The sequence below is a fragment of the Devosia elaeis genome (assembly GCF_001650025.1).
GTDB classification, from domain to species: Bacteria; Pseudomonadota; Alphaproteobacteria; order Rhizobiales; family Devosiaceae; genus Devosia; species Devosia elaeis.
Genome location: NZ_LVVY01000080.1, coordinates 1 through 46,699, shown reverse-complemented (window position 1 = coordinate 46,699; position 46,699 = coordinate 1). Strand labels below are relative to the sequence as shown.

Annotated in this window: 43 protein-coding genes and 1 tRNA gene; 20 read left to right on the top strand and 24 right to left on the bottom strand. The window is 64.4% G+C overall.

Annotation, left to right across the window (positions count from 1 at the left end; translation table 11 throughout):
• Positions 1-118: 118 nt before the first annotated feature.
• The 6 genes from A3840_RS09070 to A3840_RS09045 all read right to left on the bottom strand — a co-directional run bounded on the left by A3840_RS09070 (position 119) and on the right by A3840_RS09045 (position 6,458).
• Complete coding sequence (locus A3840_RS09070) at positions 119-1,432, bottom strand: GH1 family beta-glucosidase (RefSeq protein ID WP_067455139.1); 1,314 nt, start codon at positions 1,430-1,432, stop codon at positions 119-121.
• Positions 1,433-1,553: 121 nt separating this feature from the next.
• The gene (locus tag A3840_RS09065; RefSeq protein ID WP_067455135.1) at positions 1,554-2,612 is read right to left on the bottom strand and encodes an Mrp/NBP35 family ATP-binding protein; all 1,059 of its coding nucleotides are present in this window, start codon (positions 2,610-2,612) and stop codon (positions 1,554-1,556) included.
• A 144-nt stretch (positions 2,613-2,756) separates the two neighbouring features.
• On the bottom strand, positions 2,757-3,410 hold the full coding sequence (fsa, locus tag A3840_RS09060; RefSeq protein ID WP_067455132.1) for a fructose-6-phosphate aldolase: 654 nt from the start codon (positions 3,408-3,410) through the stop codon (positions 2,757-2,759).
• An 81-nt stretch (positions 3,411-3,491) separates the two neighbouring features.
• The gene (locus A3840_RS09055) at positions 3,492-4,676 is read right to left on the bottom strand and encodes an amino acid aminotransferase (RefSeq protein ID WP_067455127.1); all 1,185 of its coding nucleotides are present in this window, start codon (positions 4,674-4,676) and stop codon (positions 3,492-3,494) included.
• A 100-nt stretch (positions 4,677-4,776) separates the two neighbouring features.
• Complete coding sequence (locus A3840_RS09050; RefSeq protein ID WP_067455125.1) at positions 4,777-5,700, bottom strand: electron transfer flavoprotein subunit alpha/FixB family protein; 924 nt, start codon at positions 5,698-5,700, stop codon at positions 4,777-4,779.
• The gene (locus A3840_RS09045; RefSeq protein ID WP_067455121.1) at positions 5,700-6,458 is read right to left on the bottom strand and encodes an electron transfer flavoprotein subunit beta/FixA family protein; all 759 of its coding nucleotides are present in this window, start codon (positions 6,456-6,458) and stop codon (positions 5,700-5,702) included. Before A3840_RS09045 ends, A3840_RS09050 begins: the two co-directional genes overlap by 1 nt.
• A gap of 231 nt (positions 6,459-6,689) precedes the next feature.
• Here A3840_RS09045 and A3840_RS09040 point away from each other — a divergent pair, with 231 nt between their 5' ends.
• The 4 genes from A3840_RS09040 to A3840_RS09025 all read left to right on the top strand — a co-directional run bounded on the left by A3840_RS09040 (position 6,690) and on the right by A3840_RS09025 (position 9,906).
• Positions 6,690-7,859 carry a M20 aminoacylase family protein gene (locus tag A3840_RS09040; protein ID WP_067455118.1) on the top strand — a complete coding sequence of 390 codons (1,170 nt, stop codon included), beginning with the start codon at positions 6,690-6,692 and terminating at the stop codon, positions 7,857-7,859.
• 255 nt (positions 7,860-8,114) lie between these two features.
• Positions 8,115-8,405 carry an endonuclease domain-containing protein gene (locus A3840_RS09035; RefSeq protein WP_165603160.1) on the top strand — a complete coding sequence of 97 codons (291 nt, stop codon included), beginning with the start codon at positions 8,115-8,117 and terminating at the stop codon, positions 8,403-8,405.
• A gap of 99 nt (positions 8,406-8,504) precedes the next feature.
• Positions 8,505-9,575, top strand: a complete 1,071-nt coding sequence (locus A3840_RS09030) for an AbrB family transcriptional regulator (RefSeq protein ID WP_067455115.1) — start codon at positions 8,505-8,507, stop codon at positions 9,573-9,575.
• Positions 9,576-9,606: 31 nt separating this feature from the next.
• The gene (locus A3840_RS09025; protein WP_067455112.1) at positions 9,607-9,906 is read left to right on the top strand and encodes a hypothetical protein; all 300 of its coding nucleotides are present in this window, start codon (positions 9,607-9,609) and stop codon (positions 9,904-9,906) included.
• A 129-nt stretch (positions 9,907-10,035) separates the two neighbouring features.
• Here A3840_RS09025 and A3840_RS09020 read toward each other — a convergent pair whose 3' ends face one another.
• A complete protein-coding gene (locus tag A3840_RS09020; protein ID WP_067455109.1) occupies positions 10,036-11,670 on the bottom strand; it encodes an alpha-glucosidase in 1,635 nt (544 codons plus the stop codon).
• Between the two features lie 136 nt (positions 11,671-11,806).
• Between A3840_RS09020 and A3840_RS09015 the strand changes: the two genes are divergently transcribed.
• Entirely contained in the window at positions 11,807-12,145 is a 339-nt protein-coding gene (locus tag A3840_RS09015; protein ID WP_067455106.1) for a cupin domain-containing protein, read from the top strand.
• Positions 12,146-12,184: 39 nt separating this feature from the next.
• Here A3840_RS09015 and A3840_RS09010 read toward each other — a convergent pair whose 3' ends face one another.
• Both A3840_RS09010 and A3840_RS09005 read right to left on the bottom strand, forming a co-directional pair.
• Entirely contained in the window at positions 12,185-13,114 is a 930-nt protein-coding gene (locus tag A3840_RS09010) for a 2-hydroxyacid dehydrogenase (RefSeq protein ID WP_067455103.1), read from the bottom strand.
• A gap of 275 nt (positions 13,115-13,389) precedes the next feature.
• A complete protein-coding gene (locus A3840_RS09005; RefSeq protein WP_067455100.1) occupies positions 13,390-14,325 on the bottom strand; it encodes an AEC family transporter in 936 nt (311 codons plus the stop codon).
• Between the two features lie 161 nt (positions 14,326-14,486).
• Here A3840_RS09005 and glpD point away from each other — a divergent pair, with 161 nt between their 5' ends.
• The 3 genes from glpD (at position 14,487) to A3840_RS08990 (ending at position 17,979) form a co-directional block, all read left to right on the top strand.
• Complete coding sequence (gene glpD / locus A3840_RS09000; RefSeq protein WP_067455098.1) at positions 14,487-15,965, top strand: glycerol-3-phosphate dehydrogenase; 1,479 nt, start codon at positions 14,487-14,489, stop codon at positions 15,963-15,965.
• Between the two features lie 180 nt (positions 15,966-16,145).
• Positions 16,146-17,636, top strand: a complete 1,491-nt coding sequence (glpK, locus tag A3840_RS08995) for a glycerol kinase GlpK (protein ID WP_067455095.1) — start codon at positions 16,146-16,148, stop codon at positions 17,634-17,636.
• 40 nt (positions 17,637-17,676) lie between these two features.
• Positions 17,677-17,979, top strand: a complete 303-nt coding sequence (locus tag A3840_RS08990; RefSeq protein WP_067455092.1) for an alkylphosphonate utilization protein — start codon at positions 17,677-17,679, stop codon at positions 17,977-17,979.
• Positions 17,980-17,988: 9 nt separating this feature from the next.
• Here A3840_RS08990 and A3840_RS08985 read toward each other — a convergent pair whose 3' ends face one another.
• The 4 genes from A3840_RS08985 to pdxH all read right to left on the bottom strand — a co-directional run bounded on the left by A3840_RS08985 (position 17,989) and on the right by pdxH (position 22,122).
• The gene (locus tag A3840_RS08985; RefSeq protein WP_131798289.1) at positions 17,989-18,813 is read right to left on the bottom strand and encodes a DUF1499 domain-containing protein; all 825 of its coding nucleotides are present in this window, start codon (positions 18,811-18,813) and stop codon (positions 17,989-17,991) included.
• 65 nt (positions 18,814-18,878) lie between these two features.
• A complete protein-coding gene (locus tag A3840_RS08980) occupies positions 18,879-19,991 on the bottom strand; it encodes a M48 family metallopeptidase (RefSeq protein ID WP_067455087.1) in 1,113 nt (370 codons plus the stop codon).
• A complete protein-coding gene (locus A3840_RS08975) occupies positions 19,991-21,190 on the bottom strand; it encodes a DUF898 family protein (protein WP_067455085.1) in 1,200 nt (399 codons plus the stop codon). The genes A3840_RS08980 and A3840_RS08975 overlap by 1 nt, the downstream gene beginning before the upstream one ends.
• Positions 21,191-21,504: 314 nt before the next feature.
• Positions 21,505-22,122 carry a pyridoxamine 5'-phosphate oxidase gene (gene pdxH, locus A3840_RS08970; protein WP_425388844.1) on the bottom strand — a complete coding sequence of 206 codons (618 nt, stop codon included), beginning with the start codon at positions 22,120-22,122 and terminating at the stop codon, positions 21,505-21,507.
• A gap of 124 nt (positions 22,123-22,246) precedes the next feature.
• On the opposite strand from pdxH, the gene A3840_RS08965 reads away from it, so the two are divergent.
• Positions 22,247-23,194 (top strand): DnaJ C-terminal domain-containing protein, encoded by a 948-nt coding sequence (locus tag A3840_RS08965; RefSeq protein ID WP_067455079.1) that lies wholly within the window; start codon positions 22,247-22,249, stop codon positions 23,192-23,194.
• A gap of 193 nt (positions 23,195-23,387) precedes the next feature.
• On the opposite strand, the gene A3840_RS08960 is transcribed toward A3840_RS08965, so the two are convergent.
• Positions 23,388-24,338: an L-threonylcarbamoyladenylate synthase gene (locus A3840_RS08960; protein WP_067455076.1), complete on the bottom strand. Its 951-nt coding sequence runs from the start codon at positions 24,336-24,338 to the stop codon at positions 23,388-23,390.
• A 64-nt stretch (positions 24,339-24,402) separates the two neighbouring features.
• On the opposite strand from A3840_RS08960, the gene A3840_RS08955 reads away from it, so the two are divergent.
• The 4 genes from A3840_RS08955 (at position 24,403) to A3840_RS08940 (ending at position 27,107) form a co-directional block, all read left to right on the top strand.
• On the top strand, positions 24,403-25,341 hold the full coding sequence (locus tag A3840_RS08955; protein WP_067455155.1) for a histone deacetylase family protein: 939 nt from the start codon (positions 24,403-24,405) through the stop codon (positions 25,339-25,341).
• 15 nt (positions 25,342-25,356) lie between these two features.
• Positions 25,357-25,602 (top strand): exodeoxyribonuclease VII small subunit, encoded by a 246-nt coding sequence (locus A3840_RS08950; RefSeq protein WP_067455073.1) that lies wholly within the window; start codon positions 25,357-25,359, stop codon positions 25,600-25,602.
• Between the two features lie 174 nt (positions 25,603-25,776).
• Positions 25,777-26,376, top strand: a complete 600-nt coding sequence (locus A3840_RS08945) for an SCO family protein (RefSeq protein WP_067455071.1) — start codon at positions 25,777-25,779, stop codon at positions 26,374-26,376.
• Positions 26,373-27,107, top strand: coding sequence for a TlyA family RNA methyltransferase (locus A3840_RS08940; RefSeq protein WP_067455069.1), 735 nt, complete (start codon positions 26,373-26,375; stop codon positions 27,105-27,107). The genes A3840_RS08945 and A3840_RS08940 overlap by 4 nt, the downstream gene beginning before the upstream one ends.
• Positions 27,108-27,192: 85 nt before the next feature.
• Here A3840_RS08940 and A3840_RS08935 read toward each other — a convergent pair whose 3' ends face one another.
• The 7 genes from A3840_RS08935 to A3840_RS08905 form a co-directional block, all read right to left on the bottom strand.
• Entirely contained in the window at positions 27,193-28,749 is a 1,557-nt protein-coding gene (locus tag A3840_RS08935; protein ID WP_067455066.1) for a dipeptide ABC transporter ATP-binding protein, read from the bottom strand.
• Positions 28,736-29,584, bottom strand: coding sequence for an ABC transporter permease (locus A3840_RS08930; RefSeq protein ID WP_067455063.1), 849 nt, complete (start codon positions 29,582-29,584; stop codon positions 28,736-28,738). The genes A3840_RS08935 and A3840_RS08930 overlap by 14 nt, the downstream gene beginning before the upstream one ends.
• Positions 29,581-30,531 (bottom strand): ABC transporter permease, encoded by a 951-nt coding sequence (locus tag A3840_RS08925; RefSeq protein WP_067455060.1) that lies wholly within the window; start codon positions 30,529-30,531, stop codon positions 29,581-29,583. The genes A3840_RS08930 and A3840_RS08925 overlap by 4 nt, the downstream gene beginning before the upstream one ends.
• 159 nt (positions 30,532-30,690) lie before the next feature.
• Positions 30,691-32,169 (bottom strand): ABC transporter substrate-binding protein, encoded by a 1,479-nt coding sequence (locus A3840_RS08920; protein ID WP_067455152.1) that lies wholly within the window; start codon positions 32,167-32,169, stop codon positions 30,691-30,693.
• A gap of 87 nt (positions 32,170-32,256) precedes the next feature.
• Positions 32,257-33,972 carry an ABC transporter permease gene (locus A3840_RS08915; RefSeq protein WP_131798288.1) on the bottom strand — a complete coding sequence of 572 codons (1,716 nt, stop codon included), beginning with the start codon at positions 33,970-33,972 and terminating at the stop codon, positions 32,257-32,259.
• Positions 33,973-34,124: 152 nt separating this feature from the next.
• A complete protein-coding gene (locus A3840_RS08910; RefSeq protein ID WP_067455146.1) occupies positions 34,125-35,171 on the bottom strand; it encodes an extracellular solute-binding protein in 1,047 nt (348 codons plus the stop codon).
• 169 nt (positions 35,172-35,340) lie between these two features.
• Positions 35,341-37,875: a sensor histidine kinase gene (locus A3840_RS08905; RefSeq protein ID WP_131798287.1), complete on the bottom strand. Its 2,535-nt coding sequence runs from the start codon at positions 37,873-37,875 to the stop codon at positions 35,341-35,343.
• Between the two features lie 294 nt (positions 37,876-38,169).
• On the opposite strand from A3840_RS08905, the gene A3840_RS08900 reads away from it, so the two are divergent.
• Positions 38,170-38,246: transfer RNA gene (locus A3840_RS08900), tRNA-His, on the top strand.
• A gap of 318 nt (positions 38,247-38,564) precedes the next feature.
• On the opposite strand, the gene A3840_RS08890 is transcribed toward A3840_RS08900, so the two are convergent.
• From A3840_RS08890 to A3840_RS19045, 3 genes are read right to left on the bottom strand one after another with little or no spacing between them, the layout of a single operon-like run.
• Positions 38,565-38,825, bottom strand: a complete 261-nt coding sequence (locus A3840_RS08890) for a helix-turn-helix domain-containing protein (RefSeq protein WP_245676583.1) — start codon at positions 38,823-38,825, stop codon at positions 38,565-38,567.
• Positions 38,815-39,150 carry a hypothetical protein gene (locus A3840_RS08885; RefSeq protein WP_067455051.1) on the bottom strand — a complete coding sequence of 112 codons (336 nt, stop codon included), beginning with the start codon at positions 39,148-39,150 and terminating at the stop codon, positions 38,815-38,817. Before A3840_RS08885 ends, A3840_RS08890 begins: the two co-directional genes overlap by 11 nt.
• Positions 39,147-39,341, bottom strand: a complete 195-nt coding sequence (locus tag A3840_RS19045) for a helix-turn-helix domain-containing protein (protein WP_082903763.1) — start codon at positions 39,339-39,341, stop codon at positions 39,147-39,149. The genes A3840_RS08885 and A3840_RS19045 overlap by 4 nt, the downstream gene beginning before the upstream one ends.
• 207 nt (positions 39,342-39,548) lie before the next feature.
• Between A3840_RS19045 and A3840_RS08880 the strand changes: the two genes are divergently transcribed.
• The 6 genes from A3840_RS08880 to A3840_RS08855 all read left to right on the top strand — a co-directional run bounded on the left by A3840_RS08880 (position 39,549) and on the right by A3840_RS08855 (position 46,366).
• Positions 39,549-40,796 (top strand): ROK family transcriptional regulator, encoded by a 1,248-nt coding sequence (locus A3840_RS08880; protein ID WP_067455048.1) that lies wholly within the window; start codon positions 39,549-39,551, stop codon positions 40,794-40,796.
• 2 nt (positions 40,797-40,798) lie between these two features.
• Positions 40,799-41,902 carry an ABC transporter substrate-binding protein gene (locus A3840_RS08875; protein WP_165603159.1) on the top strand — a complete coding sequence of 368 codons (1,104 nt, stop codon included), beginning with the start codon at positions 40,799-40,801 and terminating at the stop codon, positions 41,900-41,902.
• A gap of 78 nt (positions 41,903-41,980) precedes the next feature.
• Complete coding sequence (locus A3840_RS08870; protein WP_067455042.1) at positions 41,981-43,789, top strand: ABC transporter permease; 1,809 nt, start codon at positions 41,981-41,983, stop codon at positions 43,787-43,789.
• Positions 43,790-43,792: 3 nt separating this feature from the next.
• Entirely contained in the window at positions 43,793-44,866 is a 1,074-nt protein-coding gene (locus tag A3840_RS08865) for an ABC transporter ATP-binding protein (RefSeq protein WP_067455030.1), read from the top strand.
• A complete protein-coding gene (locus tag A3840_RS08860; RefSeq protein WP_067455027.1) occupies positions 44,863-45,708 on the top strand; it encodes an inositol monophosphatase family protein in 846 nt (281 codons plus the stop codon). The genes A3840_RS08865 and A3840_RS08860 overlap by 4 nt, the downstream gene beginning before the upstream one ends.
• A complete protein-coding gene (locus A3840_RS08855; protein ID WP_067455023.1) occupies positions 45,701-46,366 on the top strand; it encodes an HAD family hydrolase in 666 nt (221 codons plus the stop codon). Before A3840_RS08860 ends, A3840_RS08855 begins: the two co-directional genes overlap by 8 nt.
• Positions 46,367-46,699: the final 333 nt, after the last annotated feature.

Sequence of the window (46,699 nt, the reverse complement as noted above, 5' to 3'; positions counted from 1 at the left end):
TCGGGGCTTCCATCGACTAAGCAAACCCGGAGGTTTTTACGCCGTCCGGCACTTCGGCACGCGCGAGCGCTGCGGAAGGGTCTTTGAATAGATGCAGCACCACCCGGGAAGAAACAGCCTAGCGGCTATTGTGCAAGAGGCCCTGGAAGGAGCGATAGCTGGCCTTGGGCGTGCGCTTCTGAGTCTGGTAATCGACATGCACCAGGCCGAAGCGCTTTTCATAGCCTTCCGCCCATTCGTAATTGTCGAGCAGCGACCAGGCGAAATAGCCCCGCACATCGGCGCCCTCCGCGCGGGCGGCCAGTACGGCCCGAAGATGGTCGTCGTAATATCGCACCCGGCGCGGATCGTCCTCGCCTTCGACTTCGGCCATGCCGTTCTCGGTCACATAGACCGGGATCTTGGTATAGTCGCGCGACACCCGGACCAGCAGGTCCGACAGGCCCTGCGGGTAGATTTCCCAGCCGATATCGGTCTTTTCCAGCGGCCCCTTGACCTGCTCGGCGGGGCGGCCCGGTTCGGTCGAGGCCTGGTAGAGCCCGCGCGTGTAATAATTGACGCCCAGCCAGTCGAGCGGGCGGGAGACGACCTCCATGTCGGCCCTGTAATCGTTCGGCAGGAAGGGCGCGAGCCATTCGGTCAGCTCCGCCGGATATTGCCCCTTGAACAGGCCGTCCAGATACCAGCGGTTGAACAACGCGTCGCCGAAATTGCAGGCCGCCTTGTCTGCCTCGCTCTCGGTGGCGGGCTCGGATTTTTCCAGGTTGAGCACGATGCCCAGGTTCTTGACGCCCCCGGCCCGCAGCGCGTCGATGGCCGTGCCATGGGCGAAGAGCACGTGGTGCATGGCGCGCGCGGCCGCCCGCAGGTCGCGATAGCCCGGGGCATGCACACCCAGGAAATGGCTGAGGAAGGCGACGCACCAGGGCTCGTTGATCGTGGCGGTGGCGGCAAGGCGATCACCGAATTTCTCGGCGATCAGCGTGGCGTAATCGGCGAACCAATGGGCGATGTCGCGGTTCAGCCAGCCGCCCCGGTCCTGCAGGGCCGAGGGCAGGTCCCAGTGATAGAGCGTGGCATAGGGCTTGATGCCGCGTTCGAGCATGCCGTCGATCAGGCGGTCGTAGAAATCGACCCCTTCCGGATTGACGGCGCCCTGGCCCTCCGGAATGAGCCGCGGCCAGGCGAAGGAGAAGCGGTAGGCATCGAACCCGCCGTCGCGGATCAGGTCGAGATCGGCAGGCCAGAGGTCGTAATGGTTGCAGGCCTCCCGCCCGGTATCGCCATTGCGGACATTGCCCGGCGTCGCCGCGAACGTGTCCCAGATCGAAGAACCACGGCCATGCCCCTGGCCGCCCTCGATCTGATAGGCGGCCGTTGCCACGCCGAAGGTGAAATCCGGCCCGAAATCGCGGCGGTCAAACGAGAACATATCCCCTCCATTTCCGGCCTTTCGCCGGTTTTGAAAGCCGGATACCACCCGCGATACGGGTTATGCAATCGATTTCAGCAATCGATATAAGTGGCTATGGGCTTCACTCGGGGGACGAGGCCTATGGTACGCTGGCGACGAGGCGCCGGGCGACCGCGCGATAGGCCGCCGCTTCCGCCCCCTGGGGCGCCGTGGCGACGGGCGGGCTGCCGGCATCGGAATTTTCGCGGATGGACATGACCAGCGGGATGGCGCCCAGGAACGGAATGCCCAGGCTTACCGCCGCCCGCTCCGCCCCGCCGGTGCCGAAGATGTCGTAGCGATTGCCGGTATCGGGGGCGATGAAATAGCTCATGTTCTCGACCAGGCCGAGCACCGGCACCGCCATGCGGCGCAGCATGTCGATGGCCTTCTGCGCGTCGATCAATGCCAGATCCTGCGGCGTCGAGACGATGACGACGCCATCCACGATGGTCTGCTGGAACAGCGCGATATGGATGTCGCCCGTGCCCGGCGGCAGGTCGATCACCAGCACATCGAGCCCGCCCCAATCGGTCTCGCGCAGCAATTGCCGCAGCCCCGAGGTTGCCATCGGCCCCCGCCAGACCACGGCCTGCCCGGGCACCAGCATGGAGCCGATCGACATGACCTTGAGCCCGTGAGCCTCGTGCGGGGTAAAGATGCCGTCGTCGCGAATGGCCGGCTTGCCCTCGATGCCGAGCAGCTTGGGCACCGACGGGCCATAGAGATCGGCGTCGAGAATGCCGGCCCTGAGGCCCTCGGCCGCCAGCGCCAGGGCGATATTCACCGCCGTGGTGGATTTGCCCACGCCGCCCTTGCCCGAGCCCACGGCAATGATGCGCTGGACGCCCTTCACCCGCGTCTTGCCCTGCGGCACGGCCGCGCCATGGCCGAATTTGGGACTATTGGCTTTCTCCGCGGTGATGGAAACCATCACCTTGCGGCTGCCACCCAGGTCCTGGGCGACCTTCTGCGCCGCGTCCCGCGCCGGGCCGAAGGCCGCTTCCATGCCGGGAACCACGGCAATGGCAAAGGCGATCGCGCCGGGGGTAACGATGATCTCGGAGAGCCCGCCATAGCCGGCCAGATCGCCGCCGCCGGGGATTTCGACCGCGCCGAGGGCCGTCTTGATCTGGGCTGAGAGTTCGGTGTCGGCCATGGCCTGTTGGGCACGAAGGTGCCTCAACTCCGCTGTCATGCCGGCGCAGGCCGGCATCCATCCTGAGAAATCCCCGCAAGCGCTATCTCAGGATGGACCCCGGCCTGCGCCGGGGTGACATCGCGTTTGCGGGAATAGTCGGGCTTAAAGGATCGACTGGCCGGTGCCGGCCCAATCCTTGAGGAAGCCTTCGATGCCCTTGTCGGTCAAGGGGTGGGCGGCCAGCTTCTTGATCACGTCGGGCGGAATGGTGGCGACGTCGGCGCCGGCAAGGGCGGCCTGGGTCACGTGGTTGGCCGAGCGGATCGAGGCGGCCAGAATCTGCGTCTCGAACTGGTAATTGTCGTAGATGGTGCGGATGTTCTCGATCAGCTCCATGCCATCGAGATTGATGTCGTCGAGGCGGCCGATAAAGGGCGAGATGTAGGTCGCGCCGGCCTTGGCGGCGAGCAGGGCCTGGTTGGCCGAGAAGCAGAGCGTGACATTGGTCTTGATGCCCTGTTCCTTGAAATGCTTGGTGGCCTTGAGGCCGGCCAGGGTGAGCGGCAGCTTGACCACTACATTGGAGGCCAGCTTGGCGAGGACTTCGCCCTCGGCGATCATGCCCTCATATTCGAGGCTGGCCACTTCGGCCGAGACCGGGCCGGGCGTGATGCCGCAGATTTCCTTGACGACTTCCTTGATATCGCGGCCGGATTTGGCGATCAGCGACGGATTGGTGGTCACGCCATCGACCAGACCGGCTTCGTGCAGTTCCGAGATGGCTTTGGTGTCTGCAGTGTCGACGAAGAACTTCATCGTTCCCTCCTAAAAAGCGTTTTGGTCCGGCCCTTTAGCCGGATGCTAGTCCATGGCGGCGTGGCGCCGCAAGCGCCCCGCTCAGCGGGTGGCGCTCAAGAAGGCTTCCGCCAGGTCGCCGACGCGATCCTCGGGAATGCCGGCGACATTGATGCGGCTGTCAGATGTCATATAGACACCATTGGCGGCTTTTAAATGGTCCACGGCCTCATTGCTGAGACCCAGCAGCGAAAACATGCCGCGGTGATCGGCCACGAAATCGAAATCGGTCGAATTCGAGCGCTCACGGATAGCGTCGGATAGCTTTTTCCGCAATGAAATCATGCGGTTACGCATTTCGGCCAGCTCGGTTTCCCATTCGGCGCGCAAGCCGGCGTCCTCGAGGATGGTGCGGATGATTTCCGCGCCATGATCGGGTGGTTGCGAATAGGCGCCGCGAATGATGTTGAGAAGCTGCGAATTGGTGATTTCGGCCTGTTCCGCATCGCGGGCCATCAGGATGGCTGCGCCGACACGCTCGCGATAGAGACCGAAATTCTTCGAGCCCGAGAAGGCTACCAGAGCTTCGGGCACCGTGGATAAGATTTTTCGGGTGCCATAGGCATCGGGTTCGATGCCATCGCCGAAACCGAGATAGGCCAGGTCGATAAAGGGCAGGGCGCCGGTGCGCAGGAGGCTAGCCGCGACCTGGTCCCATTGCGCGTTCGAGAGGTTGGCGCCGGTCGGATTGTGACAGCAGCCATGCAGAAGCACGACGTCGCCCGCGCCCAATTTATCAAGTGCGGCAAGCATTTGCTCGAACTTGACCCCGCGCGTCTCCGCGTCGAAATAGGGATAGGTTGCGACCTTCAGGCCGGAATTGATGGCGATCGGATTGTGGTTGGCCCAGGTGGGGTCCGACACGTAAACCGTCGCGCCGGGGCGAGCGCGGTTGATCAATTGCATCAAGACCCAGAGCGAGCCGGTGCCGCCCGGCGCCTGGGCGATGCGGACGCGGGCGCGATCCACGCTGTCGGCCAGCACCAGGTCGAGCACGGCATTGCCATAGCCCTTGTTCCCGGCAATGCCGAGATAAGTCTTTGTTTTCTCGTTCGAAAGGATCCGCTCTTCGGCCTTCCGCACCGCTTTCATGACCGGGGTGACGCCCTTTTCGTCCTTGTAGACGCCGACGCCGAGGTCGATCTTGGTGGGGCGCTGGTCGGCAGCATATTCGCCCATGAGCGCCAAAATCTTGTCGCCGGGGGCCTTGGTCAGGGTTTCGAACATTTTCGGAAGTCCGGTGGGATGCGGGGCCTTTATAGGCCGGGTGAGGATTTTTGCAATTGCCAGATGGCCTGCGATTGCCGACATCGAGAGGGGCAGCACATCAGCGTTTTATGCCCAGCCTTTCCAGCTCTGCCGTCAATTGCGGAACGATTTCAAAGAGATCGCCGATCAGCGCGACGTCGGCGATCCTGAGGATCGGGGCTTCGGGATCGGAATTTATGGCGATGATCTTCCTGGCGCCCTGGATGCCGGCCAGGTGCTGGAGGGCGCCGGAAATGCCGATGGCGATGTAGAGATCGGGGGCGATGATCTTGCCGGTCTGGCCGACCTGCCAATCGTTGGGGGCATAATCGGCATCGACGGCGGCACGGGTGGCGCCGATGGCGGCGCCGAGGATTTTTCCAAGTTTTTCAATTAGTTGGAAACCCTCGACCGAACCGACCGAGACGCCGCCGCCGACCACGATCTGGGCGGTGGCGAGGTCCGGGATATCGCTCTCGGTGCGGTGGGCGGCGATGAGCTTTGCGGCCGATTGTACTGTGTTTTCAAGGACTTCCACCGGCGCGGTATTGCCCGAGGCGGCGGGGGCGAAGGCCGAGGCGCGGAACGTGAGCACGTGGCGGGGCTGGTCGTCGACCAGGGTTTCCAGCGCATTGCCGGCGTAAATCGGCCTGACGAAACGATTTTTTCCCTCGATGGCGACGATGTCGGTGACCGGCTGGATATCGAGCTTTGCCGCCAGGCGTGGCATGACATCCTTACCCACACTGGATGCGCTTGCGACCATATAAGGGTAGAGGACTGCTAACTCTGACAATGTCGCGACCAGGGAATCCGCTAGCAGACTGTTAGCGCTGACCATGACCTTGGCGACACCGGCCAGCGAAGCGGCAGCCTCGGCGGCGGCGCGGGGGCCGGGGACGAAAAGATCGACAGGACCGAGCTTGGAGGCCGCATTGACGATGCGGGCCGTGGCGGGCGAGAGGACGCCGTTATCGACTTCGGCGAGAACCAACACGCTCATCAGATCGCCTCCATCGCATCGATGTCGGCGGCAATGATGGCGGCGAGTTCGGAAACCGAGCCGACCCTGGAGCCTGCCACGCGCTCGGGCGGCGGGGATATCTTTTCGACCTTGAGGCGCGGGGCGAGGTCGACGCCGAATTCGGCGGCGGGGCGCACGGCAAGCGGCTTGGAACGCGCCTTCATCACCATGGGCAGGGCGGCATTGCGCGGAATGTTGAGGCGCAGATCGGCGGTGACGATGGCGGGCAGGGGCAGGGCGAGAGTCTCGCGTCCGTAATCGACCTCGCGGGTGACCGTCAAGGCGCCCTCATCGAGCGTGATCTCGGAGGCGAAGGTCGCCTGCGGGCGATCGGTCAGCGCGGCGAGCATCTGGCCGACATGATTGCTGTCGTCATCGACGGCCTGCTTGCCGAGGAGGACGAGGTCCGGCTTTTCCTCGTCGACCACCCTGGCGAGGAGCTTGGCGATGGCCAGCGTTTCCAGCGCCTGGTCGGTCTCGATGAGGATGCCGCGATGGGCGCCCATGGCCAGGGCGGTGAGAATGACATCATTGGCCGGCTTGGGACCGATGGAGACGACGACGATCTCGTCGGCCTGGCCGGTCTCGGCCAATTGCACCGCGGCCTCGACGGCATGCTTGCAGAACGGGTTCATCGACATGCGCACGCCCTGGGTCTCGACGCCCGAGCCATCGGGGCGAACCCGGATGCGGACATTGTGATCGACCACGCGCTTGACCGCGACGAGGATTTTCATCGGCAACTCCCGGTACTTGGTGCTTCCCTTCGCAAAAAGGGGCGGGGGGAGCAAGGCGCGACAGGGGAATATCGGTTCGGTCTCGACTGGATTATTGGAAAGGGGTGCTTCGCGCCGGCCGGCGCGGCGGCGGCGTGCCGATGCGATCCGCTGGATGGCGCCACCTCCAGTGTTGACGCCGCCGCCCCGGACGGAGACATTGCCCCTTCTTCCAATCGCTTTGGTTTGCCTATGCCCGTTCTCAACCGTATCGCCGAATTCCAGCCCGAGATCGCCGCCTGGCGGCGCGATTTCCACGCCCATCCCGAGGTGCTGTTCGACGTGCACCGCACGGCGGGCATCGTAGCGGAAAAACTGACGGCGTTCGGCTGCGACGCGGTGATCACCGGACTGGGGCGGACCGGCGTGGTGGGCATCATCAATGGCCGCACCAATGTTTCGGGCAAGACCATCGGCCTGCGCGCCGACATGGATGCGCTGCCGATGACCGAGAAATCGGGCGTGCCCTATGCCTCCACCATTGCGGGCAAGATGCATGCCTGCGGCCATGACGGGCACACCGCCATGCTGCTGGGCGCCGCCAAATACCTGGCCGAGACGCGCAATTTCGACGGGCGCGTGGCCCTGATCTTCCAGCCGGCCGAAGAGGGCGGCGGCGGCGGCAAGGTCATGATCGAGGACGGGCTGTTCGAGAAGACCGGTATCGACGAGGTCTATGGCATGCACAATTGGCCGGGCATGCCCCTGGGCCAGTTCGGCATCCGCGCCGGCGGCATCATGGCGGCCACCGACCGCTTCTATATCGATATCGAGGGGCTGGGCGGGCATGCGGCGCGGCCGCAGCAGACCATCGACCCCATCGTGGTAGCCGCCCAATTGGTGACGGCCCTGCAGACCATCGTGTCGCGCAATCTCGATCCACTGCACAGCGCCGTGCTCAGCGTCACCATGATCGAGGCCGGCGAGGCCGACAATGTCATTTCCCGCACCGCGAAAATCACCGGCACCGTGCGCACGCTCGATGGCGGCGTGCAGGATTTCATCGAGGCCAAGCTGGGTGAATTCGTGCCGCAATTCGCCCAGAGCTTCGGGGCCAGGGCCGATATCCGCTATGCGCGCGGCTATCCGGTGACGGTGAACGCCCCCGCCCAGACCGCCTTCGCCGCCGAAGTGGCGGCCGAGATCGTCGGGGCCGAGGGGGTGGATGCCGATACCGCGCCTTCCATGGGCGGAGAGGATTTCTCCTTCATGCTCAACGAGCGGCCGGGCGCCTATATCTTCATCGGCAATGGCGACTCGACCGAGTTGCATACCGACACCTACGATTTCAACGATGAGGCGATCCCGGTCGGCGCGAGCTATTGGGTGCGCCTGGTGGAACGGGCATTGCCGGCAGGGTGAGGCTGGATCACAACCCCCTCCCGAGCGCCGCTAAGGCCCGATGGGCCTAAGCTCTGCTTGCCCTCCCCTCAAGGGGGAGGGTGAGGCCGGTGTGGGGGGCTGAATGTTGCCCAGCCACGATGTCACCCTCCCCCTTGAGGGGAGGGTAGTGCAGCTTGGTCCCGAGGACCTAGCGGAACTCGGGAGGGGGGTATTGCCGAGCATTGCGCAGCGCCTGCGGAAGAACCCCACCACCGCCGAATCCGCTTCTGGCGGTTGATCGCGCCGCTGCGCACCCGGTTCCATTTCCGCAAGCAGGTCGCCATGGGCAGCTATGTCGTCGATTTCGCCAGCCATTCGGCGCGGCTGGTGGTGGAGATCGACGGGGACACGCATTTTTCGGAAGCGGCCATGGCGCAGGATCGGCAGCGGGAGGCCGACCTGGTTCGACATGGCTATCGGGTGCTGCGGTTTGCCAATGCAGAGGTGATGAACAATCCGGAAGGGGTATACCGGGTGGTAATGCAGGCGCTGGAAGAAAGCATACCCCCTCCCGAGCGCCGCTAAGGCCCGATGGGCCTAAGCTCTGCTTGCGCTCCCCACAAGGGGGGAAGGTGAGGTCCGCCCCCCTTGAGAGCCTGCCTTTTAGGGCGTACGGAAGGGGTCATGCCTGCGCCATCTCCCTCGAAACACCCGATTTTTTCCGTCCTGCTCACCCTGGCCATTTCGGCTTTTGGCGGCGGGGTGGCGCATGCGCTGGGATTGCCGGCGGGCTGGCTGATGGGCGGGGCGCTGGCGGTGACTATTGCGGCCATGCTGGGCCTGCCGGTTGGCATGCCCGACCGGCTGCGCGACGTGGCCTTCGTGCTGATCGGCCTCTCCATGGGCGCCAGCGTCGCCCCCGATTCGCTGGCGCTGCTGGCGAGCTGGCCGATTTCCATCGCCGCCCTGGCGCTGGAACTGGTGATCATCGTGGCCACGACCGGCTGGATGCTGACGCGGCTGTTCCGGCTCGATCCGGGCACGGCCTATCTCAGCTCCTTTCCGGGGCATCTGTCCTTCGTGCTGGGCATTGCCGCCACCGGCGTGGGCAATGCGCGCCAGATCGTCATCATCCAGGTCATCCGCATCCTGATGCTGACCATAGCCGTGCCGATCGGGGCGGTGTTCCTGCCCATCGATCATTTCCCGCCCGTTGCCGCCAAAGCCTTCCTGTCGCCGCTGCAATTGGCATTGCTGGCCCTGGCCTGCGTGGCGACGGGGCTGGTCTTCATCCGGCTCAGGGTGCCGGCCGGCATGGTGCTGGGGGCCATGGCGGCGGCCACGGCGGCCAAATTGGGCGGGCTCTATACCGAGGCCATGCCGCCGCCCCTCGTCGTCATGACCTTCATCCTCACCGGGGCGCTGATCGGCTCGCGCTTTGTCGGCATCACCCGGGCCGAGTTCGCGGCCGCGGCCAAGGGCGGGCTGATCGCCACCGGGATGACGCTGGCCATCGTCACCATCATGGCCCTGGGCGTGGCGCAATTGGTGGACATGCCCTTCGGGCAGATCTGGCTGGGCCTGTCGCCGGGCGCGCTCGAAGGCATGGGGGCGCTGGGCATCGCGCTGGGCTATGACACCGCCTTCATCGCCGCCCATCACGTCATTCGCCTGCTGATGCTGAGCGTCGCCATTCCGGCCGTGGTCGTGCTGGTGCGCTGGCAGGAGAAAAAGGCGCAGGAAAGCCGTATTTAGGTTTCATGAGGCAGGCAGAAGGAGTTCGCCCATGCTGATCCGTATCCTGGCCGTTCTGGCCATTGCCGTTGCGTTCACCTCCACCGCCCAGGCCTCGGCGTCCTGCTATGCGGCGCGGCCGGGCGTGCATGTCTCATTCGGCTTTTCCGTCGGCAAGTTCACCGAGGAGGAGCGCGACCGCTTCAACCTGATGCAGTTGCGGCAGATGGGCGTGGACGCCACCCGCGCCGAAATGTGGGGCGGCTGCATCCGCGCCTTTGTGCGCAAGCCCGGTGGCGGCGAGGAAATGCAGTTCTTCCACCCCGACAGCTTTGAGCGCGTGACGCCTTAGGCATCGGTTGGCCTCGCGCGGGCCGCTGCGCTGCGCACCCACGGATCGTCACCGTCGGGTCAAGCCCGAGGGTGACGATCTGGTTTGGGTTTGATGCCCCAATGCAGTCCACATTCAGCGTGAAACGATCTAGCCTGCTCCATATCCCACCTTGCCCTCGCCTGCCGGGGCGGGGAGGATGGCGAAGCCGTTGGGGCCGAGCTTGAGTGTTGTGCCGGACAATTCGGCATTGCGGCTGACCGGTTCGAGCGCCAGGTCCACGCCGGCCAGCGTCACGTTGCGGGGCGCGGGCGAGAGATTGAAGACGCAGATCAGGTCCTTGTTGCCGGCATGGCGCGAAAAGGCCAGGACCGGCTCGTCACAATCGAAGAAGGCCATGTCGCCGGTCTTGAGGACCGGATGGGTCTTCCGCCAGCTGAGGATGCGCCGGTAATAATTGAGCGTCGAATGGGGATCGGCATCCTGCCCATCGACGCTGAGCGCCGCCGCCCCATGCTTGACCGGCAGCCAGGGCGTGCCGCTGGTGAAGCCGGCATGGGGCAGGCCGGCCTGCCAGGGCATGGGTGTGCGGCAGCCGTCGCGGCCCTTGTCCTCGGGCCAGAAGCGCAACCCGCGCGGATCGGTCAGCTCCTCATAGAGAATGTCGGCCTCGGGCAGGCCCAGTTCCTCGCCCTGATAGAGCCCCGCCGAGCCCTTGAGCCTGAGAATGAGCGCAATGGCCTGGCGCGCCAGGTCGGCCGGATTGACGCTATTGGGGGCCCAGCGGGTCAGGTGGCGGATGACGTCGTGGTTGGAAAAGCTCCAGCAGGGCCAGCCGCTTTCCCCGCCGGCGAAGAAGGCCTCGGCCTTGGCGCGGAAATGGGCGGCGGAATATTTGGGGCTGAGGAAATCGAAGGAATAGCACATGTGCAGCAGGTCGCCGCCGGCCGTATATTGCTTCATCAGCTCCAGGCCGCGCTCGTCGTCGCCGACCTCGCCCACCGTGGTGACGCCGGGATAATCGTCGAGCAGGGTGCGCACCTTGCGCAGCCAATCCAGGTTTTCCGGCTGGCTCTTGGAGAATTTGTGGCTCTGCATGTCATAGGGATTGACCGCCGGCTTGCCCTTGCCCGCGACCAAGGGCGGATTGGAGCGCAATCTGGCGTCGTGGAAATAGTAGTTGACGGTGTCGAGGCGGAAGCCGTCCAGCCCGCGATCGAGCCAGAAGCGCATGACATCGAGCACCGCATCCTGCACGGCCGGATTGTGGAAGTTGAGGTCCGGCTGGCTGGTGAGGAAATTGTGCAGGTAATATTGCCGGCGCGCCGTATGCCATTCCCAGGCCGAGCCGCCGAAGACCGAGAGCCAGTTATTGGGCGGCGTGCCATCGGGATTGGCATCGGCCCAGACATACCAATCGGCCCGGGCATTGTCGCGGCTGACGCTGGATTCGAGGAACCAGGCATGCTGGGACGAGGTATGGCTGACCACCTGGTCCATGATGACCTTGAGGCCCAGCGCATGCGCCCGCTCGATCAGGAGGTCGAAATCCTGCAGCGAACCGAACAGCGGATCGACCTGGATATAATCGGAAACGTCATAGCCCATATCGGCCTGCGGCGACTGGGTGATGGGCGAGAGCCAGATGCAGTCCACGCCCAGGCTGGCAATGTAGTCGAGCCGGTCGATGATGCCGGCGAGATCGCCCACGCCATCGCCATTGCTGTCCTGAAACGAGCGCGGATAGACCTGATAGATCACTCCGCCGCGCCACCATTCGGTCATCGATACGCTCCTTGAAGCCGGATGCCACGCAAGCTAGCCGGTTCGGGCGCGCCTGTTAATGCTCCGCCATGCAGGGGAGGCGTGTCGAAAAAGCGGTGAACCAATCGTCGTTCCGGCAGATGAGGAGATTTTGCCCATGGTCCATATCCTGCCCGCCGCCGAACGCGCCCCCGGCGCCAGCCGCACCATCCGCTTCGAAGGCGGTGCCTTTGGCACGCCGATTTCCTTCTTCGCCGTGGACGCGGCGCCCGGACAGGGGCCGAAGCTGCATCGCCATCCCTATGCCGAAACCTGGATCGTCAAGCGCGGCCGCGCCGCGGTGGTGGCGGGCGAGCGCGCCTTCGAAGTGGGACCGGACGATATCGCCGTGGTGCCGGCCGGCGTGCCGCACAAGTTCACCGCGCTGGGGCCGGAACGGCTCGAAATGGTCTGCATCCATGCGGCGGGAGACATGGTGCAGGAGAATTTGGAATAAGGCTCCTCGCCTCTCCGCCAAGGGAGAGGCGAGGAAAGGCTAGACCACCGCGCTGATCAGCGGTTCGCCGGCGAAATGCTTTTCGAGATTGGCGACCAGCAGCGCGCCCATGGCGTCGCGGGTCTGGTGCGTGGCGCTGCCCTGGTGGGGCGAGAGCACGACATTGTCGAGCGAGAGCAGGGCCTGGGGCACCTGCGGCTCCTCGGCGAAGACGTCGAGCGCCGCCCCGCCCAGGCCGCCATTCTGCAGGAGCTCGACCATGGCCGCCTCGTCGATCAGCGTGCCGCGGGCGACATTGACGATCGCGCCCTGCGGGCCCAGCGCCTCGAGCACCTTCCGGCTGACAATGCCCTCGGTGCCCTTGCCGCCCGGCGCGATGACGACCAGCCAGTCGCTGTCGCGCGCCATGTCCTCGAGATTGTCGTAATAGACATAGGGCGTGTGCTTCTGCTGGTGGCGGCCGTGATAGACCACGCGCATCTTCATCGCCTGGGCGCGGGTGGCGATCTCCTTGCCGATGCGGCCCAGGCCGAGAATGCCGATGGTCTTGCCGGTGAGTTCGGAGAAGAGGCCGAAATTGCCCTTCTGCCACTGGCCCTGGCGCACGAATTGATCCGATTGCGGAATGCGGCGGGCGAGGGAGATCATCAGCCCGATGGTGAGTTCGGCCACCGCGTCGTTGAGCACGTCGGGCGTGTTGGTGACGCGGATATTGCGCGCCTTGGCGGCGGCGACATCGATGTTGTCATAGCCGACGCCGAAGCTGGCGATGATTTCGAGATTGGGCAGCTTGTCCATCAGATCGGCCTGCACGCCCGAGCCGGCATGGGCGCGGATGCGGGCGCCGTTCTCGGCCAGCCAGGCCTGCTTGTCGGCCTGCTCATGCAGCTTGTGGACGATATAGCGCTCGGTCAAAGCCTGTTCGCAGGAGGCGAGGAGCGGGGCGGTCTGGAGGATTTCGATAGTCATGGCCGCAGGATATCCGTGGAGACAGGAAGCTTGGGGAGGGCGGATGGCTGCCGGCCCGATGAATGCCTAAAACTTAGCGGACCGGGCGCAGCACGCAAGCCGGCCTTGGCAAAAGCGGTACGGTCGCGGCTTTTGGGATGTGACGGTGGACGCCATTATTCCAAAGACCTCATGGTGAGCCTGTCGAACCACGAGGTCGGGTACACTGAGGCCTGAGTGCCATGACCTCGTCCTTCGACAGGCTCAGGATGAGGTCTATGGTGGCTCGGCGGCCTCTAGAGACTCAGCACGAACAGCCAGCCGGAAATGGTCAGGGCCGAGAGCATGGTGGCGATGAGGATGGTGTTGGCGGCGACGCTGACGCCGCGGTCGTAATAGGTGGCGAAGACATAGATGTTCACCCCTGCCGGCATGGCCGAGAGCAGGATGCCGTAGCGGGCGATGTCCATGGGCACGTGCAGCACCCAGATCATCAGCACATAGGCGATGGCCGGGTGCAGGATGAGCTTGATCAGCGCTGCGACCAAAGCCTGCTTCCAGTTTTCGGAGAGCTTGAATTCGTTGAGCGCGCCGCCGATGCCGAACAGGGCCGCGGGCACGACGGCCTGGCTCATCATGACGAAAAAGGCCTCGGCCGGTTCGATCAATTGCAGATTGACCAGCGAGCCGATGATGCCGGCGGCAATGCCCCAAATCAGCGGATTGGAGACGACGCGCCGGACGGCCACGACCAGCGTGCGTGCCAGCGGCTGGCCGTCGCGCCGGGTAACTTCCATCGTCACCATGCCCAGGGTGAGCAGGATGGCGCCATGAAGCCCAATGATCGACAGCGTCACCGGCAGGGCGCCCTCGCCATAGGCGCGGCTCATGATCGGCAGACCGACCAGGACCGTATTGGTGAAGGTGCCGGCAAAGCCGACCGACACGCTTTCCCCCGGCCGGTTGTGGAAGGCCTTGCGGGCAATGGCGATGCCCACGAGGAAGCAGACGATTGCGCCGGCATAGAAAGGCCCGATGATCCCCAGATTGAAGGCGGAGCGGAAATCGCTGGTGCTGATCGAATAGAACAGCAGGCAGGGCGTGGCGAAATTGTTGACGAAGGCGATCAGCGCCTTGATGCCCTCGGCGGGAAACAGGCGGAAGCGCACCGCGCCATAGCCGAAGGCCATGAGCGCGAAGATGGGCGCAATGACGGCGAGAATGTCGAGCATTGGCCGGCGGGACCTGGGCCAGGAGGGAAGATGCCTTCTGCCGTACCCCGCGGGGATCATGGGGTCAATGCCGGGCATGTGTGCCGGACGAAACGAAAAATCGGCGTTACAAAACGAAATCAATCGATATATAAACGAAACAAACGAGCAGAGGCGGAACCATGCTGGACATTTTCGTGATCGGCGGCGGCATCAATGGCGCCAGCGTGGCGCGCGACGCGGTGGGGCGGGGTTTCTCGGTGGGCCTGGCGGAGATGAACGACCTCGCCTCCGGCACGTCCTCGGCCGCCACCAAGCTCATCCATGGCGGGCTGCGCTATCTCGAACATTACGAGTTCCGCCTGGTGCACGAGGCCTTGGCCGAGCGCGAAGTCCTGTGGTCGGCGGCGCCGCACATCATCTGGCCGCTGCGCTTCGTGCTGCCGCATCACAAGGGGCTGCGCCCGGCAATGGTGCTGCGGGCGGGCCTGGCCATGTATGACTACATGGGCGGACGGCGTCTGCTGCCGCCGACCAAGACGCTGGACCTGACGCGCGACGAAGCCGGCAGGCCGTTGAAGCCGGGCTACAAGCTGGCTTTCGAATATTCCGATTGCTGGGTCAACGATGCGCGTTTCGTGGTGCTCAATGCCCGTGACGCGGCCGATCGCGGCGCGAAAATCCAGGTGCGCACCAAGGTCGTTTCGGCCCGGCGCGAGGATGGCGGCTGGACCATCGAACTCGATGGCGAGGGCGGGCGGGAAAGCGTGCGCGCGCGCCTGCTGGTCAATGCGGCGGGGCCTTGGGTCGACGAGGTGATCAACGACGTCCTGGGCCGGAGCGGCGTCCATAATGTGCGTCTGGTCCAGGGCAGCCATATCGTGGTGAAAAAGCTCTACGATCATGACCGGTGCTATTTCTTCCAGAACAGCGATGGCCGCATCTTCTTTGCCATTCCCTATGAGGACGATTTCACCCTGATCGGCACCACCGACCGGGATTTTTCCGGCGATCCCCGGGCGGTGAAGATCACCCCGGAGGAAATCGATTATCTGCTGGCGGCCGCCAGCGAATATTTCGCCAAGCCGGTGACGCATGAGGCCATCGTGTGGAGCTATTCGGGCGTGCGGCCGCTTTTCGACGACGGCGCCAGCGCCGCGCAGGAGGCGACGCGCGATTATGTGCTCAAGGTCGAAGGCGACGCCGCAAATGGTGCTTTGATCAATGTGTTCGGCGGCAAGCTCACCACCTCGCGGCGGCTGGCCGAATCGGTGCTGGAAAAGATCGAATCCGTGCTGGGCAGGAAGGGCGAGGCCTGGACCAAGACCAGCACGCTGCCCGGCGGCGATTTCGGGGTGAAGAGCTTCGACGCGGAAGTGCGCCGGCTGGCCATGGATTATCCCGGCCTGCCGGGGGCGCTGATGCGGCGGCTGATGCGGCTCTATGGCACCAAGGCGCGGGAGATTCTGGGGGATGCGTCCGGCATTGCCGATCTCGGCCTCCATTTCGGCGCCGATCTCTATGGGGCCGAGGTCGATTATCTGACGGCCCGGGAATGGGCGCGGAGCGCCGAGGATATATTGTGGCGGCGCACCAAGCTGGGGCTGCGGGTCGGCGCCGAGGACGTGGCGCGGCTGGAGGCATATCTGGCGCGGAAATAGCCACAAGCGCGATACAGCACCTCCCCCTTGACGGGGGAGGTTGGGAGGGGGTGTTCCCCCGGACGGTGCTTGCCGATCCCCCTCCCTGCTCGATTTAACGGACTTAGCAGGCTAAGTCCTATCTCGCTTCCCTCCCCGCAAAGGGGAGGGTGGCGCAGGAGCCGAAGGGCCGGAGGAAACATGCAAAAGTTCATTCTCGCGATCGACCAGGGGACGACGTCGAGCCGGGCGATAATCTTCGACAAGGACCGCAGGATCGCGGGCGTCGGGCAGAAGGAATTCACCCAGCATTTTCCGCAGGACGGCTGGGTGGAGCATGACCCCGAGGAAATCTGGGACAGCGTCGTCTGGTCGGTGAAGAAGGCCATCAAGGAGGCCGGGATCGCGGCCGGCGATATCGCGGCCATCGGCATCACCAACCAGCGCGAGACGGTCGTGATCTGGGACCGGGAGACCGGCAAGCCCATTCACAATGCCATTGTCTGGCAGGACCGGCGCACCTCTGCGCTCTGCGCGCGCCTGAAGAAGGACGGGCATGAAAAACTGGTTACCCGCAAGACCGGGTTGCTGCTCGATCCCTATTTTTCCGGCACCAAGGTCAAGTGGCTGCTCGACAAGGTCAAGGGCGCGCGCGGCCGCGCCGAAAACGGCGAACTGGCCTTCGGCACGGTGGATTCCTTCCTCATCTGGCGGCTGACCGGGGGCAAGGTGCACGCCACCGACGCCACCAATGCCGGGCGCACGCTGCTGTTCGATATCGGCCGGAACCAATGGGACGAGCAGCTCTGCGATCTGCTCGACGTGCCCATGGCCGTGCTGCCCGAGGTCAAGGATTGCGCCGACGATTTCGGCGTCACCGAGGCGGGCCTGTTCGGCGCGGCCATTCCCATTCTCGGGGTGGCGGGCGACCAGCATGCCGCAACCATCGGCCAGGCCTGTTTCGAGCCGGGCATGGTCAAATCCACCTATGGCACCGGGTGCTTTGCGCTGCTCAATACCGGCACCGACATGGTGCGCTCCAAGAACAGGCTGCTCACCACCATCGCTTATCGGCTGGATGGCGAAACCACCTATGCGCTGGAAGGCTCGATCTTCATCGCCGGGGCGGCGGTGCAATGGATTCGCGACGGGCTGAAACTGGTCAAGCATGCCAGCGAAACCGGGCCGCTGGCGCAATCGGCCGACCCGACCCAGCACGTCTATATGGTGCCCGCCTTCGTGGGGCTGGGCGCGCCCTGGTGGGATGCCGAAGCGCGCGGCGCCATTTATGGGCTGACCCGCAATTCCGGCCCGGCCGAAATCGCCCGCGCGGCGCTGGAGGCGGTCTGCTATCAGACGCGCGACCTGCTGACGGCCATGCGCAAGGACTGGAAGAGCGGCAATGGCGATACGGTGCTGCGCGTCGATGGCGGCATGGTGGCATCCGACTGGACCATGCAATTCCTCGCCGACATTCTCGACGCGCCGGTGGATCGGCCGACCATCCTCGAAACCACCGCGCTCGGCGCCGCCTGGCTGGCAGGGATGAAGGCCGGCATCTGGCCGGATATGCGCAAATTCGCCGCGAGCTGGGAATGCGACACCCGCTTCGAGCCGCAAATGGACGCCAGGACGCGCAAGGACAAGGTCAAGGGCTGGGACGAGGCGGTGCGGCGCACGTTGAGCGCGTGAGCCGATTGGCAAAGCGGGCGGGGCCTGCCATAGGACAGTCATGACCACACATGATGACGACTATATCTATGACGAGGCGACCGGCGAATGGCGGCCGGCCTCGGAAATCAAGGCGGCGGCAATCCAGGCCAGCCAGACGCGCGATGCTTCGGGCACGATATTGGCGGATGGGGACGCGGTGGTCCTGATCAAGGACCTCAAGGTCAAGGGCGCGGGACAAACCCTCAAGCAGGGCACCGTCATCAAATCCATCCGGCTGACCGACAATCCCGACGAGATCGATTGCCGGCACGATGCCATTAAGGGGCTGGTGCTGCGCACCGAATTCGTGCGCAAGCGCTAGGTTGCAGCGCTAAGCCCCGCTGCCCGTCTCGACCTCCGGAACCGCTTCTTCGGCCGGCGCCGGGGCGTTGATGGTGGGATTGTCGCGCAGGAAGGCGGTGACCTCGCTATCCAGCGCCACCATGAAATCGCTGATGCGATTGCCGTTGCCGCCGAAATCGAGCGGGGCGCCGATCGAGGCCGAGCGCATGTCGACGCGCCCGCCCTGCGCGGTGGGGCGTACGGCCAGCACGGCTTCCTCGCGCCAGCCAGGCAGCGTCGCGATGCGGGCATTGATGCGGCCTTCACTCAAGCTATTGAGCGGTTCGGTGCGCCGGCGCACCTCCCAGCCATTGGCCGCGACCAGCCGTTCCACCAGGGCGAAAAGCTGGACGACATCGAGCGGATAGCCGCGCGTCATCGCATTGGGAAAGATGTCTTCCTGCTCTTGGGGCGAAAGCACCAGCGGCGGGGGCATGGCGGCGGTATCGGGTTCGAAGATCAGCGGCAGCTCGCCGCGCGGCGCGGTGGCCATGTCGGTGACCGCCGGATAAGTCAGCGCCAGATTGCCGTAAAAGGCGAAGGGCGCGAGACAGGCCAGCGCCAGGACGAGGCCTGCAAGGGCCGGTCCCCAGCCCCGGTCGCCGCTGAACCACAGGCGCCCCAGGGCCGCCAGCGATACCAGCAGGGCCAGGCCCGCCACGGCGCCGGCAAAGACGATGAGGACGAGGAAAATCGCCGAATCGACGAAGCCCTGCCGATGCAGCAGCACCGGCAGGACGAGCAGCGGCACCGCCATGCTGCCCAGCCGCCGCGCCCAAATGGCCCATTTCGAGGTTCTGATCTTTATTCGCAAGGACGCCGTATCCGATTATGGCGCAGAGGATAGGGCATAGGTCTTTCGCTTGTTTGAACGCGGCATCATCGCCGGCACATGATGCTTATGGCGCGCCATTCCGCCTCGGTGAAGGGTGGCTCCAGCCCGCTGGGGCGGTCCTGGCCCAGCAATGTCAGGTCCCGCAGCCTTTCCTCGGTCAGCGGATGGGTGTTGAACAGGGCCAGGGCCCGGTCGAAATCGCTGTCCTGCGCCACCCGGCCGATGAGATTGGCCAGGGCCCAGGGCTGGAAATCGAGCCTTTGGGCGACCCGGGCGGCGAAGCGGTCGGCCTCGCGCTCGGCCGCGCGGGAAAAGCGCGCATCGATGATGGAGGCGCCCACGCCCGCCGCCACCGAAATGCCGGTCATGTCGCCCAGGATGAACCCCACCAGCAGGCCCGTGCCCGCGGTGGACACCAATTGCTCCATACCGTGACGATGGACGACATGGCCCAGTTCATGGGCGAGCACGCCGGCGAATTCGTCGGGCGTGCGCGCGGCATCGAGCAGGGCGGAGAACAAATAGACCCGCCCGCCCGGCACCGCGAAGGCATTGGGAATATCGGAACGCACCACGCGCACATCGGGGGTAAAGGGCGCATTGGTGTCCGCCAGCGCCGCCTGGGCGAAGCGGGCAATGGCGCGATTGGCCAGGCTTTCCGGATCGGCATCGCAGAGCGGCAGGCCGGCATCGCCGCCGATACTGGCTTCGATCTGACTGGCGACGGTCTGACCGACCCCGTCCTCCCAGCCCGGCGGAACGAGCTGGACCAGCCGGGAGGCGATCAGCGGCACGCCGAAAATATAGGCGGCGATGACGGCGGCCAGCGCCAGGGTCGACAGCGCCATCAGCCGGATTTGCCGGCCGCGCTCCTGTTCCTGCCGCTGGGTCAGGAGGGGCAGGGTGGCGCGGATGCGCCCGATATAGTCGTCGCCGCGCACCACGATGCGCGCGCCATCCGCCACGCCATTGGCGCCGAGGCGGATTTCTCCCCGCGGCGCCGGAACCAGATGCAGCGCGCCGGCGGGCCAGCGGGCGAGTTCGGCGCCGGACGGGCCCAGGACGACGAGCGCGCCGCCCGCGTCCTGTTCATAGCGCAATTCGGCATCCTGGGCGCTGGATACGAGGCCATCGTAATAGCGGGCGGGAATGGCCATCAATAGCCTCCCACATTGAGCGCGTCGGCCAGGCCCTCGCCGGCCAGCGCCTTGTCCTCGGCACGGGCCCGTACGCCATCGAGACTGGCGAGGCCGCTGATCGTGGCGCCGCGCGCCATCAGCCGCCAGAAGCCGTAGCCCAGCACCAATTCGCTGACAAAGGCGAAGGCGGCGAAGAACAGCAGGTATCCGGTGACGATGGCGAGCAGGGTGGCGATGCTCGACTGCATGGAAGCCATCAGCGCGTCGAGATCGAAGCCACCGCCGGCAAAGGCCTCGCCGGCCACGAGGCCGAGAACGATGAAGCCGCCCAGCGCCAGCACCAGGTAGCAGGCGAGGAGGCCCAGGACGAACAGCAGATATTGCCCCAACAGGCCGAACGCGGGCAGGCGCAGGGACAGCGCCGCCCCGCCGAGCCGGATGGCGGAGAACATGCGGCTGATCTCGATGGCGCGATAGAAGGTGACGAGAACGAAGCCGGCGAGGAAGAGCAGAACGAGCCAGCCATAAATGGCCGGATCGGCCTCCCACGGAGCGCTGACCAGGTTCGCCTGCTGCGCCAGGACCAGGCCGGTGACGAGCAATGCCGCGATGGCGAGCCAGGTGAGGTAATAGGGCAGGGCCAATTGCTTCCACGACCCGGCAAAGCCGAATTGCCGATCGCCATACCAGCTGTGGCGATAGCGATAGGCCCAGAGGCCGGCGGCCATGAAGGGATAGGCGAGCCCCAGGCTGACCAGATTGAGCAGTGACCAGAAGAAGCGGCGCAAGGCATAGCGCAGGGCGTTGCCGCCCTGGTCGAAGCGGATGCCGCGCCAGAGCGTGCGCGACAGGCGGAAATCGCGGGCGCGGTATTGGGCATAGCCATAGAGAAACCAGACGCCCAGGGCCACGGCGCCGTAGCCGATGATGATGGTTTCGACCGATTGGGTGGAGAGGTAGAAGAACAGCCCATAGAGCGGCAGGAACAGGGCCAGCGCCATGAGGAAGCCGACCAGCAATTGCCTTGCATCGCCGCTATATTCCAGCGCGTCGCCGCCGATATCGGTATGGCCCCAATAGAAGCGGCGTTTTCGCGTCGTCAGCCAGAAGCGGTTGAGCCCGATCGTGGGGATCATCAGCACATAGCCGCGCAGCAGCACGATGAAGAGGTCCCAGCGGGTGCCGGTGAAGGTCACGTTGTTCGGGTCGGTCTGCATGCTGCCCCCAATGCCGGGCAGTATTAGGGGAGGGCGCGGGGATTGGGAAGGTGGGGGATTTGCCGGGTGACGAGCGGGACCAGCCACATGCTCCATGGTCTCCCTCCCCCTTGAGGGGAGGGAATGAGGGTGGGGGTTCAGGCCCATCAGCGATCCCCACAGCCATGTGAGCACGCTGCACCGTCAGAACCCCCACCCCGGCCCTCCCCTCAAGGGGGAGGGAGGGCAAGAGCCGGGCCTGCTGAGCGAGCCGAAGCGTCCAAAGTAAACAATGGGCCCGTCCAGGGAGGTGTGGGCCTATGGTCCCCCTGTCCCTACGGATAAAGACGCGTACTGCTCCATGGCGCGTCCACGCCATCCCGCGTGAACCGCACCCGGTCATGCAGGCGGAATTCGCCGTCTTTCCAGAATTCCATGCTGACCGGCACGATGCGGAAGCCGGACCAATGCGCGGGGCGGGGCATGTCGCCATCGCCGATCATGGCGGTGAGCGCGGCGACCTCGTCCATCATCTGCTGGCGGCTGGCCAGCGGGCGCGACTGCCTGGACGTGGCTGAGGCGATGCGGCTGCCCTTGGCGCGGCTGGCGAAATATTCATCGGCCTCGGCCTCGGTGACGCGCTCCACCGGGCCGCGCATGCGCACCTGGCGGCGCAGGCTCTTCCAATGCATGACCATGGCGGCCTGCGGATTGGCCAGCAATTGCCGGCCCTTCTCGCTCTCGAAATTGGTGAAGAAGCAGAAGCCCCTGGTATCGCGACGGTTGAGCAGCACCATGCGCACGTCGGGCAGGCCGTTTTCGTCCAAAGTCGCCAGGGCCATGGCGTGGGGATCGTTGGGCTCGGCCTCCTGGGCCAGGGCGAACCATTCCTCGAACAGGGCAAAGGGATCGAGATCGGTGCGGTCGCCGTCGTCGAACAGGCGCTCGGTCAGGGTTTGCAGCATCGGAGAATTCCTGCGACTAGTCTTCCGGCAAACTGGACAAGGCCAGGGGGCGTGGCCATATAGGACCCAGATGACAGGGCGAACAATGCCCCACCGCAAAGATTGGACCTAAATGCGCGATCCTTACACCGTACTCGGGGTGTCGCGGTCCGCAAGCGAGAAGGACATCAAGTCCGCCTATCGCAAGCTGGCCAAGAAATACCATCCCGACCAGAACCCTGACGATGCCTCGGCCCATGGCAAGTTCGCCGAGGCCACCCATGCCTATGACCTGCTCAACGACAAGGAAAAGCGGGCGCAGTTCGACCGTGGCGAAATCGACGCCGAGGGCAATCCGCGCTTTGCCGGTTTCGGCAATGGCGGGTTCGGCGGGGCCAGGGGTGGCGCGCGGCCCGGTGCCGGCGGCGCGGGCGGCTTTTCGGCCGAGGACATCCTCAAGGAATTCATGAGCGGTTTCGGCGGCCAGCCGCGCGGCGGCGCCCGCACGGCCGGCGGCGCCCAATGGGACCCCTTTGCCGGCGCGGCGGGCGGGGCCGGCGGCGCGCGCATGGCCAAGGGCGACGATATCGTGGTCAATATCGCGGTGTCGCTGGAGGATGCGCACAAGGCTGCCTCGGTGCCGGTGCGCATGCCGACCGGCAAGGTGCTGAACGTCAAGCTGCCCGACAAGGTCGAGGAAGGCCAGCAGATCCGGCTCAAGGGCCAGGGCACGCCCAGCCCCTTCGGCGAACCCGGCGACGCGCTGGTGACGGTGCGGTTCGAGAAGTCGAAGGCGTTCCGCCGCGATGGCCAGGACATCCGCACCGATGTGGCGGTGACGCTGTATGAGGCCGTGCTGGGCGCCAAGGTGCGCGTGCCGACGCTGGATGGCCCGGTGGAGCTCAACCTGCCGCCCGGGGTCGATACGTCCAAGGCCCTGCGCCTCAAGGGCAAGGGGCTTTATGGCGATGGCGACCTTTACGTGAATATCCGCGTGGTCCTGCCGCCGGGCGGGGATGCCGATCTCGAAGCCCTGGCGCGCTTCATGCGCGACCAGAAGCCGTACAAGGTGCGGGATTAAGGGCGGGGGCAGGATAGGGCGTGGCTAATTTGCACGCCACGCGCTCATAATCTGGCGGCTCCTTCGCCCCCCTCCCCCGGGGTGGGGGTGGTTTGTGGATCACTGATGGACCCCCACCCTCAATCCCTCCCCTCAAGGAGGAGGGAGGCGCAAGGGCCGAGCTTGCTGTACCAGCCATCTCCGAAGATGAGGTCTACTGAGGATTGAAATCCCGCGGCGCGGCGGCCCGGTTTAGCCGGTCGTTGATCGCCTCGCCTAGCCCCGTTTCCGGAATCGGGGACACCGCGATCGTCGTCACGCCTGCCGCGTCCAGCTCGTGCAGCATGGCGAAGAGATTGCGCGCCGCTTCGTGGAGGTCCCCGCTTTCCGAGAGGTTGCGCGTGATCCCGTCGAAGGGCGCGGCAGGGCCGAAGGCGAGCCAGGCTTCGCCGGGGCGCGGTTCGGTATCGAGCCGCAGGCCGGCATTGGGCGCATAATGGCTGAGCAGCATGCCGGGGGCGGCAATGGCCGCGCCCTTGGCGGCCTGCTCGACCGGAAGGCCCATGGCCCGTTCGATCTCCGCGCGCGACAGGGCGCCGGCGCGCAATTGCACCAGTTTTTCGCCGTCCACGGTCAGAATGGTGGATTCGACGCCGGCCTTGCACGGCCCGCCATCGAGCACCGGCACCGCGCCGGCAAAGCCGCGCCGCACCTGTTCCGCCCGTGTCGGCGACAGCCGGCCCGAGGGATTGGCGGAGGGAGCGGCCAAGGGTCTCTCGGTGGCGCGCAGCAGGGCCAGGGCCAGAGGGTGGTCGGGTACGCGCAGGGCGACGCTGTCGAGCCCGGCCGTGGTGATATCGGCCAGGCCATGACCCGGCCTGAGCGGCAGGACCAGGCTGAGCGGGCCGGGCCAGAAGGTTTCGGCCAGTTTGCGCGCCAGGGGCGAAAAAAGGGCAAGCTGTTCGGCAGCGGCCAGATCGGGGACATGCACGATCAGCGGATTGAAGCGCGGGCGGCCCTTGGTCTCGTAGATGGAGAGCACCGCATCGGCATTTTTGGCATCGGCGCCCAGCCCATAGACGGTCTCGGTGGGAAAGGCGACGAGCCGGCCGGCCCGCAGCAGGGCGGCGGCATCGGCGATGTCCTGGGGGTCGGGCGTGGTCATGGCGGTGGTTTGACAACAGGCCCGGCCCGCGTCAAGACGGATGCTCGATCCGCGGAGAGCGCCTGTGACGACATTGCTGGTCAGCCAGCCCAACTTCGCCGACCATCGGACCCCGCCCGGCCATCCCGAGCGGGCCGACCGGATTCGCGCGGTCGACCAGGTCCTGGCGGGCGACGCGTTCGGCGCGCTGCTGCGGCGCAATGCGCCCTATGGCGATCTCATGCTGGCCGAGCTGGTGCATGACGCGGACTATCTCAGCCGCCTGCGTTCGGCGCGGCCGGCCGAGGGCATCGGGCAGCTCGATAGTGACACCTTCATTTCCGACGGCTCGCTGGACACCATCGCCACCGGGCTGGGCGGGGCACTGGCGGCGCTCGACGCGGTGCTGCTGGGCGAGGCCGACAATGCCTTCTGCGCCATCCGCCCCCCTGGCCATCATGCCGAAATCGCCAATCCGATGGGCTTCTGCCTGATCAATACGATCGCCATCACCGCGCGCGAGGCGCAGCGGAAATATGGGGCCGACCGCGTGGCCATCGTCGATTTCGACGTGCATCACGGCAATGGCACCCAGGATATCTTCAAGGACGACCCATCGGTCTTCTACGCCTCCAGCCACCAGATGCCGCTTTATCCCGGCACCGGGCATCCGAACGAGAAAGGCGTCGGCAATATCGTCAATGCGGCGCTGCGCGAAGGCTCGGGTGGGGTGGCGATGCGCGAGGCCTATACCGACCTCATCCTGCCGGCACTGGAGGATTTCGCGCCCGACCTGCTGCTGATTTCGGCGGGCTTCGATGCCCATCGGCTCGATCCGCTGGCGCAACTGGAATGGGTGGACGAGGACTATGCCTGGCTTACCGCGCAGTTGATGGACGTGGCGGAGCGGCGCTGCGCCAACCGCATTGTGTCGCTGCTCGAAGGTGGTTATGACCTTGAAGGCTTGGCTGGTGGCGTCAGCCGACACGTGACGACGCTGCTGCAAGGCCGAGACAATTTTTGAACGCGCGGAGCATCGATGGCCGAGAATGAAGACGTCAAATCGCTGAGCTTCGAGGCGGCGCTGGAGCAGCTCGAGCAGATCGTGCAGAAGCTTGAAAGCGGTCGCGCGCCCCTGGCCGAATCCATCGCCATCTATGAGCGCGGCGAAGCCCTCAAGGCCCATTGCGAAACCCTGCTCAAGACCGCCGAAGCGCGGATCGAGAAGATCACTTTGAGCCGTGATGGCAAGGCGACCGGCACCGAACCGCTCGACGCGCAATAGGTCCGGGCGCGGCAATCTGCCTGTTGCCGATTGTGGCCGGTCCACGCGACAAGAGCTTAGCGCTCGGCCCCGTCATCGCCGGGCTTGTCCCGGTGATCCATCTCGCCGCTGGACTGGATTGCCCGAACAAGTCGGGCAATGACGATGGGCGGATAATTCGGTGAGGCATTTGAGATGACAACCAATAAGCCCCTGCGCAATTTTCGTATCGTGCTCTGGGTGCTGGTGGCCGTGGCGGCCATCGGGGCCACGGCGCTTTACCTGTTCAAGCCGCCGCAGCGGCCCCTGGGCCTGACCGGCCAGGAATTCGCCCTGGCTTCGACCAAGGGCGGCACCTTCACGCAGAACGATCTGCGCGGCACGCCCAGCCTCATCTTTTTCGGCTTCACCTTCTGCCCCGATGTCTGCCCGACGACGCTGGCCGAAACCACGGCCCTGCGCGAACAATTGGGCCTGAGCGCCGATGACCTCCGGATCATCTTCGTCACCGTCGATCCCGAGCGGGACACGCTGGACATGGTCAAGACCTATGTGGAAGGCTTCGATCCGACCATTATCGGCCTGGTCGGCGACGCGGCCGAAACCGAAAGGGTCAAGGCGGCTTTCGGCGTGTTCTCGGAAAAGTCGGGCGACGTGGACAGCGAATTCTACCTCGTCAACCACACCGCGCTCACCTTCCTCATCAACGCGGACGGCAGTTTCGAGGGCACCATCGCGTATGAGGAAGCCAGCGATACCGCGCGCGCCAAGATCGAGCGGCTGGTTCGGCGTTGAGCCGGATCAGGCTCGACCTGGCGCTGGAACAGCGCGGCCTGCTCCCCAGCCGGGCCCGCGCCCGCGACGCCATCCTGCGCGGGACCGTCGAGGTCAATGGCGAGCCGGCGAAAAAGCCCAACCAGATGGTGGCGCCGGAAGACGTGCTGACGCTGAACGACCCGGCATCTGCCTATGTCTCCCGGGCGGCGCTGAAACTGTTGGCCGGGCTCGATGCCGGCAGGATCGCTGTTTCCGGCAAGACCTGCCTCGATGTGGGGTCCTCCACCGGTGGCTTCACCCAGGTGCTGCTGGAGCGCGGCGCGGCGCGGGTCTATGCCGTCGATGTAGGACATGACCAATTGCATCCGAGCCTGCGCGACGATGCGCGGGTCGTGAGCCTCGAGGGGCAGAATGCGCGGGAACTGGATCGCGGGATCATTCCTGAACCCATTGACCTCCTGGTGTCCGATATCAGTTTCGTCTCGGTGACCAAGGTGCTCGCCGCGCCCCTGGCCCTGTGCGGCCCGGCCGCGGACGCGGTGATCCTGTTCAAGCCGCAATTCGAGGTCGGCCGCGATTTCGTCGGCAAGGGCGGAATCGTGACGGATATCGCGGCCAGCGCGCGCGCCATGGCGATGGTGGTGGAATTCGTGGAAAGCGCGGGGTTTACGCTGAGGGACAAGCTGGTGTCGCCAATTGCCGGCGGCGACGGGAATGTGGAAACGGTGCTGGTATTCGGGCGGGGTTAGCGCAGTAGACCTCATCCTGAGCCTGTCGAAGGGCGAGGTCGTGGCACTGGGCTTTCGGTTTGACCGACCTCGTGGTTCGACAGGCTCACCATGAGGTCTCCGTGATATCCGGCAATTGTGCCGCCATCAGTGCCTTGGTCAGCGCGTGTTGCGGGTGTGCGAACAGGTCCGCGGGCTTGCCTTCTTCCACGATGCGGCCAGCCTCCATCACCAGCACCCTGTCGGCCATTGCCGCCACCATGTCGAGGTCGTGGCTGATGATGAGGAAGGTGAGGCCGTGTTCGGCCTGCAGCCGGGCGAGCAGGTTCAGCACCTCGCCCCGCACCGAGACATCGAGCGCCGAGACCGGTTCGTCCAGCACGACGAGGCGCGGGCGGGTGACCATGGCCCGCGCTATGGCCAGGCGCTGGCGCTGGCCGCCGGAAAATTCATGCGGATAGCGGTCGAGCATGGCCGGGTCGAGACCGACCGACATTATGGCGTCGTGCAGCCGGGTTGCGCGTTCGGCCGACGACAGGTTTCCGAGCAGGTGCAGCGGCTCGGCCAGCGACTGGCCGATCGTCATGCCCGGATCGAAACTGCTGAACGGGTCCTGGAACACCAGCGACAGACCGGCGCGCAGCAAGGGTGGCAGGTCGCGGCCGCGATAGGCCTGGCCATCGAGTCGCATCTGGCCCGCGCTTACATTGTCCAGCCCCACGATCATCCGCGCCAGGGTGGTCTTGCCGCAACCGGAGGGGCCCACCAAGGCCACGCATTCGCCCTGGGCGATGGTCAAGCTGACCTTGTCGACGGCGCGCAGCGTCGTGCGGCCCCAGGGCCAGAATCCGCCCTGGCCATACTCGCGGCTGACCTGCTCGACCTCCAGCAATGGGTCGCCATGCAAGCGGTCGGTGGCGCGCCGCTCCATGCGGCTGGCGGCCACCAGCTTGCGCGTATACTCGGCTTTGGGCGCCCGCAGCACGGCCTGGGTTTCGCCCGTCTCCACCAATTGGCCGGTGCGCATCACCCCGATGCGGGTGCAGAGCGCGGCCACGGCTCGCATGTCGTGGCTGATGAAGAGCAGCGTCATGCCGCGCCGGGCGCAGATCTCGGCGATGAGATCGAGCACCAGGGCCTGGGTGATGGTATCGAGCGCCGAGGTCGGCTCGTCGGCAATCAGCAGGTCAGGCGCGCTGGCCAGGGCCATGGCGATCATGGCGCGCTGCCGCTGGCCGCCGGACAATTGATGCGGAAAGCGCCCGGCATGGTCGGGTAACAGGCCAACTTCGGCGATGAGGGACGCAATATCGGCGCCGCTCTGCGACAGCTCGGCGGCCTCCCCGATCTGCTCGCCGATTTTCATCAGCGGATTGAGCGCCGTCATCGGCTCCTGGAACACCATGCCGAAATGCCGACCGCGCAGCCGCGCCATGGCGCGTTCGTCGCCGGGCAGGGGGGCGCCCTCGAAGCGGATGCTGCCCGAGACTTTCGCATTGTCGGGCAGGAGGCCGGCAATGGCCAGGGCCGTCAGCGACTTGCCCGAGCCGCTCTCCCCGATAATGCCGAAGCTTTCGCCCTTCTCGATGCTGAGCGAGAGGTCGGAGACCGCGGCGCGGCCATCGAAGCTGATATTGAGCTTATCGATCTCAACCAGCGCCATGGTTCAGCCCCTCCCGGCGCAGGCGTGGATCCAGGGCGTCGCGCAGCCCGTCGCCGGCAATGTTGAGCGCGATGACGATCAGCACAATGGTGAGGCCGGGCACGATGCCGAGCCAGGGATGGATCAGGAACAGGCTCTGCGAATCGCGCAGCATCAGCCCGAGGCTGGTGGCCGGGGCCTGGGTGCCCAGCCCGATATAGGACAGGCCGGCTTCGGCGAGAATGCCCAGCGAGAGCTGGATGGTGGCCTGGACGATGATGAGGCTGGCAATATTGGGCAAGAGGTGCCGCGCGGCGATGGCGGCGTTGCCCAGGCCCGCCAGGCGCCCCGCGGCGACATAATCCTGCGTGGCCACGGCGAGCGCGCCGCCCCGCGCCACCCGGGCGAAGACCGGAATGTTGAAAATGCCGATGGCCAGGATGGCATTGAGCTCGCCCGGGCCGGCCAGGGTGGCGATGAGGATGGCGATGACCACCGAGGGGAAGGCGAAGGTGACGTCGGAAATGCGCAGCACCAGCCATTCCACCGCCCCGCCCCATGCGGCCGCGGCGAGGCCCATGGGCACGCCGATGCCGACGCCGATGACCAGCGCCGAAAACGCGACGAGAAAGCTGGTCAGCGTGCCGCTCATGACCAGCGAGAGCATGTCGCGGCCCAGATGATCGGTGCCCAGCCAATGGGCCGGGTCGGGCCCGAGAAAACGCCGGGCGACGACGATCTGTTCGATCGGATAGGGCGTCCAGACCAGTGAGATGAGGCCGAGCAGCGCGAAGGCTGTCGCGGCGCCCAGGCCGATGACGAGGCTCGGATGACGGAGAAGACGCTGCCAGTTCATGCGTTCTGTCTCCGCAGGCGCGGATCGACCAGGGTATAGAGCAGGTCGGTGATGAACATGGTGGCGGTGACGGCCAGCACCAGCACGATGGTGGCGCTGCGCACCAGGGTCAGGTCGCGCTCGGAAACGGCGGTGAAGATCAGCCGGCCCAGGCCGGGCAGGTAGAAGACGTTCTCCACGATGATCGTGCCGGCGATGAGGAAGGCGAATTGCAGGCCCAGGATGGTCAGCACCGGCAGGAAGGCATTGCGCAATCCGTGCCGCCAGATGGCTTCCGACCGGGTCAGCCCCTTGGCGCGCGCGGTGCGGATGAAATCCTGCCCGGTGACGTCGACCAAAGCGGTGCGCATGACGCGGGCGAGAATGGAGGCCTGCGGCAGAGCCAGCGCCAGGCCGGGCAGGATCAGGCCGCGAAAGGCGGCGCCGGGATTTTCGTGCCAGGGGGTGAAGCCGCCGGTGGGCAGCCAGCGCAAGGCCACGGCAAAGACCAGGGTGAGCAGCATGCCGAACCAGAAATTGGGAATGGCGATGCCGGTCTGGGCGAGGATCATCAGGCCCGTATCGGCGGGCTTGCCGCGCCGCATGGCGGCGACGATGCCCAGCGGCAGGCCGATCAGCATGGAGAGCACCATGGCCATCATGGTCAGCGGCAGGGTGACGGCCATGCGCTCGGCGATCAGCCCGCCAATGGCGACGCGCTGGGTGGCGGATATGCCGAAATCGCCCCGTACCATGCCGGCGATCCAGCCGAAAAAGCGCTCATGGGCCGGCGCGTCGAGCCCCATCTGCGTGCGCAGGGCGGCGACGCTGGCTTCGCTGGCATTGATGCCGAGGATGAAGCGGGCGGGATCGCCGGGCAGCAGATCGAGCAGGATGAAAATGATGAGCGCCGCGACGAAAAGGGTGGCGGCGAAGGTGAGGAGACGGCGGAGGATGAAAAGGGTCACGGGGAAACCGGGGCGCGGCTGCCCCCCCTCCCGGCCTCCCCCGCAAGGGGGGAGGTGTCGCATCGCGTTTGTGGCGCGCTTCGGCAGCAATCACCGGCCTGGCACCCTCCCCCTTGCGGGGAGGGTTGGGGTGGGGGGATGAGAGCCCGGATACCCGCCCTATTCCACCCAGTGGATATCGCGCAGCACCACGCCCTCGATGGGGGCGTTCTGCCACATGCCGTCGAGCTTGGCGTTCCACACCCCGGTCTGCGCCAGCTCGAACAGATAGCCGTTGACCGCGTCCTCGGCGATGATGGTCTGGACTTCCTGGGCGATGCGCTGGCGTTCACCCTCGTCGATCGTGGCATTAAGCGTCTCGTTGAGGGCCTGGACGTCAGGATTGTCATAGCCGAAATAATAATTGGGGTCGGCATAGATGCCAATGTCGAAGGGCTCGACATGGGCAACGATGGTGAGGTCGAAATCCTTGTTGCCGAGCACGTCTTCCAGCCATTGCGCCCATTCCATGCTGATGAGCTCGAGCTTGATGCCGACCTGGGCGAACTGGCTGGCGATGATCTGACCCGACAGCCGCGCATAGGCGACGGGCGGCAGTTTCAGCGTCGCCGAAAAGCCGTCCGGATAGCCGGCCTCGGCCAGCAGCGCCTTGGCTGCGTCCGGATCGTAGGGATAGGTTCCGGTCAGGTCGAGATAATAGGGATGGTGGGGCGCGAAATGGCTGCCGATGGGCACGCCATAGCCATAGGTGGCGCCGTCGATGATTTCCTGGCGATTGAGCGCGTGGGCCATGGCCTGGCGCACGCGCAGGTCGCTGAACGGCTCCTTGGCATTGTTGGTGCCCAGGATCGTTTCGCCCTCGGTGGAGCCCACCAGCACCTTGAATTGCGGATTGTTCTCGAACACGGCCAGGGCTTCGGGCGCGAAATTATTGGTGCCGTCGACATCCCCGGCCAGCAGCGCATTGGTGAGCGTGGCGGTGTCGGAAATGAAGAGATAGGTGGCCTTGGTCAAGGCCGGCGCCTCGCCCCAATAGGGCTCGTAGCGTTCGAGGATGACGCGGCTGCCGCGATCCCATTGCACGAAGGCGAAAGGCCCGGTGCCGATCGGCTCGCTGGCATTGTTGTCGGCGCTTTCCGGGGCGACGATGACGGCATCGCCGCGGCCCAGATTGAACAGGAACAAGCCATCGGGCCGCGACAGCTGGAATTCCACCGTCTGCGGATCGACGACATTGACCGCCGCGATGGGCTCGTAGAGCGCCTTCTGCGCATTGACGCTGTCTTCGGCCAGGATGCGATCGAAGGTAAACTTAACGTCTTCGGCGTCGAAGCCGGTGCCGTCGTGGAAGGTGATCCCCTCGTGGAGGGAGAAAGTATAGGTCAGCCCGTCTTCGGCGATCTCCCAGCTTTCCGCCAGGCCCGGCTGCACGGCGCCGTTCTGGTCGATGCGGGTCAGGCCCTCGAAGATGTTCTGGTAGACGACGACGTCGATGGCTTCCGCCGCGCCCGCCGTGGGGTCGAGCGCCGGCGGTTCGAGCGCCACGCCGATGCGCACCTCGCTCGATTGCGCCCAGGCGGCGCCGGTGGCCAATAGCAGGGCTGTGGCGGCCAGGGCCAGGGGCTTGGTCACGTTCATCGTCTTCTCCTCGAGCCGGGGCGGCACTGCCGCTTTCGGACAATAGATATAGGCCAGAATGCATTGCGGGCGCACCTGCCCGCAGCGTCAAACTTTTCGCCTATCCCCCGCCCAGGAAGCAAGAATGACCGGGATCGTTCCGGCCAGCACGATGCAGAGCGCCGGCAGGGCCGCCTGGGCGAACAGCCCGACATTGGCGCGCGAATAGATCAGCGTCGCCAGGGTTTCCACGCCCAGCGGGCGCAGCAGCAGGGTGGCCGGCAATTCCTTGACGATTTCCACGAAGACCAGCATGGCGGCCGAGAGAATGGCGGGCGAGAGCGTCGGCAGGTCGATGCGGAGGAACGTGCGCATCCGGCTCGCGCCCAGCGCCCGGCTGGCATCGAGCATGGCGCGGCCGCGCTTCCTCATCGCCGCATCCAGCGTCGAATGGCTGACCGCGAGAAAGCGGATGGCATAGACATAGACAAGGGCCGCCATGGAGCCGGAGAGGATCAGCCCCGGCCGCCAGTCGAACAGCGCCATGGTCATGCGGTTGAACCAGAGATCGGCCTGGCCCAGTGGCTGCAGCAGGCCCAGGGCGAGCACCGTGCCGGGAATGGCATAGCCCAAAGTGGCGATGCGGATGAGGCCGGAGGTCGTGCCCGGCCGCTCGCCCAGTCGCGCCGCCAACAGGCCGAAAGCCACGGTGACCACGGCGCCCGCGCCGGCCAGGCTGATCGTGGGAACCAGGGCATTCACCATCAGGGCCAGGGTCTCGGGATGGTAGAGACGCACCGAAAGATAGAACAATTCCCCCGCCGGGATGCCGAAGCCGAAGCCGAAGAGCGCGGTGCAGAAAGCCAGGGCCAGCACGCGGCGCCGGCCGGTCAGGATTTCGCGCGCCGGGGGCACGCGGCTGTCGCGCTGGGCGCTATAGGCGCGGTTCCGCCGGGCCCGCTGCTCGGCGATGATGAGCAGGCCGATGACCAGCACCACGGTGACCGCCAATTGCGCCGCGCCGCCGAAATCGGAGCGGTTGATCCAGGTGGAATAGATGATGGCGGTGATGGAATTGACGCCGAAATATTGCACGGCCCCGAGATCGTTGACCACTTCCATCATCGCCAGCGTCATGCCGACGACCAGCGCCGGGCGGGAAATGGGCAGGACCACCGAAAAGAAGGTGCGTGCGCCATTGGCCCCCAGCGTCCGCGCCGCGATGCTAAGCGAGGTCGATTGCATGAGAAAGAAGGCGCGGCAGGCGACATAGGTATAGGGATAGAGCACGGCCGACAGCACCAGCACCGCGCCCCAATTGCTCTTGATATTGGGGAACCAGTAGTCGCGCACCGTGGTCGCGCCGGTGATTTCTCGGATGAGGGTCTGGATCGGGCCGGTAAAGTCGAGGAATTCGACATAGGCATAGGCCGCCAGATAAGTCGGCACGGCCAGCGGCAGCACCAGGGCCCAGTCGAAGAAGCGCCGCAGCGGAAAATCGTAATGGGTGACGAGCCAGGCCGCGGCGAGGCCCGCCGCGCCGGTGATCAGGCCGACCGAGATCATCAGCAGCCCGGTTTCCCGCAAGGCGGTGGGCAGCATCGTGGCGGTGAGGCCATTGCTGCCCGTACCCAGCGCCCCAAAGGCGGCAATGGTGAGCCAGATGATGGGCACGCCCACCACGAGCACCAGCACAAGCGGCAGGACCGGCAGGGCAAAAGCCCCGCCGGTCCGCTCGTATTTTTTCTGTGTGGTGCCGACTGTTATGCCAAAACTCCACTCCGTCTCAATTCGAACGCTGAACCGCCGGCTCCTTCGCGCCACTCGCCTCCTTCACCGCTCGTCACCCTCGGGCTTGCCCCGAGGGGTCTTCACGTGGGGAGGATCCGGCAAGAACCCTCGGGTCAAGCCCGAGGGTGACGAGTGGTGGGTGGAGAACAGATATGAGTTCTCCACCCTGCGTCAGCGCAAGCGTCTTAGTTCTGCGGGCCTTCGTCGAACTTCAGCTCGTCCACCAATTGCGCGGCGAGGGCGCGGTTGGCGGCGACTTCGGTCAGCGGCACGTCGGAGGCCTTGAGTTCGCCCCAGCTCGCCACCAGCTCGTTGATCGGGGCGCCCGGCACCACGGGGAATTCGTAATTGGTGTCGGCATAGATCGACTGTGCCTCGTCCGAGAGCAGGAAGGCGATCAGCGCATTGGCGTTCTCGGCATTGGGCGCATGCTTGGCGATGAAGCCGCCGGCCACGTTCACCTGGGTGCCTTCGCCTTCGGCGTCGGGATAGATGATGCGGGCGGAACTGGCCCAGTCCTTCTGCTCCGGCTCGGCTTCGTTGTTGAGCATCGCACCCATGTAATAGGTGTTGACGATAGCCAGGTCGCACGAGCCTTCGAGGATGGACTTGACCTGCACGCGATCATTGCCGGTCGGCGGGAAGGCCAGGTTGTCGCGCACGCCGGCCAGCCATTCGCGGGCCTTTTCCTCGCCATTGGCGGCGATGTAATGGGCGATCAGGCCGATATTGTAGGCATGGGTGCCGGTGCGGGTGCAGATGCGGCCCTTCCACTCGTCCGAGGCCAGGTCTTCATAGGTGAGCGCGGTGGCGTCGACCCGGTCCTTGGAAACGTAGAAGACGCGGCTGCGCAGCGACAGGGCGGTCCAGTTGGCATCGTCGTCGCGGAAGGCTTCCGGCACGCGCTCCTCGAGGACGGGCGTGGTGATCGGCTGGGTCAGGCCTTTTTCCTCGGCGCTGACCAGGTTGCCGATATCGACGGTGAGCACGACGTCGGCCGGCGAGAGCTCGCCCTCGGCCTCGACACGATCCAGCAGGCCATCGCCGGCATAGAGCACATTGGCCTTGATACCGGTCTCGGCGGTGAATTTGTCCAGCAGCGGCTGGAGCAGGCTCTGCTCGCGATAGCTGTAGATATTGACTTCGCCGCTCTGGGCGAAGGCGGGTGCGGCAACGCCGCACAGAATGGTGGTGGCCAGAAGGGCACCGAAAATGTGCGCAGTCTTGGTCATCTGTTTCTCCTGCATCGGGGGTCAAGGGCCCGTGTGACGGTCGCTTAATGGCGGGCGTAGGAGATAAAGTCAATAAAGCCAATAAAAACAAATGCTTATAGGCTAGAACCGTTCAAAACTGGATGGCGATATTCCAGTATTTTCAGCCTATTAGCTGACGCTGAAAATCTTATTTTTCTTCGGGCTGCCGCAGCGCCGGCCGCTCGTCCACGAGGTCGGCGGGGATTTTGAGCGTGAACAGCAGGCCCTCGGCCCCGGCCGGATCGACCGAAAGCGAGACGGCATTGACCGCCAGCAGCGAGCGCGTCAGCGCCAGCCCGACGCTGGAGCGGATCGGCGTCAGCACCTGTCCGTCGCGGTCCACCCCATCGCGGAACACCACGAAGCGCTCGGCCATGTCCACCGCATGGGCGGAACTGTCGCGCACGTGAATGGCGATGGCACCGTCATCGAGCCGTTGCGCGGAGATGATCACCGCCCCGCCCATCGGCGTCTGGTCGATGGCGCTGGCCAGCAGGTTCAGCACCGCCTGCGCCAGCGAGGCGCGGTCGGCGGTGACGCGGGGCAGGCTTTCGGAAATGGCATTGCGCACGATGACGCGCCCGGCATTGGCCTGGTCGCGAATGCGCAGCACGCAGTTTTCCAAGAGGTCCGTGAGGTCGAGGCTGGCCCGCTGCGGCAGGTAGCGCCCGTCGCGCAGCCGCGCATAATCGTCGAGCTCGTCCACCAGCGCGGCGATTTCGCGCCCGGCGCGGGCGATGTCCTCGGCATAGCCTTCATAGCGCTCATTGCCGAGCGCGCCGAAGGCTTTGGACTGGATGAGATCGGAAAAGCCCACAATGGTGTTGAGCGGGCGCCGGACCCCGCGGCTGATCCGCGCCAGCAGGGCCGGATCGATATCGGTGGGTCCCCCGATCCGCGCCGGCGGCGCCGCCTCGCGGGCATGCACGAAGCCGAAATAGCCACTGACCACCCCGGCCTGTCCCAGCGCGAAGAGCAGGATATCGGCGCGTCCATCGGCGGAGCGCAGCGGCAGGCTGGGCCGGGCCGTTTCGGCAAAGCGGGCGGGCCGCTCGAGGAAGGCCTGCAGCGCCAGCACGTCGTCGGCGCCGACCAGGGCCGAAAGCGGCTTGCCGATCATCGGCTTGCCGCCGCCGAGAAAGGCCAGTGCCATGGCGCTGGCCGCGCTGACGGCACCGGACCGATTGGTCTCGAAAAAGCCGTCGCCCCGCAGATCGGCGAAGGTCTGGGCGAAGGCGCGCACCGCCTCCTCATGGCCCGTCCGCACTTCGGTGGTGCTGGCCGAGAGCATCAGGGCCGGGCGGCCCTGCCAGGAAATGGATTGCAGCCGCGCAGTGACCGGCACCAGCGTGCCGTCGCGCTGCACCAGATGGTTGACCGGCCCCGCCTCGTGCCCGTCTTCGCCCGTGGTCGGGAACACGGCCGCAAGCCCGGCCTCGCGCAGGCTTTCGGCCGAATCGTAGCCCACCATTTCGGTAATGGCGCGATTGGCGAACAGCACCTGCTGGTCGCGGAACACCAATATGCCCAGCGGCAGGCGGTTGAGCACCAGCGTTTCGCCACCCAGATTGATCAGCGCCCCGGGCGGGGTCTGCGGCGCCGGCAGCGGAATATCGGCCTTGGGCGGACCGCGCTCGCCGACGCGGTCGGACAGAATGCGGGAGAGCTCGTCGAAATTGTAGCGGGAGACCCGCTCCACCGCCTCGGCATCGGGCTGGGCCGGGGGGGTATCATCCGCCGCCGGGCCATCAATATCGGCGGTTTCGGCTTTCGTCGCCCCGGGCGGAGGGAGGAAGTCATCCACTTCCTCTTCGTCGTCCGCGTCCTCGACCACGGATGCGGAGAAGCCGCGGCCGGTGACCCGGTAAAGCCGCGCCACTTCGCGCCCGTCCACATCCTCGAGGCCATCCTCATCGGGAGATTGGGGTGCGGGCGGGGGAAAATCGTCCGCCGCAGTCAAGGGCGCGTATAGCGCCTCGTCGGCGGCCAGCCGCTCCACCAGTGCGCTGAGCCGGCCGGCGCCGGGCATGGCTTCGGCCGCTTCGGCGGGCGCCGCCTCGACCGGATTGTCGGCCAGCGCCTCGGCCCAGGCTTGCGGCGCGTCATTGTCGGCGGCCGGCGGCAGGTCCGGCGCGGCCGGCGCATAGACCGTTTCTGCATCGGCATCCTGCCAGCTCTGCAATTCGCGCTGATAGCTGGGATCGCCTTCCGCCATCACCGGAATATCGCCGGTGGGTTCGGCCAAGGCTTCGGGTTCCGGCTCGGCCGGGGGCATCTCTGCTGGTGCGGCGGGGGATTGGGCCTTCTCGTCCTCGGCCGCCGCCAGCACGGCCGGCTCGATGGGGTCGACCGCTACGATCAGCAGCGCCGTCTCGCCGCCTTCCCAGGCGAGCGGCGTGGTGGTGCAGGTGGCGGAAACGGGCTTTTCGCCGGCCAGGAACTGGATCCGCGCCAGGCTCGACCGCCCGTTCGACCCCAGCCGGATGATGCGGGCGACCTGGCCCTTAATCGGCACGGCCGGCTCGGCGCGCTTGAGACCGTGCTTCTTCAGCCGGGCCTGGAACAGATCGGCGGCCGCATTGCTCCAGATCAGGCGCTGTCCATCGGCCGACCACAGCCAGGCCGGACGCGCATCGTCGGCATGCTGCAACACGGTCGGCGATGTGGTCCAGGGCTCATTCATAGTCTGCCTGTTTCCGGTCGTGCCGCCCGGGGTCTGTATCATAGTGGTACAAACGCCCCAGCGTTCCTTAAGTGTTCTTCAATATAATGGCGGGTTCGGGGAATCCAGCCCGACAAAGCTGCGTGAACGGCGCAATGGCTGGCATGGTTAAGCCCGCTTCCGCCACCGGAGCCTTAAGGCGGGGCGGATTTGGCCTGCTGTCCACAGGATAAAATCGGTGCTTGTCATGTCGTTCATCTCGACCTATGTTCCGCCCGTTTTCGGGGCCGCCCTGCGCCGCACCCGTTCGGTTCTGCCGCCTTAGCTCAGTTGGTTAGAGCGCTAGATTGTGGATCTAGAGGTCCCCCGTTCAATCCGGGGAGGCGGTACCATTCCTTCCTATTGAAATCGCTGAATAATCTGGCTTAGGGCTCTTGGCGGCGCTTGGCAATTCCATCTTGGGTCGCCACCGGGTCGCCACGAGCGGCCAGAATGATCCTATCGCTCTCTTTGTTGACGCTTGGTGAATCGATATGCCTTGGTGCATTGACGCTGGGGAGCATCGCAGTGAGCGTCTGGTCGTCTCGTCTCCGGTCAAGCGATACCAGGAGTGGGCGATCCTGAATTTTGCGGTAGTTTTGGCGCTTGGATAAGAACTTGAGGCACATGTTCGACGCGGCCGAGCATCTGATAAACTGCACGTTTAAGCCTTATTGCGCGCCGCCTGGACCGGGCGGAAGGCTGCTGAGCATCATCTCCAGGTCCTTAGCCAAGACGACGGTGCGCGCCCCAAGCTTGCGGGTCTTGATCGTCCCCTCTTTGGCCAACCGGTAAAAAGTCGTGCGGCCGATACCTAGCAGCCGACAGGTATCGCTCACGCCATAGGCAATTGGAATCATCGCTACCTCCAGTCCGCCAATAGCTGTGGCGTTGATCGATGACCAAGCGATGACGTTCTGGTCAGTCATCATCGGGCTTGGGTGCATCCCGCGCTACTCGCTGTACCAGCGCATTGCGGACTTGCTGGGTGGCGTACGAGTTGGCCCCGTGCATGCCTTCGGTGAGATAGGCCAAGGCGCCGCTGAGAACCTTCTGCGCCGAAATGTTGGCATCCGCCACCTTGGTCCCAAGCGCTCGCTGAGCCTTGAGCTCCAACATGAAGGTGTGAGCGATGGCCCGATTCAAAGCGTGCGTAGACGGTGCCTTCTTTTCCTTTTTACGATTGCGTAGATTCTGCGAGCGGTCGCGATCCCTTTTCAAGGCCCGAGCGCGGCGGGAGGTGTGATGTTCGATCATTGATCCTTCTCCATATCGCCCAGGACAGGCAAGCGCTGAAGGAATTCATCGAGGTCACCAACGAGAATGATGGTGCGATTGCCAATCTTGCGCACCTTGATCTGGCGGCCATTGACGAGCTGATAGAATTTCGACCGGCTGATTCCGATCATTTCGAGAACCTGAGATACAGAGTATGCCACCGGCTTCATGGGGCTTGCTCCGCCGGCTGAACGGCCGGTGCGCACGCCCGGGTCTATCGAGCGCACAACCCATTATTCACACGATTTGGCAAGGCACACGAGCTTTTCTGCTGATGACAGACAACGCGGGACCGATGTTCGGACCCAATGCAATTGACACGGCGCTTGACACGCGCATAGCTGCTATGCATTTATTTTCATGCAGACTGAAATTAAATGAAGTTGAGGATCGTGGCCCTCCTAGACCTGTCTCCGGCATCTCCGGCCATACTTTCCAAGCTGATCAAGCACGGCGGGCAGACACGCCTGGTTTTGCAGGCTGCCTTGGGTGTCAGCGGCCCAACAGTCACGCGTTCGGCGTCGGAGTTGTCCGATGCCCAGATCATCATGACCAATCTCGGCGCGGCGAATGGCAAAGGGCGCCCCGCCGAGACGGTAGAGCTGAATGAGGATGGCATCTGCAGCATTGCACTATCTGTGCGCGCGGACAGAACCGTTGCTAGTCTGTTGGATGCAAGCGGTGCCGCCGTTAAAAGTGTTGATCTCAATATTACGCAGGAAACGGCTTACGTCGACGCCGTGGCTACCATGGGGGACTGCGTTCTCAATCTCGCTGAGCTTGCCGCGCAGCGCTTTGCAGTTCTATCCAGCGTGGGCATTTCCTTTTTTGGATCGGCAGACTACGCGCTGGCCAAAATCACCGAGCCTTCGACGTTCAAGGCTTGGCACCACAAGCCATTAGCACGGGATGTGGAGCTCTACACGGGCCTGCCTACGGCCATCGAGAACTATACGATTGCTCTCGTGAGTGCCGTCAACTGGTTTGACGCGGATAGGCTCAGCGACTTCTTTTTGGTCGTCGCTGACTATGGCGTGGGCGGTGTGTCGTCCATATCCGGGCAGCCGTTTCTGGGCGGTGAGCGCCGTCCCTCGGGTTTTGGGCACATTGACGGGCAGGCGAGCGGGCAACGCCTGTGCCATTGCGGCGGGTACGACTGTCTCAGCGCAACCTCATCCGTGCGAGCTATTCGCGACTGGGCCGAAGAGCTTGGTCTGATCAGGACTGCTCGGGCCGACCTGGGCGCCATGCTGGAAGAGCTGGATCTCAGCGAATCCGACCAGGCTCACCGTTTGCTGGAACAGGCTGCAAGCCGCCTCGCCGCTCATGCCCTGGGAATCTGCAGGGGGATGGGCCTTCCGGTTTGTGTGCTGGCCGGCGCGTTGTTCGACCATTCCGCGCGCGCTCGGGCGGTTGCTCGAGACGTCTTCGCGGCCCCGGGGCACAGCTGCAAGGCCCGTTTCATTGGCGAAGTTTTCGCCGGTCGCGATACCGACGATCTGGCGGCCGCAGCCATTGCCTACCACCATCTTTCGCAGACGCGAAAAGCCTATCTGCTGGGCAATCAGCAGGAACTAAGGACGGCGCTCGCACGCCGTTCAACGAACGATAATAATGGGAGATGAAGATGCGATTCAATCAAGCAGTAGCCGGTATAGCCTTGGCGACAGCAGCGGCCCTGAGCTCCACCGCGGTTTTTGCGCAGTCGGCCGAAATGGACGCTTTGATCGCCGCGGCCAAGGCCGAGGGCAGTGTCGTCGCCTACTGGCACTCCAGCCGGGTATCCAAGGCTGGTGAGGGTTTTGAGGCGAAGTACGGAATTCCGGTACTGGGCACCAAGATGACCGACGCCGAAAGCACTGAAAAGGTCGTGCGGGAAGTCGAGTCCGGAAATGTCCAGGCCGATATCATCGGCTATGATGACGGGCCACGCCTCGTGACTGAGCTGCTGCCCGGTGGCTTTGTGGAGAATTATGTTCCCGAGGACCTGGCGGAAACAATTCCGGAAAGCAGCCGCGATCCGCTCGTCTATCTGTGGCAGGTATCGATCTTCGGTTATAACACCGAACGCTATGAAGAATGCCCGATTTCCAACGTCTGGCAGCTGACAGAACCCGAATGGGCCAGCAAGCTGCACATGCTTGATCCCCGTCTGCGCTCCACCCAAATTCAGGCCTTTTCGGCCATCGAAGATCGGGCGGACGGACTGGCTGCTGCCTATGAAGAACTCTATGGTAAGCCGCTTGAGCTGACGGAAGACAATGCTGGTCTCGAATTCATCAAGCGTTTGGCCGCGTCCAAGCCGATCCTCTACAACGAGGACGTGGAAATTGCCGCCGCCGTCGGCGCACGCGGCCAGGAGGCTCCGCCGCTGGGGCTCTATACACTTGGTCGCCATCGTGAAATCGAGTCCAAGAATCTGGCGCTGGGCATGTGCCCACTGACACCATTCCAAGGCATCAACCAGCCAAGCTACGTGCAAGTGGTAGCGGATGCTCCGCATCCCAATGCGGCTCGCCTTTTCGCGCATTACCTCCTGACCGAGGAAGGTGCTGCGCCCTGGACTGCCGATCTGGGTGCCTACTCGTCCAACCCGGACCTGACATCCAATGCGGGCAACCCATTTCCCAATGTTGCTGAATGGGGCGACAGCCTTCTGGTTTCGGACAATGCGCGTGTAGCCGAACGACGCGGCGATCTGCTCGACTTCTGGATTACCAACAACCGCTAAGTCTCACGGGCGGCGCACAGCGCGCCGCCCCTTCCGGCCGGCACATCGTCGGCATGCTTTCCAGCTGGACAATTCATCATGACCACGACGGACCGGACAACCCGGCCGCCCCTTCAGGCGCGCCTAAGGCTTCTGCTATCGCAGCTTGTCTCCGAACCCAGCTATGTCATCGGAGCGGTGCTCGCCCTAGCGCTTGCCTATCTCGTATTGGCGCCTATGGCTGCCGTTCTGGGTAGTGCCGTTCAGATGACGCGCATGGATGCCGTGCGCGCGGGCGCCAGCCCTGGCGACCTGACGTTCTCATATTTTCAGCGCGTCTTTACGTCCCCAGTCGCACAGGACATCTTCTGGACGCCGCTGGGTAACACAATGACGGTAGCCCTGTTCGCCACGGCTCTGGCCGTGCTGTTCGGACTGGTGCTCGCCATGCTGGTGACCAGCACCAATATCTGGGGCCGAAGCATACTAGGTTTCTTGCTGATCATCCCCTACATGCTGCCCTCGCAGGCCTTGGCGACGGCTTGGATAACCGTGTTCAAAAATCGGCGCACGGGTGGGTCTCCTGGCATGCTCGAGGCGCTCGGCCTGACGCCGCCGGATTGGCTCGCCTACGGCCCTTTGCCCATCGTCATCTGCCTGGCGCTCAGCTATTTTCCCTTTGCCTTCCTGCTGTTCTCCAACGCGTTGAACAAGATCGATACGCAGCTTGAAGAAGCCGCGGTTACGCTTGGCGCGCGCCCTCACATCGTGTGGAGGCGCATCCTGCTCCCCTTGCTGATACCGACCACGATGTCCGTTCTGCTCCTCACAGTAGCGCGCACGCTTGGCACCTTCGCCACGCCCTATGTGCTGGGCACACCGGTTGGTTACACGCTGCTGTCCACCTCGCTCTATTCAAGCCTGCGGTCTGGTGCGCCTGGTGTGGCCGCAGTACTGGCCATCGTTCTCGGGCTTTTTGGCGTGGCGATGCTGCTGCTCGATATCTGGATGGTTCGCAACTGGCAGCGCTTCATCACCGTCGGTGGCAAAGGTGGCAAGCGTGAGCCGGCACGCCTGACGCTCCTCGCTCGTTTCCCTGCTTCGGCAGTGGCCTGGGGTGTCTTCCTCATTGCCGCCTTTGGCCCACTTCTGGTCATGTTCCTGTCCACCATCATGCGCGAGCCTGGCGTTTTTGCCCTGTCCAATTTCAGCCTTGGCTATTGGACCGGTGGGGATGGGCGCCCTGGTGTGTTCAACAGTCCCGAAATCCTGCTTTCGCTTTACAATAGCCTGTCCATCGCCGGCAGTGCCGCCGTCATCTGCGGCGTGCTCGGTCTTGCCGTTGGCTATGCCGTGGTGCGCTTGCCGGGGAGTTGGCTATCCGGGTTCCTGAGGCAGGTTTCCTTTCTGCCATATCTCATGCCAGGCATGGCCTTCGCGGCAGCGTTTCTTACGCTTTTTGCAGTGCCGCGCGGCCCGGTTCCCGCCCTCTACGGATCGATTACTCTCTTGATCCTCGTCATGGTGGTGACGTACCTCCCTTACGCATCACGCTCCGGCATTTCGGCGATGATGCAGGTCGGGCGTGAACCGGAAGAAGCGGGCATGGTGCTGGGGGCAGGATTTTTTGCCCGTATCACACGCATCCTGGGGCCGTTGCAGAAGACCGCTCTTGTGACAGCAATCATCCTGCCGTTCATCTCGGGGATGAAGGAGCTGAGCTTGGTGGTCATGCTTGTGACACCCGGCACGGAACTGCTCACCACCCAGTCCCTGCGTTTTCTCGATTACGGCCACACCCAACTGGCCAATGCAACAATTCTCATCATCGGCGTCGTCGTGATGCTTTTGGTCCTGCTGATGCAGAAAGTGACCAAGAGCAGTCTCGCTGGCGGTCTCGGAGGCTAGAGCATGCCCAATATTACCTTGAACTCGGTCGTCAAGACCTATGGCGGCAAGTCTCTCGCCGTCGACAATCTGACGACCACATTCCCCTCCGGCGAATTCATCTGCCTGCTCGGCCCATCCGGCTGCGGCAAGACGACGACCTTACGCATGATTGCCGGGCTGGAGCGACCCGATAGCGGCGAGATCCGGTTTGGCGATGAGGTGTTCTACTCCTCGCAAACCGGCACCTACCTGCGTCCGGAAAAACGTAAGCTCGGCCTGATGTTCCAGAGCTACGCCCTATGGCCGCACATGACCGTCGAGCAAAATGTCGTATTCGGCCTCGCAATGAAGCGTATGCCGCGTGAGGATCAGGCCAAGCGGTTCACCGAATTGGCAAAACTGTTCCATCTCGACGGCTTGGGGCAGCGCTATCCGCGTGAGCTCTCAGGAGGCCAACAACAGCGTGTTGCTCTGGCGCGAATGCTGGCGGTCAGTCCCGACCTGCTCCTGTTGGACGAACCGCTTTCAAATCTTGATGCGAGCCTGCGGCTGGAAATGCGCGCCGAGTTGAAGCGCCTGCACCAGACATTGGGTTGCACCGTGATTTTCGTGACTCACGATCAGCTTGAGGCCATGACGATGGCCACCTCCATCGCCGTCATGAACAAGGGCCGGATTGAGCAGATGGCAAAACCTATGGATATCTATCGGCATCCATCATCGCACTTCGTGGCAAATTTCGTCGGCAGCCCGCCCATGAACATGCTGACACCTGGCGAGGCGCCCGGTCTGGCGTCAGAGATGACGAAAATCCTTGGAACGCCTGCCGATCGCGCCGGTACAGTCGGCATACGGCCAGAGGCGCTAAGACTAACGGGCCAGCCCGCAAATGGGGGCCTCAAGGCCACCATCGATACAATTCAGCCCACCGGTGCGGATTGGATCATCGGGCTGCAAGCCGAAGGGCGGCAGCTGTTTGCGCTTTCCTCCGAGCCGCCACCCGCCGATATCGGCGCCGAGGTTGGCCTCAACCTCAAGGCCGATGGCATTCACGCATTTGACCAGAATGGAAAGGCCGTCGGCCCCTCCCTATGACAATAGCTTTGACGAACGAATGCCCCAACGCCGCAGACCTGCTGGCATTGGCAGAGCGCGCTGCCCGAACAGCCGGTAAGTATCTGCACGAGCATTTCCGCGGCCAGATGGTGGTGGATCGCAAGACACGCAAGAGCGATGTCGTAACGATCCATGACCGCCACGCCGAGATACTCATTCGCGACATCATTTTACAGGCAGCGCCGGATTCCTGCATTTGGGGAGAAGAGTTTGGTGCCGGTGGCGAGGGTGACACCGTGTGGTTCATCGACCCGATTGATGGCACGAGCAACTTTGCCGGTGGCATGCCAATCTATTGCGTATCTATCGGCATTGCCTGGCGTGGCGCCCTGGTCGGGGGCGTTGTCTATGATCCAGAACGCGATGAAGCGTTTGTCGGATCGCCCCATGGCTTTTTCGTAAATGGGCAGCCCTGCGCCGAGTACGCGGAGATCGATGCTTCCAACGCTATCTGCCTGACCAACTTTCCTCATGAGGGCGCGGTATCTGATCAGGAGTTGGCTGCCTACCGCCGTGTGCTCGCCGACTTCCGAGCGGTTCGCCGGTTTGGCTCGGCTGCAATCGCCTTGGCCTACGTCGCGGCCGGACGCGCTGATGTCTGCTGTGAGCTATCGACATATCCCTGGGACCACGCGGCGGGGACTGCCCTGGTCCTCGCCAGCGGCGGAACGGTCGTCGCACGCAACACATCCGGCCTCCCTGAGGCGGATGTTTCGAAATTCGCCTGCTATGTCGCTCACGGCAAAGGCTTCGATCTGGTCGGCTCCGTGCTTGCCGAACTAATAGACAATGTACCCGACCGGAGCGTCATCAATGCATAAGACCCGCGAAACTATCCTGCTCTGGGACATTGACGGGACGCTCCTCGCCGCCGGAAACGGTGGACTTGAGCACTATCATAATTCGCTGAGTGCCGTACGGCCGACAGCTCCGCTGCCCGTCATCAATACACATGGAAAGACGGACTGGCAGGTCATCCATGAGCTACTCATCGCAGCGGATTTAAGTTCCGAGCTCGCGCCTGACGTTTCTACCCAGCTCGATCGTCTCTCTGCAGTCTTTCTGGATACCGAAAAACTGTCCGTGCTCCCGCATGTCCAGGAAACACTCGCCACCTGCCGTGAATCCGGATTTCGCAATGGACTCCTGACCGGCAACTCCGAGATGAGGAGCCGTCATAAGCTGGGCGGGGCTGGCCTCGATCTGGATCTGATAGACTGGGATGTAAGCTTTTTTGGCGCGCGTAGCAGGGTCCGACCCGACTTAGCTCTTGCTGCTCGTTCAGCGCTTCCGAATTCGCCAATGATAATAGTCGGTGACACGCCATTTGACGGCATCGCCGCAGCGGCCGCCGATATCCCCTTCATAGCTGTGTGCACTGGCACATACGGCCGCGAGGCGTTCGTTGATGTCGCAACGCTTGCTGTAGTTGATGACTTAACGAGTGGTTTTCGCGAGATTTTAGGCGACTTGATCTGACCAAACTGCGGCTGCGCCAACGGATTGGCGCCTATCGGCTGGCAAGGCATCGACGCCGCGGGCAGGTCGATAATCTAGGTAAGGACCTCGAATGCTTCCAGCATGGCGCGGGCGCCCTCATCCTTGCAACTACCGTCGCCAGGCTGGGCTTGGTACACTGGCGGCAGCGTCAAACGCTGCCACCGTGCGGCTCAACTCGATATCGAGCTCGGTCAGGGTGGGAACGAAGGTCGGGCTCATTCTGATCCCCCCAAGACAATCTGCTGGCGGCGGACGTGCGTGACCACTACGGCGGTGACCTGAGCCCCTGGATCTCCTCCAGATTTTGGTAGA

What these genes read in the sequence shown, in the direction of transcription:
- A3840_RS08905 (WP_131798287.1), bottom strand. Translation starts at nt 37,875, where the DNA reads ATGAATGAGCCCTGGACCACATCGCCGACCGTGTTGCAGCATGCCGAC.
- A3840_RS08965 (WP_067455079.1), top strand. Translation starts at nt 22,247, where the DNA reads ATGCGCGATCCTTACACCGTACTCGGGGTGTCGCGGTCCGCAAGCGAG.
- glpK (WP_067455095.1), top strand. Translation starts at nt 16,146, where the DNA reads ATGCAAAAGTTCATTCTCGCGATCGACCAGGGGACGACGTCGAGCCGG.
- A3840_RS09015 (WP_067455106.1), top strand. Translation starts at nt 11,807, where the DNA reads ATGGTCCATATCCTGCCCGCCGCCGAACGCGCCCCCGGCGCCAGCCGC.
- A3840_RS19045 (WP_082903763.1), bottom strand. Translation starts at nt 39,341, where the DNA reads ATGAAGCCGGTGGCATACTCTGTATCTCAGGTTCTCGAAATGATCGGA.
- A3840_RS09005 (WP_067455100.1), bottom strand. Translation starts at nt 14,325, where the DNA reads ATGCTCGACATTCTCGCCGTCATTGCGCCCATCTTCGCGCTCATGGCC.
- glpD (WP_067455098.1), top strand. Translation starts at nt 14,487, where the DNA reads ATGCTGGACATTTTCGTGATCGGCGGCGGCATCAATGGCGCCAGCGTG.
- A3840_RS08880 (WP_067455048.1), top strand. Translation starts at nt 39,549, where the DNA reads ATGAAGTTGAGGATCGTGGCCCTCCTAGACCTGTCTCCGGCATCTCCG.
- A3840_RS08930 (WP_067455063.1), bottom strand. Translation starts at nt 29,584, where the DNA reads ATGAACTGGCAGCGTCTTCTCCGTCATCCGAGCCTCGTCATCGGCCTG.
- A3840_RS08935 (WP_067455066.1), bottom strand. Translation starts at nt 28,749, where the DNA reads ATGGCGCTGGTTGAGATCGATAAGCTCAATATCAGCTTCGATGGCCGC.
- A3840_RS09010 (WP_067455103.1), bottom strand. Translation starts at nt 13,114, where the DNA reads ATGACTATCGAAATCCTCCAGACCGCCCCGCTCCTCGCCTCCTGCGAA.
- A3840_RS09050 (WP_067455125.1), bottom strand. Translation starts at nt 5,700, where the DNA reads ATGAGCGTGTTGGTTCTCGCCGAAGTCGATAACGGCGTCCTCTCGCCC.
- A3840_RS08870 (WP_067455042.1), top strand. Translation starts at nt 41,981, where the DNA reads ATGACCACGACGGACCGGACAACCCGGCCGCCCCTTCAGGCGCGCCTA.
- A3840_RS09020 (WP_067455109.1), bottom strand. Translation starts at nt 11,670, where the DNA reads ATGACCGAATGGTGGCGCGGCGGAGTGATCTATCAGGTCTATCCGCGC.
- A3840_RS09055 (WP_067455127.1), bottom strand. Translation starts at nt 4,676, where the DNA reads ATGTTCGAAACCCTGACCAAGGCCCCCGGCGACAAGATTTTGGCGCTC.
- A3840_RS08890 (WP_245676583.1), bottom strand. Translation starts at nt 38,825, where the DNA reads ATGATGACTGACCAGAACGTCATCGCTTGGTCATCGATCAACGCCACA.
- A3840_RS08990 (WP_067455092.1), top strand. Translation starts at nt 17,677, where the DNA reads ATGACCACACATGATGACGACTATATCTATGACGAGGCGACCGGCGAA.
- A3840_RS08975 (WP_067455085.1), bottom strand. Translation starts at nt 21,190, where the DNA reads ATGCAGACCGACCCGAACAACGTGACCTTCACCGGCACCCGCTGGGAC.
- A3840_RS08945 (WP_067455071.1), top strand. Translation starts at nt 25,777, where the DNA reads ATGACAACCAATAAGCCCCTGCGCAATTTTCGTATCGTGCTCTGGGTG.
- A3840_RS09025 (WP_067455112.1), top strand. Translation starts at nt 9,607, where the DNA reads ATGCTGATCCGTATCCTGGCCGTTCTGGCCATTGCCGTTGCGTTCACC.
- A3840_RS08950 (WP_067455073.1), top strand. Translation starts at nt 25,357, where the DNA reads ATGGCCGAGAATGAAGACGTCAAATCGCTGAGCTTCGAGGCGGCGCTG.
- A3840_RS08875 (WP_165603159.1), top strand. Translation starts at nt 40,799, where the DNA reads ATGCGATTCAATCAAGCAGTAGCCGGTATAGCCTTGGCGACAGCAGCG.
- A3840_RS08855 (WP_067455023.1), top strand. Translation starts at nt 45,701, where the DNA reads ATGCATAAGACCCGCGAAACTATCCTGCTCTGGGACATTGACGGGACG.
- A3840_RS08885 (WP_067455051.1), bottom strand. Translation starts at nt 39,150, where the DNA reads ATGATCGAACATCACACCTCCCGCCGCGCTCGGGCCTTGAAAAGGGAT.
- A3840_RS09030 (WP_067455115.1), top strand. Translation starts at nt 8,505, where the DNA reads ATGCCTGCGCCATCTCCCTCGAAACACCCGATTTTTTCCGTCCTGCTC.
- A3840_RS08960 (WP_067455076.1), bottom strand. Translation starts at nt 24,338, where the DNA reads ATGACCACGCCCGACCCCCAGGACATCGCCGATGCCGCCGCCCTGCTG.
- A3840_RS09040 (WP_067455118.1), top strand. Translation starts at nt 6,690, where the DNA reads ATGCCCGTTCTCAACCGTATCGCCGAATTCCAGCCCGAGATCGCCGCC.
- A3840_RS09045 (WP_067455121.1), bottom strand. Translation starts at nt 6,458, where the DNA reads ATGAAAATCCTCGTCGCGGTCAAGCGCGTGGTCGATCACAATGTCCGC.
- A3840_RS09070 (WP_067455139.1), bottom strand. Translation starts at nt 1,432, where the DNA reads ATGTTCTCGTTTGACCGCCGCGATTTCGGGCCGGATTTCACCTTCGGC.
- A3840_RS08860 (WP_067455027.1), top strand. Translation starts at nt 44,863, where the DNA reads ATGACAATAGCTTTGACGAACGAATGCCCCAACGCCGCAGACCTGCTG.
- A3840_RS09065 (WP_067455135.1), bottom strand. Translation starts at nt 2,612, where the DNA reads ATGGCCGACACCGAACTCTCAGCCCAGATCAAGACGGCCCTCGGCGCG.
- A3840_RS08865 (WP_067455030.1), top strand. Translation starts at nt 43,793, where the DNA reads ATGCCCAATATTACCTTGAACTCGGTCGTCAAGACCTATGGCGGCAAG.
- A3840_RS08920 (WP_067455152.1), bottom strand. Translation starts at nt 32,169, where the DNA reads ATGAACGTGACCAAGCCCCTGGCCCTGGCCGCCACAGCCCTGCTATTG.
- fsa (WP_067455132.1), bottom strand. Translation starts at nt 3,410, where the DNA reads ATGAAGTTCTTCGTCGACACTGCAGACACCAAAGCCATCTCGGAACTG.
- A3840_RS08910 (WP_067455146.1), bottom strand. Translation starts at nt 35,171, where the DNA reads ATGACCAAGACTGCGCACATTTTCGGTGCCCTTCTGGCCACCACCATT.
- A3840_RS08980 (WP_067455087.1), bottom strand. Translation starts at nt 19,991, where the DNA reads ATGGCCATTCCCGCCCGCTATTACGATGGCCTCGTATCCAGCGCCCAG.